The sequence below is a fragment of the Bradyrhizobium sp. BWA-3-5 genome (assembly GCF_032917985.1).
Taxonomy (GTDB): domain Bacteria; phylum Pseudomonadota; class Alphaproteobacteria; order Rhizobiales; family Xanthobacteraceae; genus Bradyrhizobium.
The window spans coordinates 7,185,907-7,241,551 of the sequence record NZ_CP136626.1 but is presented as its reverse complement, the minus strand read 5'-3'; the positions used below and the strand labels follow the sequence as shown (position 1 = coordinate 7,241,551).

Here is a 55,645-nt window from a genome sequence, read left to right as displayed (position 1 = left end):
CAGTTCATGGAAATAGCTGAAGCGGATCGAGCCCACCACGACGCCAAGGAAGCCGCCGTCGGAATCATTGATGCGCCGGCTGAACACAATCGAATAGGCACTGCGACGCAGCATCGGACGGCTCATGTAGAGCCCGACGTTGGAATTGGCGCGATGGATCTGGAAATATTCCTCGTCACTGCGATCCTCCGGAGCCGGGTCGAGGCTCGCCGCATCGATGCTCAGCTTGCCGTCGGCATCGAATACCTGGATCGCGCCGAAGTGCTTTGCGGTCGCGGCATGATCGAACAGGATCAGATGACGGATCTCCTTGCTGACCTTGTGGATCTCCGGAATGACCAGATTGCTGGCGACGTTGCGCAGCGACAGATCGTAGAGCTCGATGTTCCGGGCGATATCGGCATCGATGCCGGCAGCGAGATTTTCCAGCGTCTGGCGCGCGAGTTCTTCCTCGCCGCGACGCATGTCGAACATCACGCTGGTGCAGATCGCCGAGAAGCCGATGACGGTTGCGATCGACGAGGCGATCAGCAGCTTCACGGACAAGCGCCAGCGCCGGCGGCCGGAGGCTTTCCCGAACCAACCCCTTCCGATCGCGTCGCTTTGCCGTCCGAATAGCATCGTCTGTTCCTGGCCATCCGGTATGCGCTGGATTAATTGTTGCGGCCTTAAACGGCCGGCACGTTATGATAGAGAGTTAACGACCGGTTGCCGGCGCCGACGGTTTTCTGCAGATCACCACCGAGGACACGCGTGAACGTTTACGACCCGTTGCGGGACTATCTTAAGGCGCAGACGCGCGCGGAATTCGTGCTGAGCTTCGAGGAGATCGAGGAGATCATCGACGCCGCGTTGCCGCGGGCGGCACACCGCGCCTCCTGGTGGGACAGCCTGCGCAGCCCGCAGGAGAAGATGCCGCAGCGCGAGGCGTGCCTTGACGGAGGCTACATCGCCACCCGCCAGGCGGACGGGAAGAGCGTGAAGTTCAAGCGAATGCCGTCGAGGCGGTGAGTTACGCCAAGATCCCTCTCGCGCGGCTGTCATCATCCGCCAACGGGTCGCGCGAATGCGCGCCCGATGACAGGCTCAGGCGGATGATCCAGTATGCCAGAGGCATTGGTGACTGAATTAAAAGGCCGCGGCGTACTGGATACCCCGCCTTCGCGGGGTATGACGACGCGTGTGAACGCCGCGTGTCGCTGACGAAGAGATCAGCTCGCCGCTTCCAGCCGCTCTTCAGTCAGCAGCCGCATCGCGGCATCCGCATCCATCGGCTCGCCGAAGGCAAAGCCCTGCGCGTATTCGCAGCCGAGCTGATAGAGTTCGACCGCATCTGAATCCGTCTCCGCGCCTTCCGCCACCACGTCCATGCCGAGGTCGTGCGCCAGCGCGATGATCGATTTGAGGATCACCGGACGCGTGCCGCGGCTGGTGGTGCGCACGAAGGACTGGTCGATCTTGATGGTATCGAACGGGAAGCGCTGCAGATAGGCCAGCGAGGAATGGCCGGTGCCGAAATCGTCAAGCGACAGGCCGGTGCCGAGCTCGCGGATGCGCGTCAGCATCTGCGCGGCGTGCTCGGGATTCTCCATCACCAGCGATTCCGTCAATTCAAGTTTGAGCGTGCCGCGCGCCACCGACGAGCGCGACAGCACGGTGCGGATGTCGTGGATCAGGTCGTGCCGCAGCAATTGCCGCGAGGAGACGTTGACGGAAGCGAAGATCGGCTCGCGCGAACGCATCGCGCGCTGCCAGACCGAAAGCTGACGCGCCGTCTGGTCGAGCACGAACATGCCCAGATCGACAATCAGGCCTATCTCCTCGGCAATCGAGATGAATTCCGAAGGGGACATGCGGCCGAGTTTGGGGTGATCCCAGCGCGCCAACGCCTCGAAGCCGGCGATCGAGCGGTCTTCCAGCCGCACGATCGGCTGATACAGGATGGTGATTTCCTGCCGCTCGATGGCGCGGCGCAGCTCGCTTTCCAGCGTCAGGCGATCGGTTTTCCGCGCGCGCATGGCGGGCTTGTACACATCGATGCGGTCGCCGCCGATACGCTTGGAATGATACATCGCAAGCTCGGCGTCCTTGATGATCTCGTCGCTAAGCGGCGTCTGCGGATCGGAGAGTGCGAGGCCGATCGAGGCGGTCAGGAAGATTTCGCGGTCGTTGAACGCGATCGGGGCGCGGATCGTCTTGCGGATGGTCTCGGCGAAATTGGTGATCCGTGCCGGGTCCTGCTCCGACAACAGGATCAGGCCGAACTGGTCGCCGGCGAGCCGCGCCAGCGTGTCCTGCGGCTTGAGGATGCGGGTCAGCCGCCGAGCCAGCGTCAGCAGGATGGAGTCGCCGACCGCGATGCCGACGGAATCGTTGACCTGCTTGAAGCGGTCGAGGTCGATCACCATCAGCGTCGGCCGCAGGTTCGGCATCGCCTTTGTGAAATTGGCGACCGCGCCGAGGCGGTCCATGAACAATTTGCGGTTTGGCAGGCCGGTGAGGTTGTCGTGCACGGAGTCGTGCAGCATGCGCTCTTCGGCGTTCTTGAACTCGGTGACGTCGGTCAGGGTGCCGACGACGCGCGACACTTCGCCGTCGGAGCCGACCACCGGGCGCGCCTTCAGCGCGAACCACATGAAGTGGCCATCGGGCGTGCGCAGGCGGAAATCCTGCACGAGGCGGCCGCGGCGCTGGTCGAGCACGCTGTCGAGCGCGGCGCGGAAGCGGTCCTGGTCGAGCGGATGCAGCACCTCGAGCCATTTAGCGGCGGGACCTTCCAGCGTGCCGCGCTTCAGGCCCAAGAGGCTTTCGGTCTCCGGGCTGGTGAACACCTTGTCGGCGGAGACGTCCCAGTCCCAGATCAGGTCGCCGGAGCCGGTCAGCGCCAGCGCACGGCGCTCGACGTCGGAGACGATGCCGGTGGTCGCTCCGCCGCCGGCGAAAGCGTGCTGCATGACCGTAAATCCGATCAGCATCACGATCAGCACGAGGCCGCCGAGCAGGGCAGGGCCGACGATGTCGTTGGTAACGGAGCCCGCAACCGTCATGCCGGCCGCGATCACCCAGACCACCAGCAGGAACCAGGTCGGGATCAGCAGCACCGCGCGGTCGAAACCATGCGTCGAGAGATAGACGATCAGCGCAAAGCCCGCGAAGGCAATCAGGACCAGCGAGATGCGCGCAATGCCCGAGGCGACCGCAGGATCGAACAGCGCCAGCCCTACCAGCGAGCCGAGAAAGGCGAGCCAGCCGACAGTGATGTGGGAGTAGCGCACATGCCAGCGGCTGAGATTGAGATAGGCGAACAGGAACACCAGCAGCGTTGCCGCGAGGATCGCTTCGCCCGCCGCGCGCCAGACGCGCTCGGCGTTGTTCGACATGTCGAGCACCTTGCCCCAGAAGCCGAAATCGACGCCGATATAGACCAGCACCGCCCAGGCAAGCGCGGCGGCGGCCGGGAACATGATGCTGCCCTTCACCACGAACAAAATGGTCAGCACCAGCGCCAGGAGGCCGGAGATGCCGATCACGATGCCCTGGTAGAGCGTGAAGGAGTTGACCTTGTCCTTGTAGGCGTCGGGTTCCCAGAGATAGAGCTGCGGCAATTTGTCGGTGCGCAGTTCCGCCACGAAGGTGATGACCGCGCCGGGGTCGAGCGTGATGCGGAAGATGTCGGCGGTCGCGCTCTCCTGCCGCTCGGGCCGGTCACCGGTGGACGGCGTAATCGTTGCGATGCGTGACAGGCCGAGGTCGGGCCACAGCAGGCCGGACGACACGATGCGGTAATGCGGGGCGACGATCAGGCGGTCGAGCTGGTCGTCGGTGTTGTTGGCCAGCGCGAACACCACCCAGTTCTGCCCACCCTCGCGGGCGCGGACCTCGATGCGGCGGACGATGCCGTCGGTTCCCGGCGCGGTCGAAACCTGGATGCGATCGGTTTCGCTGCGCTGATGGTCGAGGACGGCGGTGAGATCGATCGCAGGCGCGTCGCTGCGGACGCTGACAGCGTCAATGGCGTGCGCCGAAGGGGCCGCCGCAACAATCATGAGGCCCAGCGCAAGCAGCGCCAGGCACCTGATTAGACGCAATGTCAGTACTCCGCGACCAACGATTCTCCCGGCCCAGCGAACGGGTCGGCGTAGCCGCGATAAATGACATGAAAGCAAATCGAATCAAAGGGTTTCCACCTTGACTCCGCGGGTGATCGGTCAAACCTCCAACACAATTTTGCCAATATGTGCTGACGTCTCCATCCGCCGGTGCGCATCGGCGGCTTTTTCGAGCGGGAATGAGCTGTCCATCAGCGGTTTTACGCGTCCTTCGCGCAATAGTGGCATCACCTTGGCCTCGATTGCGGCGACCATCGCGGCCTTATCCGCATTAGTACGGGGGCGCAAAGTGGAGCCGGTATGGGTCAGCCGCTTCACCATCACCTTGGCAATATTGACGCTGACCTTGGGCCCGTTGAGGGTTGCGATCTGCACGATGCGGCCATCGACGGCGGCGGCGTCATAATTGCGGTCGACATAGTCGCCGGCGACCATGTCGAGGATCAAGTTGGCGCCGACATTGTTGGTCTCCGCCTTGACCACGGCGACGAAATCCTCGGTTTTGTAGTTGATGGCGCGGTCGGCGCCGAGTTTGAGGCAGGCGTCGATCTTGTCCTGCGAGCCGACGGTCACGATCACCTTGGCGCCGAATGCCTTGGCAAGCTGGATTGCCATGGTGCCGATGCCGGACGATCCGCCATGGATCAACAGGGTTTCACCTGCCTTGAGGGCGCCGCGCTCGAACACATTGTGCCAGACCGTCATCAGCGTTTCCGGGATGGCGCCGGCTTCCTGGATCGAGAGCGCGGGGGGCACCGCCATCGCCTGCGCATCTTGCGCAATGCAATATTGGGCGTAGCCGCCGCCCGCGACCAGCGACATCACTTTGTCGCCGAGCTTGTGCTTGCTCGCGCCTTCGCCGAGCGCGACCACCTCGCCGGCGATCTCAAGGCCGGGCAGGTCGCTGGCGCCGGGCGGCGGCGGGTAGGCGCCGGAGCGCTGCGCGACATCAGGGCGGTTGACGCCGGCCGCCATCACCTTGACCAGGATTTCGCCCGGACCGGGCTTCGGCACGGCGCGGGTTTCCGGCAGCAACACCTCGGGACCGCCGGGCTTGCTGATGCCGATGACAGTCATTTGCGCGGGCAGCTTTTCCATGATTTGTCCTTGCGAAAGGCTGAGAATGAAAGCCGGCCCTTGATTAGCCAGCCCGGCTGCGGCTGGCAACCGCGTGAGGGGGTGGCCAGATCTGCAGGCAAGTGAACCTGCAGGCAAGTGAAGAAGGGAGGAAGCGCATGGCGATCGAGGACGACGACAAGCCACGGAAGAAAATCAGCCACGAGATCGGCCAGGACCTGTCGCTGCTGTCAGTCGAGGAATTGACCGAGCGCATTGCGCTGCTGAATGGCGAAATCACCCGGCTGCAGGAGGCGGCAACAAAGAAGCGTGCCTCCAAGGACGCCGCCAACGCAATCTTCAAGTCATAGCGGAAGTGTGCCGTTGTTGCCGTTTTCCGACCCGGATAGCGTCGCCCGCTATGCCGAAGGCCCCATACGTCAGGTTCCGGGATTTCTCGCCCTGCAACAGATGACGCGGCTGCTGCTCGCTGAGAGAGTCCAGGATGATGGCCATGTGCTCGTCCTCGGCGCCGGCGGCGGGCTGGAGCTGAAGGCTTTTGCAGAAGCACAGCGCGGATGGCGCTTTTGCGGCGTCGATCCGTCAGCGGAGATGCTTGGTCTGGCCGAGCGTACGCTTGGTCCGCTCGGCTCGCGCGTCGACTTGTGCCAAGGTTATATCGACAGCGCACCATCGGGACCGTTCGATGCCGCGACCTGCCTCCTGACCTTGCATTTCATTCCCGAGCAGGAGCGCCGGCGCACGTTGATCGAGTTGCATCGGCGGTTGAAGCCCGGCGCCCCGCTCGTCGTTGCGCATCACAGCTTTCCGCAGGACGACGGCGAGAAAGCAAAATGGCTCGCGCGCTATGCCGCCTTTGCGGCTGCGTCCGGCGTACCCGCGGCACACGCCGAGAGCGCCATCGCCGCCATGAGCGAACGCTTGCCGCTTTTGTCCCCGCAGCAAGACGAAGCGCTGTTGCGGCAGGCGGGATTTGCCGATGTGGCGCTGTTCTACGCAGCTTTCACGTTCAGAGGGTGGGTCGCGTACAAAGCGTAATTCCGTTGCGCTGGGCCGCTGCACGACTTGAGCCGGGTTAATTTCCAAAACTCGGCCAATGGCCGACATGGCAAACAAAGTCTAAAAAAAATCGCTCGTTTACGACCCGTTAAGCTTTCTCGATTATGACTGTCATTGTCCTCGTTTGGACACCGAGTGGCTCCTGTCCACTCTGTTTGACGCCTCCCTGTTATCAACTTCAAAAGCCGCCGGAAACGGCGGCTCTTTTTTGTGTGCGCCACGGCTATTTTGTGTCCCCACGGGCTGGAAACCATAAATTTGGTTGCCGCTGGACTCTCGATCTCCCCCGAGCAATGATTTGTTCATCATAAGCCGGTGAGTTCACAGCCGGCGGGGCAAATAGTGGCGTGAGGGCGTTAACCATGGCGGACCGTCTGCAAAGCGATTCCGCGCTCGTTCTGTTCAGCGAGCGGCTTACCAATTCAGCAGCATTCGGAACGCTTTTTCGGGAAGGCATGGATCTGGTTGAGGAAACCGCCGCCTATCTGGACGGCGAGGGCCGCACCGAGGCCAAGGCGCTTGAGCGTTCGGTCAGTCTCACTTACGCGACCGAAAGCATGCGCCTCACCACGCGCCTGATGCAGCTGGCGTCCTGGCTGCTGCTGCACCGCGCGGTCAAGGAAGGCGAGATGACGCTGACCCAAGCCAACCGGGAGAAGACCAAGGTCAAGCTCACGGCTGCCGATCCCGGTCCCCAGGACATGATCGAAAAGCTGCCGCAGCAATTGCAGGATTTGATCGCCCGCTCGATGAGCCTGCAGGCCAAGGTCCGCCGGCTCGACAGCTCGATCCACGCGCCGCCAGCCGAACGCGCGCCGATCGGCAACCCGCTGGTGCCGCAGCTAAATCGCCTCAAGGCGGCGTTCGAGCAGTAAGGGCAAGACTCTCTCCGCTGTCATTGCGAGGAGCGTTAGCGACGAAGCAATCCATTTCTCCGCTTGCCACGCGATGGATTGCTTCGCTGCGCTCGCAATGACGGGGATGGGCTACTGCCACAACAAAAAACGCCCCGGCTGACCGGGGCGTTTTGCATTCTGGGCAGGATCAGAGCGGGTCCGAGACCCTCAGTCCTTCTTGAGGAAGCCCGAAAACTTCTTCTGGAAGCGCGACACGCGGCCGCCGCGGTCGAGGATCTGCTGCGAGCCGCCGGTCCAGGCCGGGTGCGACTTGGGGTCGATATCGAGGTTCAGCTTGTCGCCTTCCTTGCCCCAGGTGGAGCGGGTCTGATACTCGGTCCCGTCGGTCATCACGACCGTAATCGTATGATAATTCGGATGAATTTCGGCTTTCATGGCATATCCTTCGGCGCGCCGGCGCCCATCTGAAATGTCGGGGTATACGGGATTTGGCGGCTCTATAACGTAAGCCGCCCGCCAAAACAAGCTACGTATATGCCCTGATTGGGAATCTCCCGGATTTGCCAGAGGGGGGCACGGAGGCCTATCTGAGGGCGGAAAAACCGGTCGGATTTCATGAGCGCAGTGGAACAGATTGAAGCCCCTCGCGGCACGCCGCCGCGCGACGCCCTGCTTGACGAAGAGGCGTTCATCGAGACCCAGCTGACGCAGTCGCCGGCCAAGACCCGGGCGAGGCTGCGGCCGCTATTGGCGCTCGCGCCCTATGTCGCGCGCTACCGCGGACGCGCGCTGCTTGCCTTCATCTCGCTGACGGTTGCGGCGATCACGACGCTGGTGGTGCCGATCGCGGTCCGCCGGATGATCGATTTCGGCTTCAGTCCCGAAGGCATCGCGTTGATCAACAGCTATTTCAGCGTCATGATCGCGGTCGTCGCCGTGCTCGCCGCGGCCAGCGCTTCGCGCTACTACCTCGTGATGACGATCGGCGAACGCATTGTCGCCGACCTCAGGCGCGACGTGTTCGCGCATCTGGTCTCGCTGTCGCCGGCCTTTTTCGATTCCGCGCGCTCGGGCGAATTGGTGTCGCGACTGACGGCGGATACCACCCAGATCAAGTCCGCCGTCGGCGCCTCGGTGTCGATCGCGCTGCGCAACATGATGCTGTTCATCGGCGCCACCGCCATGATGGTGATCACGAGCCCGAAACTGTCGGGTTTCGTGCTGCTGGCGATCCCCGTGATCGTGATCCCGCTGGTCGCGTTCGGGCGCTGGGTGCGGCGGCTGTCGCGCAACGCACAGGATACGCTGGCCGATGCCTCTGCCTACGCCTCCGAATTGGTCGGCGCCATCAGGACCGTGCAGGCCTATACCAGCGAGCGGCTGGCAGCCAGTCGCTTCGGCGGCGAGGTCGAGCAGGCCTACGAGGCGGCGCGCAGCTCGACGCGGGCGCGCGCGGTGCTGACGCTGATCATCATCTTCATCGTGTTCTCCAGCGTCGTCGCCATCCTCTGGGTCGGCTCGCATGATGTGCTGACCGGCCAGATCACGCCGGGCCGGCTCGGCCAGTTCGTGCTGTATGCGGCGTTTGCCGCCACCGGTCTCGGCCAGCTCAGCGAGGTCTGGGGCGAGGTCTCGGCGGCGTCGGGCGCGGCCGAGCGGCTGTTCGAAATTCTTCGGGTCAAATCGCAGATCACGGCGCCGCCGCAGCCGGTCGCGCTGCCGCAGCCGGCGCGCGGCGATGTCGGTTTTGAAAAAGTCAGCTTCGCCTATCCGGCACGGCCGGACGTGCTTGCGGTCGACAACGTCTCGCTGTCGGTCAAGGCCGGCGAAAAGGTCGCGATCGTCGGGCCCTCGGGCGCCGGCAAGAGCACGCTGTTTCATCTATTGCTGCGCTTCTACGATCCGGCGCGCGGCACCATCTCGCTCGATGGCGTGCCGATCAAATCGGCCGATCCGGTCGATGTGCGCTCGCGCATCGCGCTGGTGCCGCAGGATACCGTGGTGTTCGCCGCTACCGCGCGCGAAAACATCCGCTTCGGCCGGCCGGATGCCACAGATGCGGAAGTCGAGCGCGCTGCCGACCTGGCGCATGCATCCGAATTCCTGCGCCGGCTGCCCGGCGGCTTCGAGGCGCAGCTTGGCGAGCGCGGCGTGACGCTGTCGGGCGGCCAGCGCCAGCGGATCGCGATCGCCCGCGCCATCCTGCGCGATGCGCCGCTGTTGCTGCTGGACGAAGCCACCTCCGCGCTCGATGCCGAAAGCGAGACGCTGGTGCAGACCGCGCTGGAAGAGTTGATGCGCCACCGCACCACGCTGGTGATCGCCCATCGCCTTGCGACCGTCCTGTCCTGCGACCGCATCATGGTGATGGACCAGGGCCGTATCGTCGAGCAGGGCACGCATGCGGAGCTGGTTGCAGCGAACGGGCTCTACGCGCGATTGGCGCGGCTGCAATTTGAGGGCGTGTAGCCGGGAACCTAAAGCGCCACCTCGTTGTTGCCTGACCATGATTCTGAAAGGTCAGCTCAACAGGAGACGGTTATGCCCTTCCGCCGCGGTGGTTTTGCTCTGACGCCTCCCTCGGTCGCTATCTTCCTGGTTTCGTTCATCCTGGCAGTCTGCGCGCTGCTCGTTCGCTACGCGCATGTATCCATGCCGATCATCACGCCGGCGCATGTGTTCGACGTGCTGGCGATTGCCTATGTGGTGTTGACGGCAGGCGTTTTGATCCGCGGCGTATGACGGCTGCCGCATTGGGCACGACGTCGGGATCATCTCTCGCCGACTACCGTTCCGTCAGCTTCAATTCGATGCGGCGGTTGCGCTTGTAGGCGTCTTCGTTCGGCGCGTTGTCGAGCGGCTGGAATTCGGCAAAGCCGGCGGCGACCAGCCGCTGCGCGGGGACGCCGAGGAAGATCAGATACTGCACCACGGAGATGGCGCGCGACGACGACAATTCCCAGTTCGACTTGAACAGCGGCGAATTGATCGGCCGCATGTCGGTGTGGCCGTCGACCCGCAGCACCCAGGCGATCTCGGCCGGAATCTGCTTGTCGAGATCGATCAGCGCGGTGGCGAGCTTGTCGAGCTCGGCGCGGCCCTCAGGCAGCAGCAGCGCCTGGCCGCTATCGAAGAACACTTCCGACTGGAACACGAAGCGGTCGCCGACGATGCGGACATCCGGGCGGTTGCCGAGAATGGCGCGCAGCCGGCCGAAGAATTCCGAGCGGTAGCGCGACAATTCCTGCACGCGCTGCGCCAGCGCGACGTTGAGGCGCTGGCCGAGGTCGGCGATCTTGCCTTGCGATTCCTTGTCGCGCTTCTCGGAAGCTTCCAACGCTTCCTCAAGCGCCGCGAGCTGACGGCGCAGCGCGCTGATCTGCTGGTTCAGCACTTCGATCTGCGCCAGTGCCCGCGTGCTGACGCTCTTTTCGGATTCGAGCGCCTTGGTGAGCTCGTTGGCGCGGCCTTGCGCGTCGCCGCCGGCGCCGGACAGCCCCTCATAGAGCCCCTTGATGCGGTCGCGCTCGCCCTCCGCGGCGGCGAGGCCGGCGCGCAACTGCGTGATCTGGTCGTCGAGCGCCAGCTTGCCCAGCTTTTCCAGCGACAGGAGGTCGTTGAGTTGCGCGATCTTGGCGTTGAGCTGCTCCAGCGCCTTGTCCTTGCCGGTGACCTCCTGCGACAGGAAGAACTGCACCACCAGGAACACCGACAGCAGGAAGACGATCGACAGCACCAGCGTCGAGAGCGCGTCGACAAAGCCCGGCCAGTAGTTGAAGCCGGATTCACTGCGGCGGGCGCGGGCGAGGGCCATTTTGAAATCTCCGACAATCTCGTGTCCCGGACGCGGTGCAGCGTGAAACGCTGCTCCGCAGAGCCGGGATCTACTCGCGGTGGGTCCCGGCTCTGCGTCGCATCACTGGCGTGCTGCGCCGCGTCCGGGACATGAACATTTGCCCTTCAGCTCTTCTCGGGCTGCTTGGCGATCCGCTCCAAGAGCTTCTTGATCTCGCGGTTCTGCTCGCCCTGGCCATCGGCCCATTCGCGGATCATCTGCTGCTCGGTGCGCATATGCGCGACCAGGCCCTGGATGGCCTCGGCGAGATTGGCCATCGCCGCCGTGGTGCTGCGGCTGCCGCCGCCCTCCTCGACCACCGTGCGGATGCGCTCCATGGCATGCTGGATTTCACCTCCCATGCCGTCGCCATATTCGCGCACCGTGGAGGCAAGCCAGTCCTCGAGGTCGGTATAGAAGCGGTTCTGCGCCTGGCTCGACTGCAGGTCGAGGAAGCCCAGGATCAGCGAGCCGGCAAGGCCGAACAGCGAGGACGAGAATGAGATGCCCATGCCGCCGAGCGGCGCGGCCAGCCCCTCCTTGAGGGTATCGAATACGGACGCGGCGTCGCCGCCGACCTTCAGGCCGTCGATCACCTTGCCGACGGAACCGACGGTCTCGATCAGGCCCCAGAAGGTGCCGAGCAGGCCGAGAAAGACCAGCAGGCCGGTCATGTAGCGGGAAATGTCGCGGGCCTCGTCCAGCCGCGTCGCGATCGAATCAAGCAGGTGCCGCATAGTCTGCTGCGAGATCGTCATCCGCCCGGAGCGCTCGCCGCCGAGGATGGCCGCCATTGGCGCCAGCAGTTTTGGGCGCCGCTCCAGCGCCAGCCCGGGATCGGCAATCCGGAAATTGTTGACCCAGGACACTTCGGGATAGAGCCGGATCACCTGCCGGAACGACAGGATGATGCCGATCAACAGCACCCCGCCGATCAACGCATTGAGGCCGGGATTGGCAAAGAATGCCAAGATGATCTGCTTGTAGAGCACGACCATGACGAGTGCGCACAGCACCAGGAACACCAGCATCCGCACCAGGAAAATCCGGGGCGAGGACAGTTTGCTCAGTTCGATCTCCATATCGGAGCGGGAGGAGGGGCCTGAGGGCATTTGCGGGTGTCATCCGTTACGAAAGGCCGCACTGGCGGCCAATATGGCACAGCGGGCCGGATAGAAAAGCGGCAAGCCGTCATTTCGGGCAGGCAGTACGAACCCTCTTCCCGAAACCCGGCTTTGACGTCAGCGTATTTGGGAACTGCTCGATGTCCAACCGGGATTTTTCGTGACGCTTTCGCCACGCAGCCGGTTTGATCCCCGACCTCCAGAATTGGTTAACGCCGAGGTGGAACGGTTTTCGAGCACGGAGGAATGCCTCGATGACCCGCGGCGAGATCCGGCGATGCTCGCGGTCCAAGGCAACGACCAACGACAGCGTACCGATCGACGGGACGTAGCCCGGGTTGCTGCCCGTGCAGCAGCCGGTCATGTGTCAGAGCCGGGTGAACCCAACTCCAGGGCATTGGACGAATTGCGTAGGTTTTTCGCTTGCGATTCGCCTCATCCGCGCGTCGCGCTCAACCCATCCGGTTAGGTCGGAATTAACCGAATCATGGCGGAAGCCGCAGCAACACGCATCGACTGCAACCGCGTGCAGTCAAACGACGTGTTCTGAGCGGCTCACGTCTGGTTCCTACGCAAGCGTGGCGATGGAACCCGGCTCACAATCGAGTGAGTCCTCCGAAATCAGCGCAAATTCAGGGCGATAGCCTCATGTGACATTGGGCCGCCGCGCCGACTATTTGCATCGCAGCAGGCTACCCCTATCCTCTCTGCCATCAACCGTGAGTTCCAAGATTCTCTACCACAACGTCGCGAATGCTCAATTCGCGCTTCCAACCTGAACTGGGGCAATACCTTCAATGTCCGGACTACGAACGCGATCGGCCTGCATCGTTTTGATGTTGACTGCGATGGCGCCGCTTCTAACTGGCTGTAACGAACCGCACGCCGCGGCCGCCGCGGCCAAACCTGCCGAACCCGAGGTCGGCACCTTTACCGTCAGATCGCAGGCCCGTGCCCTGGTTCGTGAACTGCCGGGCCGGATTGCGCCCACGCGGGTTTCCGAGGTCCGCGCCCGCGTGTCGGGCATCATCGTCGAGCGCCTGTTCCAGCAGGGCACCGAGGTGAAGGCCGGCGATCCGCTCTACCGAATCGATCCGAAACCGTTCGAAGTGGAACTGCAGGCGAGCGAAGCCGCGCTCGACAAGGCGGTGGCGGCACTTGATCTGGCAACCCAGCATGCGAAGCGAATTGCGACGCTGACCAGCCAGCGCGCCGCGCCGGAGGTGGAGAACGAGAAGGCGATCGCGGCGCAGCGTCAGGCGGAGGCCGAAGTCGGCGCCCGCAAGGCCGAAGTCGCGCGCGCCAAGCTCAATCTCGATTATGCGACGATCCGCGCGCCGATCAGCGGCGTGGTCGGCGCCGCGCTGGTTAGCGAGGGCGCGCTGGTGGTGCAGAACGAGACCACCAGCCTCGCCACCATCCAGCAACTCGACCCGATCTATGCCGACTTCACCCAGTCGGTTTCCGAGATGCACAAGCTGCGCCGCGCCTTCGACAGCGGCGATCTTGACCGGATCGCGCCTGACACGGCCAAGGTCCGCCTCGTGCTCGACGACGGCACAGTCTACCCGATTTCCGGCAAGCTGCTGTTCTCGGAAGCCAAGGTCGACGCCTATACGGGGCAGGTCACGTTGCGCGGCCAGTTCCCGAATCCGAACCGCGAACTGCTGCCGGGCATGTATGTCCGCGTACTGATCGAGCAGGGCATCGATTCCGATGCCATTGCCGTGCCGCAGCAGGCGATCCAGCGCGACGCCGGCGGCGGCAGCGAGGTCTTTGTGGTCAAGGAAGACGGCCGGATCGCGACGCAGCCGGTCCGCACCGGCGCGGTGCAGGACGGCCTCTGGCTCGTCAGCGAAGGCCTGAAGGACGGCGACCGTATCGTGGTCGACGGGTTCCAGAAGTTCGTTCCCGGCGACAAGGTCAAGGCGAAGGCGTGGATCGACGCGGATGCCTCGGTTGGTTCGGTATCGAGTGCGCCGGCGACCCAGGCCGCACGCTGAGCTGATCGATGCCTAGCTTCTTCATCGACAGGCCGATCTTCGCCTGGGTGGTCGCGCTTTTCATCTGCCTGATCGGCGCAATCTCGATCCCGCTGCTCGCGGTCGCGCAATATCCGATCATCGCGCCGCCCTCGATCTCGATCTCGACGAGCTATCCCGGCGCGTCGCCGGAAAACCTCTACAACAGCGTCACGCGGCTGATCGAGGAGGAACTCAACGGCGCCAACGGCATCCTCAATTTCGAATCGACCTCCGACTCGCTGGGGCAGGTCGAGATCATCGCCAACTTCGTGCCGGGTACCGAGACCAGCGCGGCGTCGGTGGAGGTGCAGAACCGCATCAAGCGCGTCGAGGCGCGGCTGCCGCGCGCCGTGATCCAGCAGGGCATCCTGATCGAGGAAGCATCCAGCGCGGTGCTGCAGATCATCACGCTGAACTCGACCGACGGTTCGCTCGACGAAATCGGCCTCGGCGATTTCATGATCCGCAACGTGCTCGGCGAGATCAGGCGCATTCCCGGCGTCGGCCGCGCCACGCTCTATTCGACGGAACGCTCGCTGCGGATTTGGGTCGATCCGGCCAAGCTCGTCGGCTACGGCCTTACCGCCGACGACGTCAACAAGGCGATCACGGCGCAGAACGCGCAGGTCGCCTCGGGCAGCGTCGGCGCCGAGCCGAGCACGCCGGAGCAGAAGATTTCCGCGCTTGTGCTGGTCAAGGGCCAGCTTTCCTCGCCGGAGGAGTTTGGCGCGATCACGCTGCGTGCCAACGCAGATGGCTCTACGGTGCGGCTGCGCGACGTCGCGCGCATCGAGATCGGCGGCCTCAGCTACCAGTTCAACACGCGGCTGAACGGCAAGCCGACGGCGGGCCTCTCGGTGCTGCTGTCGCCGACCGGCAACGCGCTCGCGACCGCCAGCGCGGTCGAAGCCAAGATGAAGGAACTGTCGAAGTTCTTTCCGGCCAATATCTCCTATGACATCCCCTACAACATCACGCCGGTCGTCAAGGCCTCGATCAACAAGGTGCTGATGACGCTGGTGGAAGCGGTGGTGCTGGTCTTCATCGTGATGTTCCTGTTCCTGCAGAACATCCGCTACACCATCATCCCGACCATCGTAGTGCCGGTGGCGCTGCTCGGCACCTGCGCGACGCTGATGGCGGCCGGTTATTCCATCAACATGCTGACCATGTTCGGCATGGTGCTGGCGGTCGGCATCCTCGTCGACGACGCCATCGTCGTGGTCGAGAACGTCGAGCGCATCATGGCCGAAGAAGGCCTGCCGCCAAAGGAGGCGACGCGCAAGGCGATGTCGCAGATCACCAGCGCCATCATCGGCATCACGCTGGTCTTGATGGCGGTGTTCGTGCCGATGGCGTTCTTCCCGGGATCGGTCGGTATCATCTACCGCCAGTTCTCGGTCACCATGGTTTCCGCGATCGCATTCTCGGCGCTGATGGCGCTGTCGCTGACGCCGGCGCTGTGCGCGACGCTGCTCAAGCCGGTTCAGGCCGGTCACGGCCACGCCAGCAAGGGCGTGTTCGGCTGGTTCAACCGCGTGCTCGAGAGCGGCCGCGGCGGCTATACGCGTACCGTCAAGGGTTCGCTGAAGCGCACCGGGCGCTTGATGCTGATCTACGCCGTGCTGCTGATCGGGCTCGGCTGGGCGTTCGTCCGCCTGCCGGGCGGCTTCCTTCCCGTCGACGACCAGGGTTTCATCACCACCGACGTGCAGACGCCGTCCGACTCGTCCTATGCCCGCACCGAGGCTGCGGTCGAGCAGGTCGAGAAATATCTGCGCGAGCGCCAGGGTATCGAGGACGTCACGTTCCTGACCGGCTTCAGCTTCCTCGGCCAGGGCATGAACACCGCGCAGGCCTTCATCACGCTGAAGGACTGGAAGGAGCGCGGGCCGCAGGATTCCGCCGTGGCGATCGTTGCCGACATCAACCGCGATCTGTCGTCGATCCGCGACGCCAGGATTTCGGCGCTGCAGCCGCCGCCGATCGACAATCTCGGCAACTCATCCGGCTTTTCGTTCCGGCTGCAGGACCGCGGCCAGAAGGGCTATCCGGCGCTGGTCGCCGCCGCCGACCGGCTGATCGCCGAGGCCAATACCAGCCCGGTGCTGCAGAAGGTCTATGTCGAAGGCCTGCCGCCCGCGCCACAGGTCAATCTGTTGATCGACCGCGAGAAGGCCGGCGCCTTCGGCGTCACCTTTGAGGACATCAACCAGACGATTTCGACCAATCTCGGCTCGAACTACATCAACGACTTCCCGAACCGCGGGCGGATGCAGCGCGTCATCGTGCAGGCGGATCGCAGTAGCCGCATGAACGCGGACGACATCCTCAACTACAACGTCAAGAACAGCCGCGGCCAATTGGTGCCGTTCTCCGCCTTCGCCACCGTGCAGTGGCAGAAGGGCCCGACGCAGATCGCAGGCTTCAACTACTATCCCGCGGTGCGCATCTCGGGCGAAGCCAAACCCGGCTTCACCTCGGGCAACGCCATCGCGGAAATGGAGCGGCTGGCGAACAAGCTGCCGCGCGGCTTCGGCTATGAATGGACCGGGCAATCCTTGCAGGAAAAGCTGTCGGGCTCGCAGGCGCCGTTCCTGCTCGGCCTCTCGGTGCTTGTCGTGTTCCTGCTGCTCGCCGCGCTCTATGAAAGCTGGACCATTCCGCTCGCGGTGCTGCTGACGGTGCCGCTCGGTATCTGCGGCGCCGTGATCGCCGCGACCATGCGCGGCCTGCCGAACGACGTCTATTTCACCGTCGGCCTCATCACCATCATCGGCCTTGCCGCCAAGGACGCCATCCTCATCATCGAGTTCGCCAAGGATCTGCGCGCCCAGGGCAAGCCGCTGCTGGAAGCAACCATCGAGGCCTGCTCGTTGCGCTTCCGCCCGATCCTGATGACCGGCCTCGCCTTCGTCTGCGGCGTGCTGCCGATGGCGATCGCCACCGGCGCCGGCGGCGCCAGCCAGCAGGCGCTCGGCACCAGCGTGATGGGCGGTATGATCGCCGTGGTGATCCTGGCACTATTGATGGTGCCGGTGTTCTTCGTCAGCGTGCAGCGCGTGCTGGCGGGGGACCGGGAGAAGGCGGAGGAGCAGGCGGCGGCGCAAGAGCCGCATGGGCCGCCGGCGCCTGCCAAGTCCTGACTTGTCATGCCCCGCGAAGGCGGGGCACCCAGTACGCCGTGACAGTCGATTTCAGCAATATTGGCCGCGGCGTACTGGATCATCCGCCTTCGCGGATGATGACGGCGGAGCGGGTGGCGCGAGCTGCCCCGGCGGCTTCAATATCCGCACCAATTCCCCGTGCACAAACTCATTCCCGCACACCACGTGGCCGGTGGTCAGCGCATCGTCCTTGCCGCCGATATCCGAAATCGTGCCGCCGGCTAGCAGCGAAGCGACGCCATGTCACACGAGCGGAAGTCGTGTCGAACGACCAAGCAATGGCACCATTGATGATCGCCTCTGTAGCGTAGGGTATCTTCTCGCGAGCACGTCGCGCTCAAGGCTGATTACAGAAAAATTATCCCGCAGAGCTTCGTGCTCTGCGGGCCGCGCCGCCGAATCAGGCGGTAAAGCCTAGGATCCGCTTGTGCTCGAACCGGTGAATAGGACAGAGCAGCGGTGATGATTAACTACCAGGAGAGGCACGGCTCCGAACACAATCGGTCAGCCATATTGACGAATGCACTGAGCCCCGTGAATCGACAAAAACGAATCTAGGGTGTTCACTATGTGAAATGAGACCCAAGGAGGCCTCGTTCATAACAGCCAGATCCATTCATTGATATCGTTCGGGAGAAACGAATATGTCCTTCGTCGCACGACGATTGGCGGCGTTTTCTGCCGCCGTCATTATGTTCGCTGCCAGTGGAGGCAGTGCGCTGTCTCAGAAGAAATATGATGTCGGCGCAACCGACACCGAAATAAAGATCGGCAACATCATGCCGTACAGCGGACCCGCGTCGGCTTACGGGGTAATCGGCAGGACCGAGGCTGCCTACTTCCGCAAAATCAATGCCGAGGGCGGTATCAATGGGCGGAAGATCAACTTCATCTCCTATGACGACGCCTACAGCCCGCCGAAAACGGTTGAGCAGGCGCGCAAGCTGGTCGAGAGCGACGAGGTGCTTCTGGTCTTCGGCCCGCTCGGCACGCCGTCCAATACTGCCATTCAGAGGTACATGAACACCAAGAAGGTGCCGCAGCTGTTCGTCGCGACAGGTGCGACCAAATGGAACGATCCGAAAACCTATCCGTGGACCATGGGCTGGCAGCCCAACTATCAGAACGAGGCGCGGATCTACGCGAGGTACATCCTCAAGGAAAAACCGAACGCCAGAATCGGTGTTCTTTATCAGAACGATGATTACGGAAAGGACTACCTGAAGGGCCTGAAGGATGGGCTGGGCGACAAGGCGGCATCGATGATCGTAGCGGAGGATGCTTACGAGGTCGCCGAACCGACCATCGATACGCATGTCGTCAAGATGAAATCTATTAACGCCGACGTGTTCGTCAACATCACCACGCCGAAGTTCGCTGCGCAGGCCATCAAGAAGGCGGGCGAGATCGGCTGGAAGCCGATGCACTTTCTGAACATCGTTGCCACCTCGATCGGCGCAGTAATCAGGCCGGCCGGAGCCGAGAATGCGCAAGATATCATTTCGGTGGCTTACTTGATGGATCCGATGGATCCGCAATGGAGTGATCATCCGGGAATGAAGGCCTTCGACGAGTTTTTGGCCAAGTACTTCCCCGAAGCCAATCGGGCCGACAACTTCGTGGTCACGGGATATAATACTGCCCAGACTTTGGTTCAGGTATTGAAGCAGTGCGGCGACGAGCTCACCCGCGAGAACGTGATGAAGCAGGCCGCGAATCTAAAGAACTTCAGAACCGATAACCTGCTGCCGGGCATCACGATCAACACCAGTCCGACTGATTTCGCTGCGATCAAGCAAGTCCAGTTCAGACGGTTCAAGGGAGATAGGTGGGAGCTGTTTGGCCCCGTGCTCAGCGATGAAATCGGAGGCTAGGAAGTACCAAGTCGTAATCAGTCACTTGCGACTTCCGGCTCATTGGGAGCAACCGTAGACTTCCTCTACCAAACTCGGTTGGTGGCGGTGACGCGCCCGGGTGTGTGGGTCGGCGCGGTGCTGCATCCTGGCCATACTCGTAGCACTCGCGATGGAACCGGCCTCCTGTCGCACTGCGATGGCCGACCCGCGCAGCGTCCGGATCCTTCAAGCTCCGAAACCGGAGCCTCGAATCATGCGCTACGAATTCAGCGAGCATGGGTGGACCGCCACTAAGCCGATGTTGCCTAACAAGCCGCGGGCGCTCATCGGGCAGGTGGCCGCCGCGTGCTCGATGCCATCGTTTGGGTCCGGCGTTCGGGTGCGCCATGGCGCGATTTGCCGGCGACCTATGGTCTCCACACGACTTGTTACAATCGCTTCGTTCGGTGAATGATGGTCTTGTCTCACTGATTTGCCCGACGTGTCAAACGTCGACTTCGGCACACATGCGTGCCGGCTACTGTGCATGGGGTTGTTTTCAATATTTTGGTTGGGAACGAGGCGCATGGGTCCGACCGGAGCCGGCCAAGTCCTGACTTGTCATGCCCCGCGAAGGCGGGGCATCCAGTACGCCGTGACAGACGATTTCAGCAATGTTGGCCGCGGGGTACTGGATCATCCGCTTTTGCGGATGATGACAGCGACCGTTGTGGCGCTAGCTAGCCCAGCGGCTCCAGTATCTTCACCAGCTCCCCGTGCACGAACTCGTTGCCGCACACCACGTGTCCGGTGGACAGCGCATTGTCCTTGCCGCCGATATCCGAAATCGTGCCGCCGGCTTCGCGCACCATGATCTGCCCGGCGGCGATATCCCACGGGGAGAGGTTGCGTTCCCAGTAGCCGTCGATGCGGCCGGCGGCGACGAAGGCCAGGTCGAGCGAGGCGGCGCCGAAGCGGCGGAAGCCGGCGACCTTGTTCTGCAGGGCGGCCATTTCCTTCAGCGCTAATTGATGGTCGCCGCGGCCGATATGCGGCATGCCGCAGGCGACCACGCATTCATCGAGCCGGCGGCGGCCGGCGACGCGCAGGCGCTGGTCGTTGAGGAACGCGCCCTTGCCGCGCTCGGCGATATAGAGCTCGTCATTGGCGGGATTGTAGATCACGCCCGCGATGACGGTGTCTTCGCGCCGCAGGCCGATCGAAATCGCGAATTGCGGGATGCCGTGCAGGAAGTTAGTGGTGCCGTCCAAGGGATCGACGATCCAGGTGTGGGTCTTGTCGGCGCCCTCGCGCGTGCCGCCTTCCTCGCCGATGAAGCCATAGCCCGGCCGCGCCTTGGCGAGGTCTTCATAGAGCATCTCCTCGGCGCGCTTGTCGGCCTTGCTGACGAAGTTGGCCGGGCCCTTCAGCGAGACCTGCAGGTGCTCGATCTCGCCGAGGTCGCGCTTGAGGCTGCGGCCGGCGCGGCGCGCGGCCTTCACCATGACGTTGATAAGGGCGGAATGGAGCATGGGGGGAGCTTATGGCGTAAGAGGGAACGGCCCGAAGCCGTCAGGGTTTAGCGACTGGGTGCCCTGCTGACGTGCCGCCGTCAAGGCGTGATTTGCTGGTGGCGGCGCCGGTCCATCGCTCCGCCGCCTCCTGCGCCTTGGCGCGATCCGCGGCGGGCAGTTCCGCAAACATTTCGTCCAGTTTGGGGTCGCCCTTGCCGGCACTCTTGGCGACGAGATGCCATTTGAAGCCCTCGATCTTGTCCACCGGTGTGCCCACACCGTAGACCAATACCCAGGCCAGCCGATTTTGCGCGATCGCATTGTTTTGCCGGGCAGCTTTGCGCAACAGCGCGACCGCGGCCGGCTGGTTCTTCGGCGTACCGGTGCCGTTGAACAGCGCGATGGCATATTCGACCTCGGCATCGACATTGTCGGCCAGCGCCGCCGCCTGCAACAGCCGCACCGCCCGTTCGAGGTCCTTCGGCACGCCGGTGCCTTCCTTGTAGAAGGTTGCGAGCGCGTATTGTGCCTCCGCGTTACCGGCGTCCGCCGCGACGCGCAGCAGTTCGGCCGCACGCCCGAGATCCTGCGGCAGCGTGTTGCCGTCGAGATAGAGCAGCGCCAGATTGTAGGCCGCCTTCGGGTTGCCGAGCTTGGCTGAGGAAGCGAGCAGCTTGACGGCCTGCTCGCGATTGCTGTTTCCGCCGCGCCCCGACAGTCGCATCATGGCGAGCGCGAACATGCCCTCGCGGTCGCCGGCATCGGCGGCGCGCTGATACCACTCGGCGGCCTTCGGATAGTTGCGCTTGACGCCGAGCCCGTTGGCGTAGAGCTCGCCCAGCATCGTCATCGCCTTGGGGTCGCTATTGTACTGCGCGCGCGTGGTCGCGAGATCGAATGCCGTCTTGTACATGCCGCGCTGATAGGCGCCGTAGACGAGATCGACATTCGGATCCTCGAAGGTGGCCGAGGGCGAAGGGGAGGGCGTCGGCGTCGCCGCCGGTCGCGGCGTGGCGGCAGGCCTCGGCGTTGCGGCCGGCTGCTTCGCCGCGGGTGGCGCCTTCGGCTTCGGCGCTTCCTTTTTTGCCGCCGGTGGGGCGGGCGGCTGCGCGGCGGGCGGCGTCGGCGAAACCTGTGCGGAAGCGCCGGCCATCGTCATCAAGAGGGCCGCAAGCAGCGATGTGGGACGCAGCAGCTTCATCTCCGGCGTTATCCGTGTCCGGCCAAGTCTGCCAAGTCAGAGCTGTCTTCGGCCTTTTCGAACGCGCCTTCGCGCGCCTGCCGGATCGTCTCCCCGGCCTCGACCAGCGCCGCCTTTGCGCCGCGCGGATCGGCCCAGATGAAATCGCCGACCAGGACGAAATCGGCGCCGGCAGACGCGAATGCGGCAGCTTCCGCGCATGAGGCGGCAAAGCCGACGCAGGGCGGCTCGAACAGTTCATCCCACCATTGCAGGCGTTCGGCGATCGCCTCTACCGAGGGCCGCTGGCCGCGCGCATCCGGCTCGCCGAACAGCACGTAGTCGGCGCCGTCCTCGCCTGCAGTCATCGAATCATGCCGCGTGGCAAGGCCGCCGACGCCGGCAATGCGGTCCGGCTTGAGCGAGGGCCACGCCTCTTCCAGCGCGGTGAGGTTGTTCAGATGCGCGCCGTCGGCGCCGGCGCGCGCCACTAGCTCGGCATGGCCGTCGAGCAGCAGCGCCGCGCCGGCATTCTGGATCGCAGGCGCCAGCATTTTCGCGCGCGTGATCATCGTGCGCTGGTCGATTGGCTTGAGCCGCACCAGCACGGCCGCGACATCGGCCGCTGCGAGCAGCGCCGGAAGCTCGGCGACGAGCTGCGACGGATCGTCCACCTCCGGCGTCGCGAGATAGAGGCGCGGCGCCGGGCGTGACGGAGCGGTTTTATTGGACAAGTCTAGGCGACCTTCTTTTCCAGGCCGGTGTCCCACTCGCCCTTGCTTGCCAGCGCGTTCATCCTGGCGCGGTGCGTGAACGCGCGCTGGCCTGCGGCGACGTTCTCGGCCTTGCCGGACCACGCCTTCTGCGGCGCCGCCTGCAGCGCGCGGCCATAGGAGAAGGTGAGCCTCCAGGGCAGCCCGCCGATCTTGTTCATCGCATCCAGATGCGCGGTCGCTTCCTCGTCCGATTGTCCGCCGGAAAGGAAGGCGATGCCCGGCACAGCCGCGGGCACGCAGGCCTTCAGCATCCGCACGGTCTTTTCAGCGACTTCATTGGCGGACGCCTGCTTTGCGCACTTCTTGCCTGAGATGGCCATGTTGGGTTTCAGCACCATGCCTTCGAGCTCGACCCGCTGCACGCGGAGTTCCTGGAACGTCTTGTTCAGGACGCGCTGGGTCACGTCATAGCAGCGGTCGATGTCGTGATCGCCGTCCATCAACACTTCCGGCTCCACGATCGGCACGATCTGTGCCGCCTGGCACAGCGCCGCATAGCGCGCCAGCGCATGGGCGTTGACGCTGATCGCGGTCATGGTGGGAATGCCGCTGCCGATATCGATCACCGCGCGCCATTTGGCGAAGCGCGCGCCGCGCTCGTAATACTTCTTCAGGCGCTCGGCGAGCTTGTCGAGGCCGACGGTGACGAGTTCGCCCGGGCACTGCGGCAGCGCCTGGGTGCCCTCATCGACCTTGATGCCGGGGATCGCGCCGGCCTGCTCGATCAGCTTGACCAGCGGCGTGCCGTCCTTGGCATTCTGCCAGATCGTCTCGTCGTAAAGGATCACTCCCGAGACATACTTGCTCATCGCCTCGGTGGAGCGGAACAGCATCTCGCGATAGTCGCGGCGGTTCTCCTCGATGGATTCGACCTTGATGGCGTCGAAGCGCTTCTTGATCGTGCCCGAGGATTCGTCGGCGGCGAGAATGCCCTTGCCTGGGGTGACCATGGCGAGGGCAACCTTGTTGAGGTCAGCAAGATTCATGGGAACGTTCTCCGGAAACATCATGCCCTTGCGCACCAAAATAGGCGGTTCTCGGGCAAATGCCTAGAAAACGTTCGTCGCACCCTGGGTGTTTGCGCGGCGCCTGTTCGGCCAATCTTGTCAGGTAACCTTGTCAGGCGGTTTTGGGATCGAGCTCACCCTTGGCATACCGCTTGGCCATCTCGGCGGTGGTCAGCACCTTCTTGATCTTGGAGGCCTGGCCTGCGGTATTGAATTCCTGCAGCCGCTGCTTGCACAGTTTGGTCATGGCTTCCATCGCGGGCTTCAGGTATTTGCGCGGATCGAACTCTTCCGGATTGTCCTTCAGCACTTTGCGGATCTGCCCGGTCATCGCCATGCGGTTGTCGGTGTCGATGTTGATCTTGCGGACGCCGTTCTTGATGCCGCGCTGGATCTCCGCAACCGGCACGCCCCAGGTCGGCTTCATCTTGCCGCCATTGGCGTTGATGATCTCCTGCAGCTCCTGTGGCACCGAGGATGAGCCGTGCATCACCAGATGCGTGTTCGGCAGCTTGCGGTGGATTTCCTCGATCACCTTCATGGCGAGAATGTCGCCGTCCGGCTTGCGGGTGAACTTGTAGGCGCCGTGCGAGGTGCCCATCGCGATCGCCAGCGCGTCGACCTTCGTTTCTTTCACGAACTTCACGGCTTCGTCGGGATTGGTCAGCAGCTGGTCGTGTGACAGTTTTCCCTCGGCACCGTGGCCGTCTTCCTTGTCGCCCATGCCGGTCTCCAGCGACCCGAGCACGCCGAGCTCGCCTTCCACCGAGATGCCGCCGAGATGCGCCATGTCGGTCACGGTCCTGGTCACGCCGACATTGTAGTCCCAGTCGCCGGGGGTCTTGCCGTCGGCCTGCAGCGAGCCGTCCATCATCACGGATGTGAAGCCGGCCTGGATCGCGGTCATGCAGGTGGCGGGCTCGTTGCCGTGGTCGAGATGCACGCAGACCGGAATCTGCGGGTAGATCTCGGTGACGGCATCCATCATGTGCTTGAGCATCACGTCATTGGCGTAGGAGCGCGCGCCGCGCGAGGCCTGGATGATGACGGGCGCGTCGACCGCAGAGGCGGCCTCCATGATCGAGAGCGCCTGCTCCATGTTGTTGATGTTGAACGCCGGCACACCGTAATCGTGCTCTGCCGCATGATCGAGCAGTTGACGCAAGGTAATGCGAGCCATTCAAATTCTCCTGTATTTGCCGCGCTTTTGGCGCCCCATTAACTCGTGATCTAACGTGATTTGAGAACTTCCACACCGGGCAGCGGCTTGCCTTCCATCCATTCGAGGAAGGCCCCGCCGGCCGTCGAAACATATGAGAAATCGTCGGCGACGCCGGCCTGGTTCAGCGCCGCGACGGTGTCGCCGCCGCCGGCAACCGAGATCAGTTTCTTCGTCTTGGTCCGCTCCGCTGCGTGCTTGGCCGCCACCATCGTGCCGCGGTCGAACGGCGTCAGCTCGAATGCGCCGAGCGGGCCGTTCCAGACCAGCGTCTTGGCGTCATCGATCGCGGCGTGAATCCGCGCGGTCGATTGCGGACCGACGTCGAGGATCATGCCATCGGCCGGAATCGCATCGAGGCCATAGGCGTGCGACGGCGAATTGGCCGCGAAGTGATAGGCGACCACGGCATCGACCGGGAGGATGATGGCGCAGTTCGCCGCACTGGCTTTTTCCATGATGCGCAGCGCGGTCGCGGCGAGGTCCTTCTCGGCCAGCGACTTGCCGACGTTGACGCCCTGCGCATGCAGGAAGGTGTTGGCCATGCCGCCGCCGATCACCAGCGCGTCGACTTTCGTCACCAGGTTCTCGAGCAGATCGATCTTGGTGGAAACTTTTGCGCCGCCGATGATCGCGATGACCGGCTTGGCCGGCGCCTCCAGCGCCTTCTCCAGCGCATTGAGCTCGGCCTGCATGGTGCGTCCGGCATAGGCCGGCAGCTTGTGGCCAAGGCCTTCGGTCGAGGCATGCGCGCGGTGCGCGGCCGAGAACGCGTCGTTGACCCAGATGTCGCCGAGTTTTGCGAGCTCGGCAACGAACGCCGGATCGTTCTTCTCTTCCTCCTTGTGGAAGCGGGTGTTCTCCAGGCAGAGGATGTCGCCGTCCTTCATCGCGCCGACGGCCTTGGCCGCGGCCTCGCCGATGCAATCGTCGGCAAAAGCGACCGCCTTTTTGACGACCCTCGACAGGGCTTCCGCGACGGGCTTGAGCGAATCCTTGGCGTCGCGGCCCTTCGGCCGGCCGAAATGGGCGAGCAGGATGACCTTGCCGCCCTTGCCGGAAATTTCGCTGATGGTCGGCGCGACGCGCTCGAGCCGGGTCGCATCGGTGACGCGGCCGTTCTCCATAGGGACGTTGAGGTCGACGCGCAGCAGCACGCGCTTGCCCTTCACGTCAACGTCGTCGAGGGTGCGGAATGATTTTGTCATGGGCGGGTCTCTTGTCCCGGGCGCACTGCGGCGCAAAGCGCCGCTGTGCTGAACCGGGACCTACGTTGGAATGGGTCCCGGCTCTGCGTCGCGCCACACCGTGACGCGCCGCGTCCGGGACACGAGACTTACAGCAGCTTGCCCATCGCGACGGCGGTGTCGGCCATGCGGTTGGAGAAGCCCCACTCGTTGTCGTACCAGGACATCACGCGCACCAGCGTGCCGTTCTGCACCTTGGTCTGGTCCTCGTGGAACGTCGAGGAGTGCGGATCGTGGTTGAAGTCGATCGAGACGTTCGGCGCAGTGGTGTAGCCGAGGATGCCCTTGAGCTGCTGCTCGGAGGCGCGCTTCATCGCCGCGTTGATTTCCTTGGCGTCGGTTGAGCGCTTGGCGACGATTTTGAGGTCGACGACCGAAACATTCGGGGTCGGCACGCGGATCGCGACGCCGTCGAGCTTGCCCTTCAGCTCGGGCAGCACCAGCCCGATCGCCTTCGCTGCGCCGGTCGAGGTCGGTATCATCGACATCGCCGCCGCACGGCCGCGATAGAGATCCTTGTGCAGGGTATCGAGGGTCGGCTGGTCGCCGGTATAGGCGTGGATCGTGGTCATGAAGCCGGTCTCGATGCCGACCGTATCGTTCAGCACCTTGGCGACGGGCGCCAGGCAGTTGGTGGTGCAGCTTCCGTTGGAGACGACCAGATGATCCTTGGTCAGGGTGTCATGGTTGACGCCGTAGACGATGGTGGCGTCGGCATTGTCGGCGGGCGCCGAGACCAGCACGCGCTTGGCGCCGGCGGTCAGGTGCGCGGAGGCCTTGTCCTTGGCGGTGAAGATACCGGTGCATTCCAGCGCGATGTCGACGCCGAGAGCCTTCCACGGCAATTTGGAGGGATCACGCTCGGCGGAAACCTTGATCTTGCCGTTGCCGAGGCTGATCGAGTCGCCGTCGACGGTCACGGTGCCGGGGAAGCGGCCATGCACGGAATCGAAGCGCAGCAGGTGTGCGTTGGTTTCGACCGGTCCGAGATCGTTGATGCCGACCACCTCGATATCCTTGCGGCCGGACTCCGCGATGGCTCGCAAGATGTTGCGGCCGATGCGGCCAAATCCGTTAATCCCAACGCGGATTGCCATGCTGATCTCTCCTCTAATAGCCGATGCCGGCCCCGCGGAGCTGTTCCACGGAGGTGCTGACGGCGGAACGCCCGGTTCGGCCGGGCGGGAACGGTCAAGATGGAGGTCTTGGTAGTCCTTTTTCCCAGCAATCTCAACCGTCAGCCCAAGCGCTTCACGGCAGCGTTAACGGCGGCCTCGGCAGTAATTCCGAAGTGCTTGAAAAGGTCCTTGGCAGGCGCGCTGGCTCCGAAACCGTGCATGCCCACGAATTCACCATCCTGGCCGATCACGGCATCCCAGCCCCAGCGCACGCCGGCCTCGATGGCGACCTTGACCGGCGCATTGCCGATAATGGCTGTCTTTCGGTCCGCGGGCTGCGCCAGCAGCAGTTCGAGCGAGGGCACCGACACAACCCGTGCGGCGATGCCGCGCTCCGCGAGCTGCTTCTGGGCCGCCACGGCGACCTCGACCTCGGAGCCCGAGGCGAACAGCGACACCTTGGCCTCGCCCTGGGCTGCGACTAGTTCATAGGCGCCATGCGCGCAAGGGTTATCATTCGGCGCATTGGTGCGGAGCTGCGGCAGGTTCTGGCGGGTCAGCGCGAGCACGGTCGGACCATCGATACGGTTGAGTGCCAGTTCCCAGCATTCCGCCACCTCGACGGCGTCGCACGGCCGGAACACGCGCATGTTGGGAATGGCGCGGAGCGCGGCAAGATGCTCGACCGGCTGATGCGTCGGGCCGTCCTCGCCGAGCCCGATCGAGTCATGGGTCATCACATAGACGACGCCGTTGCCCATCAGCGCGGCGAGCCGCATCGCCGGGCGAGCATAGTCTGTGAACACCAGAAAGGTCGCGCCGTTCGGGGCGAAGCCGCCATGCAGGAAGATGCCGTTCAGCGCCGCGGCCATGCCGTGTTCGCGGATGCCGTAATGGATGAAGCGGCCCTTCGGCGTCTTGGCCGAGAACGCGACAGCCGACTTCGCCTTGTTGTTGTTGGAGCCGGTGAGGTCGGCGGAGCCGGCGAGGAATTCCATCGGCATCGCCGCGGCAATCGCCTCGATCGCGGACTCAGAGGATTTCCGCGTCGCGACATTCAGCGGTGATTCCAATAGCGCCTTCTTGTGCGCGCGCAGCGCCTTCGCCAGCGCGGCCGGACGCTCGTGCCGCATCCGCCGGTCGAACTCGGCGCGCTTGCGCGGGCCGAGCTCGCCGAACGCACTTTCCCATTCCTCGCGCGCGGCCGCGCCGCGGCTGCCGGCGGCGCGCCAGGCCTTCAGCACATCATCGGGCACCGAGAAGGCATCGAGCGAGATGCCGAGCTTTTCCTTGGCGCCCTTGAGCTCGTCCGCGCCGAGCGCCTCGCCGTGGGCCTTCGCCGTGCCGGCGCGCGTCGGCGCACCAAAGCCGATCGTGGTCTTGCAGGCGATCAGCGACGGCTTGTTGGACTTTTGTGCGCGGGTGATCGCCGCTGCGATCGCCTTCGGATCATGGCCGTCGATCAATTCCGCCGCCCAGCCGGCGGACTTGAAGCGCTTCACCTGGTCGACCGAGTCGGCGATCGAGGTCGGCCCGTCGATCGAGATGCCGTTGTCGTCATACAGCACGATCATCTTGCTGAGCTTCCAGTGCCCGGCCATTGCGATCGCTTCCTGCGACACGCCTTCCATCAGGTCGCCGTCAGAGGCCAGCACATAGGTGTGATGGCTGACCACCTTCTTGCCGAACTCCGCGGCGAGCATCTTCTCCGCCAGGGCCATGCCGACCGCGGTCGAGATACCCTGGCCGAGCGGGCCGGTGGTGGTCTCGACGCCGCTGGTCTCGAAGTTCTCCGGATGGCCCGGCGTCTTGGAGCCGAGCTGACGGAAGTTCCTGATCTGGTCGAGCGTCATCTCCTTGTTGCCGGTGAGGTAGAGCAACGCATAGAGCAGCATCGAGCCGTGGCCGGCCGACAGCACGAAGCGATCGCGGTCCGGCCAGTTCGGAGCGGCGGCATCGAATTTGAGGAACTGCGTGAACAGCACGGTCGCGATGTCCGCCGCGCCCATCGGCAGGCCGGGATGGCCGGATTTCGCCTTTTCGACGGCATCCATGGCAAGCCCGCGAATCGCATTGGCCATACGGGTATGATCGACCTGCGTCATGATGAAAATCCGCCTGAAATGAGGTGCTTGGTTGCGGGTAACGTACCGGGCGAAAGCCGCAATACGGGCGTGGATCGAGGGAAAGCCGGCGCTGGATAGCACCTCAATCCCGAGGAGTCCAAGCCGGGGAAACGCGCTTTTGGTGCCAAAAGTTGCTTAGCGGTGCATAGCTTCGCGCGGGCGTTGCGCTTGGCTCGCTTGCCACGTAAATTTCGCCCTCTAACCGCTTGCCGAACCGCGGATTTTGCTGCCGGGCGGCGGGCCTACCGCGAAGGTGCGCGCTGCCCCTCATGAGCGATCGTTACATCAACGGGACCGGCAACGCCGAGACGGTCCAGGTCGACATCGACGCCGCCACGCGGCGCCTGATGCTGGCACTCGATGCGCTCGAGGCGGCGGCCGAGCGAAGGCGCGACGCCGACCGCGATGAGAACGAATTGGCGAGCCGGATTCAGGCGCTTGGCGCCGATCGCTCGCGGCTGGCCGACGAACTCGACGGCTCGCTGGTGAAGACGCGACGGCTGGAGCGCGCCAACCGCGAGATCGCCGAACGGCTGGATATCGCGATCGGCACCATCCGTGCGGTGCTCGATGCCGGAGAGGACGAATGAGCCACATCAACGTCACCATCAATGGCCGGCAGTATCGCATGGCCTGCGAGGAAGGGCAGGAAGTGCGGCTCCTCAAGCTCGCCGAGAACCTGGAATCGCGGGTTGGGGAGCTGCGCGGCAAGTTCGGCGAGATCGGCGATGCGCGCCTCACCGTGATGGCCGCGCTCACCGTCTGCGACGAACTGGTCGACGCCAACGCTCGCATCCGCGCGCTGGAAGGCGAGCTCGAAACCCTGCGCAACGTCCGCGTCGCCGCCGCCGACCGCACCAAGGCCACCCAGATCGCCGTCGCCAACGCGCTCAACGCCGCCGCCGAGCGCATCGAGAAAACCACGCAGATGCTGAACCGCACCATCGGCACCGGCGTCGCGATCGGGTGAGGCGCCGGGTTTCTGTTTCACCCTCCTCTGGAGGGGGAGGGTCGCCGCGCAGCGGCGGGGCGGGGTGACAGACTATCGTCGTCGGAGGTGTTTCAGTGGCAGCGCTTCAGCGTCTAACGCACCATGCACCTCGACGTAGATTCGCTCTAGCGCCGCGCTGAGATCGGCCGCAACATCCGAATTCCAGAAGCGGATGACGCGATATCCTTCCTGTTCAAGCCAAGCTTGCCGCTCGCTATCGCGCTCGGCGATCGCATCGTCGTTATGATGACCGCCATCAAGTTCGATGATGAGACGCTTTGCGGGACAAAAGAAATCCACGACATAGGGCCCGATCTGTGCTTGACGCGGAAATGTGTGCCTTCGATCGGCAGTTCCTTGAGCGCACGCCGCAACGTGCGCTCATGCGGGGTGGTATTGGCGCGCAGCTTCTTCGCTGCCGCGCGGCGGATTGCCGTTGAAATCATAACTATCGCACTCGCGGAGAGATCACCCCACCCCGTTCGCATCGAACGACCCTCCCCCTCTAGGGGAGGGTGAAGTTGATCGCAATCTAAAGGCGAACGCAAGCAGTCTCGGCTGGCGGATTCGGTTCGTAACGCCTACATTCTCTTCGCGAGGCTGCGTCGTGCGTCAGGAGCCATATATCCCCGGGGCCTTATCGATCCTTTAGGGAACTGTCCCTGGCCGGGTCCGTGGATCCGGACATATGGTGCCCACCTACTTTCGTAGGGAACTCCGGGATCGAGTGCTTCAACGGCGTTCGCGGCCTCGCACTTTGGTTTGTTGCTCGCGTGCCCGCTTGTCATCCCGCGCACGTTCGTCATACCCGCGAAGGCGGGTATCCAGTACGCCGCGGCCCCGCAGTTGAGCGCTAGTGTCTCTGGAATACTGGATCATCCGCCTTCGCGGATGATGACGGACTGAGCTCCCGCATGACAATAATCCTGTCGAAAGCCGACCTCCGCGCCGCAGCGCTCGCCAAGCGCGATGCGCTCAGCGAGGAGCAGCGCGCTATAGCCGCAGAAGCGATGGCGAAACGGGGGCTGCCGTTCGCGATCGAACCGGGTTTCATCGTGTCGGGCTATTCGCCGATCCGCAGCGAGATCGACCCGGCGCCGCTGATGCGCAAGCTGGCCGGGCAGGGCGCAAGGCTCGCGCTTCCGGCGGTGCTTTCACGCGGCAAATCGCTCGCCTTTCGCGCATGGTCGCCCGACGATCGCCTGATGCTGGGGCCGCTCGGCATTCCCGAGCCGTCGCCGGCGGCGCAAGAGCTCATTCCCGACATCATGCTGGTGCCGCTGGCGGCATTCGACCGCGAGGGCCATCGCATCGGCTATGGCGCCGGCCATTACGATTTCACGCTCGCCCATCTGCGCAAGGCCAAGGCGATCACGGCCGTTGGCACCGCGTTTTCCGTGCAGGAAATAAAGGCCGTTCCAGCCCTGCCGCACGACGTGGCGCTGGATTATGTGCTAACGGAAAAGAAAGTGTTCGATTTCCGGAGCTGAACTTTGCGTATTCTCTTCGTCGGTGACGTGGTCGGCCGCGCAGGCCGCACCGCGATCTCAGAACATCTGCCTGGCATGATCAGGGACTGGCAACTCGATCTCGTCGTCGTCAATGGCGAGAATTCCGCCGGCGGTTTCGGCATTACCGAGACCATCTACCAGGAGCTGCTCGATGCCGGTGCCGATGCCATCACGCTCGGCAACCACGCCTGGGATCAGCGCGAGGCACTGGTGTTCATCGAGCGCGCGCCGAAATTGGTCCGGCCTGCGAACTTTCCAAAGGGCACGCCGGGGCGCGGCGCCGCGCTGGTCGACGCCAAGAACGGCAAGCGCGCGCTCGTCGTCAACGCCATCGGCCGCGTCTTCATGACGCCGTTCGATGATCCCTTCGCGGTGCTGAGCCGCGAGCTCGAGGCCTGCCCGCTCGGCGAGGCGGCGGATGCGATCGTGGTCGACTTCCACGGCGAGGCGACCAGCGAGAAGCAGGCGATCGGCTATTACTGCGACGGCCGCGCCAGCCTCGTCGTCGGCACCCACACCCATGTGCCGACCGCCGATCACCAGATTCTTTCCGGCGGCACCGCCTACATGACTGACGCCGGCATGACCGGCGATTATGATTCCGTGATCGGCATGCAGAAGGAAGAGCCGATGCGGCGCTTCACGACGGGCATTCCCTCGGCCCGTTTCGAACCGGCGGGCGGGATCGCGACACTCAGCGGTGTCGCCGTCGAGACCGATGATTCAACCGGCCTCGCGCTGCGCGTTGCGCCGGTGCGGGCCGGTGGCCGGCTCGAGCCGGTCGTCCCCGCGTTCTGGGCGTGAGAAGATCGTACGCCGGAGAGTGTCGACGCCGAGATTACCACTCTCCGTTCCCCGGACGCAGCGCAGCACGCAGTGATGCGCTGCTGAGCCGGGGTCCAGAGATGATATGCGGAAACATGGGCCCCGGCTCTGCGGAGCAGCGCCATAGCGCGTCGAAGACGCGCGTGAACGCGCTTACGGTGCTGCACCGCGTCCGGGACTCGGACCTAGCTTCAATTGAACTGAACCACCTTGTCGAGCGTGATCGGCAGATCGCGCACGCGCTTTCCCGTTGCATGATAGACCGCGTTGGCGATGGCCGCCGCGACGCCGACGATGCCGATCTCGCCGAGGCCCTTGATGCCGAGCGGATTGACGATCGCATCCGGCTCGTCGACGAAGATCACCTTGATGTCGTGGATGTCGGCATTAACGGGCACGTGATATTCGGCGATGTTGGCGTTCATCACGCGCCCGAAGCGGTGGTCGTAGAGCGTTTCCTCGTGCAGCGCCATGCCGATTCCCCAGACCACGCCGCCCATCACCTGGCTGTGCGCGGTCTTGAGGTTCAGGATACGGCCGGCGGCGACCGCGTTGACCACGCGGGTGACGCGGACCACGCCGAGCTCTTCGTCGACCTTGATCTCGGCGAAGATCGCCGAGTGCACATTGCGCGCGTGAGACTTATCCTCCTCGACCTCATTGGTTTCCTCGCATGAGAGGCGCTCGGTTTGGCCGGACTGCATCACACTCGCGACGGAGAGCGCGCGGGTCGCGTCGCGCTTGCTGACGATCCTGCCGTCGACCAGCGCCACGTCATCGACATCGACGTCCGCCAGTGGCGAATCCTGCAGTGCGTTGGCGAGCTTCAGCAGCTCGCCGCGAACCGCGCGAGCGGTATTGGCGATGGCGTTGCACACCGATGATGCAATCCATGAACCGCCTTCCACCGGGCATTGCGGCAGCGAGGAGTCGCCGAGCTTGACGCTGATATTGTCGATGGGCAGGCCGAGCAAGTCGGCCGCCACCTGCGCCATGATCGTGTAGGTGCCGGTGCCGATGTCGGAGGCGGCGGTCGCGACTTCCGCATGTCCATTGGCCGTCAGCACGATACGGACGGTCGCTGGCATCTGCAGCGCTTCCCACACGCCCGATGCCATGCCCCAGCCGACCAGCTCGTTGCCGTCGCGCATCGACCGCGGTTCCGGATTGCGCCTGTCCCAGCCGAATTCTGCGGCGCCTTGGCTATAGCATTCGCGGAGCTGCTTGCTGGTATAGGGAACGTCCTCGCCCTGGTGGCGGTCGGAATAGCATTGCAGGCGGAACTGAACTGGATCGGTCTTGAGCGCGATGGCGAGTTCGTCCATCGCGCACTCCAGCGCATAGACGCCGGTGGCGGCGCCTGGCGCCCGCATGTCGCAGGACGTCGGCAGGTCGAGCTTGACGAGCTTGTGCTCGAACTTCGCGTTGGAGGTCTTGTAGAGCAGGTTGCCCCAGCCGGTATCGTTGCGCGCGAATTCCTCGAATCTTGAGGTCACGGCGATAGCTTCATGGTGCATCGACTCCAGCGTGCCGGTGCTATTGGCGCCGAGCGCCAGCCGTTCGATGCTCGCCGGGCGGTAGCCGAGCGCGTACATCTGCGCGCGCGTTAGCACGACGCGGACCGGTCGCTTGAGCGCCTGCGCTCCGAGCACCGCCAGCACGACCTGATATTGCGGGCGCAGGCCGGCGCCGAAGCCGCCGCCCATATAGGGCGACATGACGCGCAGCTCGTCCGGCTTCAACTTGAACACACCGCAGAGATATTTCTGTACGTTTTGTACACCCTGCGTCTTGTCGTAGACGATGAGCCGGCCGCCTTCCCAGATCGCGGTCGAAGCAAACAGCTCCATCGGATTGTGGTGCTCGCTCGGAATGAAGTATTCGGCGGCGTGGTGCACGGCGGCGGAGGCAAAAGCCTTGTCGGCATCGCCACGCGATTTTTCCGGCGCGTCGACGGCAAAGGCGCGGGCGCGCTCGGCCTCCAGGTCGGTGACGTGCGGCTCCTGCTGGTATTTGATTTTCACCATCGCGGCGGCGATGCGCGCGGTTTCCCAATCTTCCGCCAGCACCAGCGCGACCGGCTGTCCGGTGAAAAGGATTTTGTCGTCGTAGAGCGGGCGGTAGGGCGAGCCTTTCTCCGGCGCGACCTCGTCCTTGTAGGAGTCGTCCTTGTCGGCCATCGGCGGCCGGTTGCGATGGGTGAGCACGTCGATCACGCCGGCGATATCAAGCGCGCCGCTGACGTCGATGCGCGCAATTCGCCCCTTCGGGATGGTCGATTCGACGACGTAGCCGTGGACGAGGCCGGCAACGTTGAATTCGCCGGCATATCTGGCTTCGCCGGTGACCTTGGCCCGGCCGTCGACGCGGGATGTCGCTGTTCCGATATAGCTTGCCATGGCGGTCACCGTATCCTCTTGTCGGAGATCGACTGCGGCGTGCCGCGCGCCGCCTGACCGAGCGTGCGTATGATGGCGCGCCGAGCCAGGCCGATCTTGAAATTGTTGTGTCCAAAACCCTTGGCGCCTCGCAGCAGGACATCCGCTGCCGATGAGAAAGCGCTTGCATCGGCGCGCTGGCCGCGCAGGACGATTTCAGCCGCCGGGCTGCGCCAAGGCTTATGCGCGACGCCGCCGAGCGCCAGGCGCGCGTCCTTGATGGTGTCGCCGTCGAGTTCGAGCGCGGCCGCCACCGATACCAGCGCGAACGCATAGGACAGGCGGTCTCGGATCTTGAGGTAGGAATAGTTCGCGCTGAAGCCCTTGGCGGGAAGCTCGATCGCCGTGATGATCTCGTCGGGCTCCAGATTGGTGTCGAGCTGCGGCGTGTTATTGGGCAGCCGATGGAAATCCGCAATCGCAATGCTGCGCGCGCCCGCAGGACCTTGGACATGCACGCTCGCTTCGAGCGCGGCGAGCGCGACGCACATGTCGGACGGATGGGTGGCGATGCAGGATTCGCTGGTGCCGAGGATCGCGTTGATGCGGTTGACACCATCGATCGCCGAGCAGCCGCTGCCCGGCTCGCGCTTGTTGCAGGGCGTCGTCGCGTCGTAGAAATAGAAGCAGCGCGTGCGCTGCACGAGGTTGCCGCCGGTCGAGGCCATGTTGCGGAGCTGTTGCGACGCGCCAGCGAGGATCGACCGTGACAGCAGCGGATAGCGCGCCTCGATCAGCGGATGGTAGGCGAGGTCGGTATTCGGCACCAGCGCGCCGATCAGCACGCCGCCGTCCGCGGTCTCCTCGACCTTCCTGAGCGGCAGGCGCGAGATGTCGATCAGCCGGGTCGGAGCCGCGACGTCGTATTTGATCAGGTCGAGCAGGTTGGTACCACCCGCGATGAATTTCGCGGAAGGATCGGTGGCGATCTGCTTGATGGCGTCGGCGACGTCGCTGGCGCGGCTGTATTGAAACGGGATCATGATCGCTCCATCGCCTGCTGAATCGCCGCTACGATGTTCGGATAGGCGCCGCAGCGGCAGATGTTGCCGCTCATCAGCTCGCGAATCTCGTCGGCGGTTTTTGCTCTGCCTTCCCTGATCAGCCCGGCGGCCGAGCAAATCTGCCCCGACGTGCAATAGCCGCACTGAAACGCGTCGTGATCGATGAAGGCCTGCTGCAGCGGATGCAGTTCTCCGTCTTGCGCAAGGCCCTCGATGGTGATGATGTCGGCTCCTTCCTGCATCACGGCGAGCGTCAGGCACGAATTGATTCGCCGTCCTCCGACGAGAACGGTGCATGCGCCGCACTGGCCGTGGTCGCAGCCTTTCTTGGTGCCGGTCAGATTGAGATGGTCGCGTAGCGCGTCCAACAGCGTCGTCCACGGCGCGAGGAGAAGCTTGACCTGCTTGCCATTGACGTCAAGGGTTACCGGAATTTTCTCGGGCACTGCGGCTACGCGCCCTGTGGGCGCGGCTGTCCCAGAATGCGTCATTCTTTTTCTCCGCCTGTTCCGGTGCTTGGGATGGTTAGCCCGCGCGCACCTAGAGGCCATTCACCGGGCCTTCTGTCCGCGCAAAAAAGCCTTGGGTTTCCGACCTGTCTACAACCAGCTCGATCGAAGAAGGTTCAAGGCGAGCCTGGGATGCTTGGCCAGCGAGGCGAAGCCCGTTTTTGCTGCGAGTGAATGACGCGCATGCGACAGTCGCAACGGCGCGTTTTCTGGGCGGACATCGGCGGGACCGCGAAGACGCGCTGCGATTGGTTATGGTCTGAGGGAAAGAACGGCTACAGCTTGTAAGCCGTGCGGAATCCACCCCAGTGGCGGCCTTTGACGCGGACCGGCACGTCGATCTCGCGCATCATCACCGTATTACCGTTGCCCATGTCGCGGGCGTAGGTCTGGATCAGATAGACGCGCTGGTTGCGCCCGGCGGCAAGCCCGGCCGGATCGTTGAAGATGCGGCGGTTGCGGCTGTTGGCGGTGTTCCAGGTGACGTCGCCCGGACGCTGCGGGTGCGAATAGATCTTGTTGTGCACCGGAAGGTAGCCGTTGGTGTCGATCACGGCGCAGAAAGCCATCCGCTGGTCCTTGGCGAGGAACGCTTCCTGGAACGGCGGCAAAGCCCGATCGGCCCAGTCGAGGATTTTGGTGCGGTATTGCACCGGATTGGTGCCTGGTATCTCGACATAGTTGGTGTCGAACATGTCCTCCATCGAGATCGCGCCGCTATCGATGCCGCTCTCGAAGATCTTCTTCAGCGCGGCACCGGCTTCGATCGCGCGGGTCACCGCTTCAGTGTTGTCGTCCTGGATCGACCAGATCTTGTCTTCGAGCTTCTCGATCAACGCCGTGGCAGGCCGTTCGAACTGCGCGTGCGCGCCGGCTTTCGTCCGCTGGACGATGCGAATTCGGCACGCACCGACATCTTGCAGCGTCGCGTCAAAACTCTGGCCCTGCGCCAACGCTTCCGCGTTTGCCCCGCTGACCAGAATGCCGCCCATCGAAATCTCATAGACCGGTGCCGATATCACTCCGCGCGAGGTCGTAATCTCGATCTTGAGGCTGCAAGGCAGCTTTTCGTCCTTGCCGCGCTCGGCACGCTCGCCTTCCTTTTCTCCCTGGCGCAACAGCACGGCGCAGCGCGCCTTGAGTTTGTGCGCGAACGCGGTCACGGCCCGTCCAGCCCTGGCGACGCTTTCGCCATGCGCCTCGGCTTCCTTGGTGGCGCTGTCGATCTCGCCGGCGCTGTCGCCGACCGAGACGATGAAGCTGGAAGCGGAGGCCGCGTTGTCGGCCATTTCGCCTGTCGTGGCGTTCTGTTCGGCGACCGCGCCATTGACGTGCTCGAATACCGGGCGGATCGCTTCGATCGATTGCGTGATGCGATGAACGGCGTCGACCGAGCCGGCGGCGTCGCGCTGCAACGCCTCGATCTTCTTGGTGATCTCCTCGGTGGCGTTCTGGGTCTGCACCGCGAGCGCCTTCACTTCGGTGGCGACGACGGCGAAGCCGCGTCCGGCCTCGCCGGCGCGCGCCGCCTCGATGGTGGAGTTGAGCGCCAGCAGCGTGGTCTGCCGCGCGATCTGTGCGATCAGGTTGACGACGTTGCCGATCGCCGCCGAGGACTCGCGCAGGCGGTCGACATTGGCGCCGGCCTCGCGGGCGGCCGCGCTGGCCTCGTCGGCGAGCTTGCCGGCGTCGCGCACCTGGGCGCCGATCCCCTGCGCCGACTGGGTGAACTTGTCGGCGGCCTGCGAAAATGTCGTCGCCGTACGCTGGGCGGCGCTCGAGCGGCTGGTCAGCGCATCGGTGCGCTGGCGGATGGTCGAGAGCGTCGCCGCCGTGGCCTCGGCGCCGCCGGCGACCGAATTGGCCGCGCGCTCGAGCTGGCGGATCATCGCGCCGAGTTCGAGTTCCAGGAGTTCGAGGATCGCCCTGGCCGAATCACTATCGCCGGGCGCGGCTTCCACGCTGGGGGCAGCCGCCTGAACCTCGGGCTCAGAGGCGGGCTGGGCCAGCTCCGGCACCCGCTTTTTGAACAAACCGAAGGCCATAACGTCTCTTGAAAGTTGAGGATCTCTGCGAAATCCTCTCATCCGAGCATGAAGTCGTGGTTAACAACTGCCTGATTTTCCGGCAGGCGGCAGTATTGCCATACCAAAACCGGCTGCAAATCTTTGATTTCGGCGGGTTGCCGGCCTATAAGGCCGCGCCCTATCCCTACATCCCCTGGACGAATCCAAGAGACTGCGCATGGCCGGCCATTCCCAATTCAAGAACATCATGCACCGCAAGGGCCGGCAGGATGCCCAGAAATCCAAGCTGTTCGGCAAGCTGGCCCGCGAAATCACCGTCGCCGCCAAGCTGGGCACCCCGGACCCCGCGATGAATCCGCGGCTGCGCGCGGCCGTCATCGCGGCGCGCCAGGAAAACATGCCGAAGGACAATATCGAGCGCGCCATCAAGAAGGCGACCGGCGGTGAAAGCGAGAACTACGACGAAATCCGCTACGAGGGCTACGGCCCCGGCGGCGTCGCCGTGATCGTCGAGGCGCTGACCGACAACCGCAACCGCGCCGCCTCCGACATCCGCTCCTACTTCACCAAGTCGGGCGGCAATCTCGGCGAAACCGGCTCGGTCGCCTTCATGTTCGACCGCACCGGCATTATCGAATATGACGCCAGCGTCGCCTCCGACGATGCGATGCTGGAAGCCGCCATCGAGGCCGGCGCCGACGACGTGGCATCAAGCGAAAGCGGCCATGAGATCTACGCCTCGCAGGAAACCTTTCGCGAGGTCGCCAAGGCGCTGGAAGCCAAGTTCGGCGAAGCCCGCAAGGCGGCGCTGACCTGGAAGCCGCAGAACACGGTCGCGGTCGACGACGAGACCGGCGAGAAGCTCTTGAAGCTGATGGACCTCCTCAACGAGCACGACGACGTCCAGAACGTCTACGCCAATTTCGAGATCTCGGACGCGCTGGTCGCCAAGATGGGCGGGTAGGCGATCTCGTGTCCCGGACGCGGTGCAGCGCGTGAGCGCTGCTCCGCAGAGCCGGGACCCATGTCACCAGATGCCGAGCCGGATAGATGGGTCCCGGCTCTGCGGCGCACCACTTCGCGGTGCGCCGCGTCCGGGGCACGAGCCAGCGCATCCATCGGGGATTTCCGTTCTCTTTATGTTTCGTTCACACGGCTCTGGCGTTATCACTACGCCATGACAGCCTCACCGATTCGCCAACCCGTCCGTATCATCGGCATCGATCCTGGCCTGCGCCGCACCGGCTGGGGCGTGATTGAGTCCGAGGGTAACCGGCTTGTCTTCATCGGCTGCGGCTCGGTCGAGCCGCCGGACGATCTGCCCCTGGCCAGCCGCCTCCTGGCGATCCATGAGGGGCTCGCGGCCGTGCTCGGCGATTTCCGCCCGGCGGAGGCCGCCGTGGAACAGACCTTTGTGAACAAGGACGGCGTCGCGACGCTGAAGCTCGGCCAGGCCCGCGGCGTCGCCATGCTGTCGCCGGCGATGTTCGGTATTGCGGTTGCGGAATATGCGCCCAATCAGGTCAAGAAGACCGTGGTCGGGGCCGGACATGCCGACAAGAACCAGATCGCGGTGATGCTGAAAATATTGCTGCCGAAAGCCGAACCGAAATCCGCTGACGCGGCGGACGCGCTCGCCATCGCCGTCACCCACGCCCATCACCGCCAGGGTGCGCTGCTGCGGATCAAGGTGGCGAGCCTATGATCGGCAAGCTCAAAGGCCTGATCGATTCGTACGGCGAGGATTATGTCATCCTCGATGTCGGCGGCGTCGGCTATCAGGTGCATTGCTCCTCGCGTACGCTGCAGGCGCTGCCGTCGCCCGGCGAGGCGGCGGTGCTGTCGATCGAAACTTATGTGCGTGAAGATCAAATAAAGCTGTTCGGCTTCCGCACCGACGCCGAGCGCGAATGGTTTCGCTTGCTGCAGACCGTGCAGGGCGTCGGCGCCAAAGTCGCGCTCGCGGTGCTCGGCACCTTGCCGCCGGCCGAGCTCGCCAACGCGATTGCGCTGCGCGACAAGGCCGCGGTGTCGCGCACGCCCGGCGTCGGCCCGAAAGTCGCCGAGCGCATCGTCTCTGAGCTCAAGGACAAGGCGCCTGCCTTTGCCAATGTCGATCCTGCTGTCGTGCATCTCGCCGGCGCCGTCGACGATCAGCGCGCGCCGCGCCCGGTCACCGACGCGATTTCGGCGCTGGTCAATCTCGGCTATGGCCAGCCGCAGGCGGCGGCCGCGATTGCCGCGGCGTCACGCAGCGCTGGTGAAAAAGCCGAGACCGCGCAGCTGATCCGGCTGGGCCTGAAGGAGCTGGCGAAGTAGACTACGTTTGCCCTTCCCTGACGAAGGAACGCGTTTCCGTCATGTTGAGTGAAAAAGACCAGGAACTAATTGCCGCCGCGATTGACGCGATCAGGCCGCGGTATCGGAACCGTTGGCAAGAGGTCGGCGCAGCCATGCGCACCCGCGACGGCCGCATCGTCACCGGTGTGAACATCGACGCCTATATCGGCCGGATCGCCGTCTGTGCGGAGGCGATCGCCATTGGGCGCGCGATTACCGAAACCGGCGATCGCGGTATCGAGACCATCGTCGCCGTCCGTCATCCCAAACCGGACGAGCCCGGCGATATTGCCGTCGTCTCGCCCTGCGGCATCTGTCGCGAACTGATCCATGATTACGATGCGAACGCGCGGGTCATCGTTCCCGACAATGGCCGCGAGCCGAAGGTTGCGACCATCGGCGAGCTTTTGCCCAACAAGTACCGGAGGGGCAACGGGTGAACACCCCCTCCCGTATCGTCACCCCCGAGCGGCGTTCCGACGATGTCGGCGACACCGCGCTGCGTCCGCAACTGCTGTCGGAGTTTGTCGGCCAGGCGCAGGCGCGCAAGAATCTGTCGATCTTCATCGAGGCGGCGCGCAAGCGCGGCGAGGCGCTGGATCATGTGCTGTTCGTCGGCCCACCCGGCCTCGGCAAGACCACGCTGGCACAGATCGTTGCGCGCGAGCTCGGCGTCGGCTTTCGCGCCACCTCAGGCCCGGTGATCGCGAAGGCCGGCGATCTTGCGGCGCTGCTCACCAATCTGGAAGAGCGCGACGTGCTCTTCATCGATGAGATCCATCGCCTCAGCCCGGCGGTCGAAGAAGTACTCTATCCCGCGATGGAGGATTTTCAGCTCGACCTCATCATCGGCGAGGGACCCGCGGCGCGCTCGGTCAAGATCGAGCTGGCAAAATTCACCCTGGTCGGTGCGACGACGCGCGCAGGGCTGTTGACCAATCCACTGCGCGACCGCTTCGGCATTCCGGTCCGCCTGAATTTCTACACCGAGGACGAGCTGGAGAAGATCGTCTCGCGCGGCGCCCGCGTGCTCAACATCGGCATGACGGCTGATGGCGCCAACGAGATCGCGCGCCGCGCCCGCGGCACGCCGCGCATCGCCGGGCGCCTCTTGCGCCGCGTGCGCGATTTTGCTTCCGCGGCCGATGCCAGCTCCGTCGACCGCGCCATTGCCGACCACGCGCTGAGCGCGCTGGAAGTCGATGCCGCCGGTCTCGACGCCATGGACCGCCGCTACCTGACCACGATTGCGCTCAACTATGGCGGCGGGCCGGTCGGGGTGGAAACCATGGCGGCGGCGCTGTCGGAGCCGCGCGACGCCATCGAGGACATCATCGAGCCGTACCTGATCCAGTGCGGCTATCTGCAGCGCACCCCGCGCGGCCGGCTTTTGACCTCGCACGCCTTCCGCCATCTCGGCCTCGCCGAGCCGACGCGCGATCCCGCGCAATTCGGCCTGTTCGGCAACGGCGACAGCGACGACGGACCGCTTCGAACCCGATGATTCCTGTGGAACACTAAAGGCAAACAGCGGGTTCATGCGCGCACTGCCATGGTGAAAAGCTGCGTGAGCTCTGCTGACGATCTGCACAAACCTACCGCATTTCGGGCCCAATCCGTCCCCATGTTAGCGCTGCATCACGACTGAGTTCCCATGTTAACACGCCGTCATTTTCTGAAATCCGTGGCTGGTCTCGGCGCGTTCGGCGTCTCCACCACTGCCTACGGATTCAGCGCGCCGATCGTCCGGCTGCGCGTCACGAGGTACAACATCACGCCGCCGCGATGGCCTGATGGCCTCAAGCTTCGGATCGCCGCCATCGCCGATTTGCATGCCTGCGATCCCTGGATGTCGCTCGATCACATCCAGGAGATCGTCGAACGCACCAATGCGCTGAAGCCTGACATCGTCGTCATGCTCGGTGACTACGTCACCGGCCATCGCAAAGTAACGCGCATCATTCCTGATGCCGAATGGGCCGGCGTGCTGGCCGGCCTGAAAGCGCCGCTCGGCGTGCATGCGGTGCTCGGCAATCACGATTGGTGGGAAGACAAGACCGTCCAGCGGGACGGGCAGGGACTGCCGTCCGCCGGCCGCGCGCTGGAGAAGGTCGGCATTCCCGTCTACGAGAACGACGCGCGGAAGCTTTATAAGAACGGCCATTCGTTCTGGATTGCGGGTCTTGGCGATCAGCTCGCCTACATGCCGGCGCGCCGCTTCCGCCCGCTCAAGCGGATCGGCGTCGATGATCTCGGCGCGACGCTTTCGAAGGTCACCGACGATGCGCCCGTCGTCCTTATGGCGCATGAGCCCGATATCGCCAAACGCGTGCCCTCGCGCGTCGCGCTGCAGCTCTCCGGCCATACCCATGGCGGTCAGGTGCGGATGCTCGGCTGGTCGCCGATCTCGCCGTCCGGCCAGCAGCTCGCCTATGGCCACATCAAGATGAATTGCGACGTCGTTGTCTCCGGCGGCCTCGGCTGCAGCATCGTGCCGTTCCGCCTCGGTGTGCCCCCGGAAATCGTGCTGGTGACACTCGGCGCGCCGCGGCCGGCAGTGGCTTAGCCCGCCGGCGCTTGCGCACCCGCTGGTTTTGCGCAAAACCAGTGGCTTCCAGCGCGAGCAAGGACGGCACGTGACATCACCCATTCTCGACGGCGAGATCCGCGACGGCCGGCATCACATGCAGGTCCGTGTCTACTACGAAGATACTGATTTTTCGGGGATCGTCTATCACGCCAATTATCTGCGCTTCATGGAGCGCGGGCGCACCAATCATCTGCGGCTGATGGGCGCTTCGCAGCACGCGCTGTTCGAGCAGGCACAAGAAGAGACGCCGGGTTTTGCCTTCGTGGTGCGCTCGATGCAGCTCGACTTCCTGCGGCCGGCGCGGATGGACGATGTGCTTGATGTCGTGACATGGCCGATCGTGGTGAAGGGCGCCTCAATCACGCTGGCGCAGGAGGTGCGGCGCGGCGAGGAGGTGCTGGTCAAGGCCGCGGTGCGCGTCGCTTTCATCTGCGGCGGCAGGGCGCAGCCGATCCCGAAATCGCTGCGGTTGTTGATGAAGGCCGAGCTGGCGCCAGACTAAATAGCGCATTGACTCTCTGTACCGATCGGTACAATCTCCCGGGCGTCATCCACCCGGAGAAATGCCATGTCGCGTCCGCCGCTGCCGCCCTTCACCCGTGAAACCGCCGCACAGAAGGCGCGCATGGCCGAAGACGCCTGGAATTCGCGCGATCCGGTAAAAGTGTCGCTGGCCTATACCGAGGACAGCCGCTGGCGTAACCGCTCCGAGTTCTTTGAAGGACGCGCGGCGATCGTCGAATTCCTCACCCGCAAATGGGCCAAGGAGCACGACTACCGCCTGATCAAGGATCTCTGGGCGTTTGATCAGAACCGCATCGCCGTGCGCTTCCAGTATGAATGGCACGACGATGCCGGACAGTGGCACCGTTCCTACGGCAACGAGCAGTGGGAGTTCGACGAGCACGGCCTGATGCGCCGGCGCGAGGCCAGCATTAACGACATCGCGATCGAGGAGAGCGAGCGCCGTTTCCGCTGGGCGGCGCCCGGACCGCGCCCGGCCGACGTTCCCGGCCTCGGCGAGAATCCAAAGTGATGCGATGCTGAAGAGGGGCGGCGAGCGCAAGGAGGTGCTGCGCGCGCTCAGCGAGGTGTTTCGCGCGCATGGCTATGAGGGCGCTTCGCTGACGCTGATCACGGAGGCGACCGGGCTCGGCAAGGGCAGCCTCTATCACCTGTTTCCCGGCGGCAAGGAGCAGATGGCCACCGAAGTGCTGGTCGAGATCGATACCTGGTTCGAACTGAACATCTATGCGCCCTTGCGCGACGCCGACGATCCCGCGCGCGCGATCGCGGCGATGATCGCCGGCGTCGAACAGTATTTTCATTCCGGCAACCGCATCTGCCTGGTCGGCTTGGTCGCACTCGGCGCGGCGCGCGATACGTTTTCGGACGCCGTCGACAGCTATTTTGCGCGCTGGCAAGAGGCGTTGGCGCGGCTTTTGCGGCGGTCCGGACTGAGCAAGGGCCAGGCACAGCGCCGCGCCGAGGATGCGCTGCTCACCATCCAGGGTGCGCTGGTGCTGGCGCGGGCGCGCAGCGATGCCGGGATATTTCGCCGGGCGTTGGGTGATTTGACGAAGCGGCTGATGGCGCCGCCGGAGTGATAGTTGCTTGCCATTCCCGGATGCGGTGCAGCGCGCAGCGGTGCACTGCTTTGCCGGGGTCCATGTATGCCGCGAAACTGGGTCCCGGCTCGGCGGTGCATCACCAAGAGGTGCTGCACCGCGTCCGGGACACGAGACCTACGCCGCCGCCTTGTGCCGCGCCTGCTCGGCCTTGTAGAGCTCGAACTCTTCCGCGACCGCCTTTGCGATGCTCGGGCGGGCGCGCAGCCGCTCGTAATACGCCTTCACAACAGGCCATTTCGCCAGCTCGATGGGGGGCGTCGCCATCGTCCAGTTGATGATGGTGACGAGATAGGCGTCGGCGACGCTGAAATGGTCGAGCAGGAACTCGCGGCCCTTCAAATAGTTCTCGAGATAGTCGAGCCGCGAGATGTTCTTGGTCAATGCATAGGTTTTCGCATCCTGCGGCGCGGTCTTGTCGAGCAGCGGCACGAACAGCGCCTTGTGCAGCTCGGTGCCGATGAAGCACAGCCATTGATGCAGGCGGCTGCGCTCCTCAGGAGAATTGGCCGTCATGCCGGCCTTCGGAAAACGGTCCGCGACATATTGCAGGATCGCCGCGTTCTCCGTCAGGACCGTGCCGTCGTCGGTACGGAGCGTCGGTACCAGCCCGAGCGGGTTGATGGTGCGGAAATCCGAGCCGTCCTTCTGCACGACCTTGGTCTTGGGATCGACCTCGAGATAATTGGCCTCGGCGCCGGCTTCGTACAGCGCGATCCGGGTCGCGAGCGAGCAGGCGAGCGGCGAGAAATACAGATCCATGGTTTGCCTCCTTGGCGGTTGATCGACCGGGCACCCAGGGGCGGCGCGGTTGATTTTTATACCGTCTCGCATAATATACATCAGGTCAAGGAATTTTTGCGAAATGGTACAAAAAAGTAAGAAGCCGCCCGTCCCACGGATCCCCGTTCCGCGGATCGACGACCCCGCGCCGCCCAAGCGCCGCGGCCGGCCACGCGCCTATGAGCCGGATGTCGCGCTCGGCAAGGCGCTCGACCTGTTCCGGCGTGACGGGTTTGCTGCGACCTCGCTCGACGATCTCTCGGCGGCGACCGGCATGAACCGGCCGAGCCTCTATGGTGCGTTCGGCGACAAGCGCGAGCTGTTCATCAAGAGCTACCGCCGCTACCGCGAGGACGCGCGCACTGCGATGGGCGACATCTTTGGGAAAGAGCTGCCGATCCGAGAGCGGCTGAGGCGCATCTATGCCGTGGCGCTCGACATCTATCTATCCGGCGAATCCGGCCCGCGCGGCTGCTTCACGGTGATGACCGCCGCCTCCGAGGCGGTGCACGATCCTGACATCCGCGCCATGGTGATGGACGGTTTCACCGAGCTCGACAAGGCCTTCGCCGCCTGTTTCCGCCGCGCGAAGGAGAAGGGGGAGCTGCCTGCGAGCGCAAATCCGACCGTGCTGGCGCAGCTCGCCTCCGCCACCATTCACACCATTGCAATCCGCGCCCGCGCCCAAACGCCGCGCAAGGAGCTGGAGGCGATCGTCAACGGTGCGCTCGATGTGATGCTGGGGGCCTAGCTCTGACGTCGTCCCGGCCTTCGCATGGCCTTCGCAGGGACGACGATGGGCCATCGTATCCGCCGGCGTACCGCTCACGCCGCCCGGATATGGGCGAGGAAGCGGTCGACCTCGCTGCGCAGCGTGCGCGACTGCTCGGCGAGTTCGGCGGCCGATGACAGCACTTCCTTGGCGGCGTCGCCGGTGGAGCCGATGCCGGTCGTTACGCCGGAAATGTTGCGCGAGACCTCGCCGGTCCGCGCCGCGGCCTGCTGCACGTTGCGGGCGATCTCCTCCGTCGCCGAGCCCTGCTGGCCGATGGCCGCGGCAATCGCCGCGGAAATCTCGTCGACTTCCCGGATCGTGGTGCAGATCGATTGGATGCCCTCGACGGCCGCGGAGGTCTCGCTCTGCACCGCCGTGATCTGCGCGCGAATTTCCTCGGTCGCTTTCGCCGTCTGCGTCGCCAGCGTCTTCACCTCGCTGGCAACGACCGCAAAGCCGCGGCCGGATTCGCCGGCGCGCGCCGCCTCGATGGTGGCGTTGAGCGCGAGCAGATTGGTCTGGCTGGCGATCTGGTTGATCAGCGACACCACCTCGCCGATCTTCGCCGCGGCGGCGGCAAGGCTCTGCACGCGGTCGTTCGACTGCTGGCCGTCGCTGGCCGCCTTGCCGACGACGGTCGAGGCGTGCGTCAGCCGCCGGCCGATCTCGCCCATCGAGGACGACAGCTCCTCGGCGGCCGTGGCGACGGTCTGGACGTTGTCGGAGGCCTGCGCAGAGGCGGTCGAAACCGTCAGCGTCTGCTGCCGCGATTGCTCGACGGTCGCGGACATCGACTGCGCGGTCGCCTGCATTTCGGTGGCCGCCGCCGAGACGCGCTCGACCACGCCGCGCACGCTTGCCTCAAAACTGTCGGCCAGCGCCGCGAAGGTACGCCGCTTCTCCTGCTCGGACCGCGCCTTGGCTTCCGCCTGCTCCGACAGCATCCGTTGCATGCTGATCGCATTGTCCTTGAACACGGCAACCGCCCGCGCCATCTCGCCGACCTCGTCCTCGCGCTGATGGGCCGGCAGCTCGATTTCCAGCTTGCCATGCGCGAGATCGCGCATCGCCGCCGTGATCGAAAGGATCGGGCGCGAAATGCCGCGGGCGATCAACAGGCCCGCGGCCGCAGCCATCGCGATGCCGAACAGCGCCATGCTGATGGCGAGCTGGCGGGCGCGGTCGAGGGCGGCGACGGAGTCGCTGTTATCCATCACGATTTCGACAGCACCGATGGCGTTGCCGGAAAAATCCTTGATCGGGCCGAGCAGCGCGGCAACCGGCGTGCTGCCGAGCTTGCCGCGGCGGGCGATGAAGCCGCCGTCGCGCGCGCCGCGATAGTCGGCCGCATCGAAAAAGCTCTGGCCGCCCAGCGTGCCGCCGAACAGCTTGAAGTCGCTGTTCGCCGAAAGATGGAATGCAACATCGACGCCGCGCGTGCGCTTGAATTCGTCGAAGAACGGCTGGCTGAAGGTCAGGCCGAACTCCACCGAGCCGAGATGTTTGCCGGCCTGCGCGACCGGAACGACGCCGCGGATGCCGAGCCCGGCAACGCCGCCTTCGAGGCCTAGGATCGGCTTGCGCTGCTGATTGGCCGCGACCACGGTCTTGCGGAAGCCTGAGAGGTCGTCGCCGAATTTTGGCGGCTGGTGGACGCGCAGATAGGAGATCGCCGGCGGCGTGTGAAACTGGAACTGGTCGACGCCGTAGTCGGCTCTCAGCGCGGCAAATCCGGGGCCGAACAGGCCGATTAGCGCATCGCGGTCGCCACGCGTCATCGCTTCCTGAACCGCAGGGATGGTGGCGACGACGGCGCTCATCGCGGCGGCGCGGCGCGATTCCTGGCCGAGCCGCGACTGCAGCGCATCATAGTGGCTGCGCAATTCGCGCTCATCGGAGCGATCGACAATGCCGGAGATGATCCACATCGCCCCGACCAGCACGAAAACGGCCGTGCCTGCTGAGGCGAGGGCGAGGGCGGCGGTGATCCGCGTCCTCAGTCCCAGATGGAAGCGTTGGGAGAAAGCGTTTCGGGTGCTGGCCATTCCGTGGAAATAGCGGAACGTTACTAATTTTGGATGAATGGAACCGGCGCTGCAACCTGACCGGGCCGATTGGCGGCAGGGGCGCTCTGCAGCCTTATTTGCGAGGAGCGTAGCGATGAAGCAATCCATCTATCCCAAGCGGAGAGGTGGATTGCTTCGCAGCGATCGCAATGACGATGGTGGGACTAATACCCCCGGTTGCGGTCCACGAGATTCTCCAGCGCGCCGCCGGCCTCAAAGCGCTTGATCTGCTCGGCGACGTATTTCGATATCTCGTCCGGATCGGTGTCGGCCGCATTGTGCGGGGTCAGCACCACCTTCGGGTGGGTCCAGAACCGGCTGTCCTCGGGCAGCGGCTCGGTGGCGTAGACATCGAGCGAGGCGCCGCCGAGCGTGCCGTCGTCGAGACATTGCAGAATGTCGGCCTCGTTCTGCAGGCCGCCGCGCCCGGCATTGATCAGGACCGGCGCGCCGAGTGGGCTGGTGCGGTTCAGCTTCTCGAACAGCGGCCTGTTCAACACGTGCCGGGTCTCTGGTGTCAGCGGCAGCAGGCAGACTAGGATGTCGGTCCGCCGCAGGAATGCATCGATCCCGACCTCGCCGTGAAAGCATTCGACGCCCGGAATCGCCTTCGCGCTTCGGCTCCAGCCGGCGACGCGAAAGCCGAGGCGCCCCAGCGCATCGGCGGCGTCGGCCCCGAGCGTGCCGAGGCCCATGATGCCGACGCTGATCGCGTTCGCTGCCCATTGCGACTTCGGCGCCCAACGCTTTTCGCGCTGCGACTGCCGCAAATAAGGCTCCTGCCGGTGGTGCATCAAGACATGCAGCACGACATATTCGGTCATGCGCGCGGTGAGATCACCGACCGCGACGCGTACCAGCGGTACGTCGGGCAGAGTACGGTCCGCCATCAGCGCATCGACGCCGGCGCCAAGGTTGAAGATCACACGCAAGTTCGGGAAACCGGCCAGCTCGCCAGACTGCGGCTTCCACACCGCCGCGTAATGCACGGCCGCGGGATCGGATTTGGCCTCGGCGAGCGGCAGCACGGGCCGGCCCTCGCAGACCTCGTCGAACCGGTCCTTCCAGCGCGGCGGCGACCAATTGTCAGTTCCGCCATGCACCAGCAGCGCGAGCGCACCTTTCGTCATTGCCATTCCCTATTCATAGCTTCAAAGATTCTGGGCGCCAAAGACGGCGTGACCCGCCTCACATCGTGGATTGAGCCGTTTCTCTAGCCTCCTTTTGCCGAAGAAGGGAGGCTTGCCATGCGCAAATGTAAGGCTGAGTGGCCGAAGACGCGCCGGCTCGCCATCAAGTGTGGTGTCCATCCGTGATACAGGCGGTGATCGTCGCGGTGGCTGCGGTCTCGCTGGTGTTTTTCCGGCGGAAGTATCGCCGCGGCGGCACCATCACAGTGATTGAGGCCTTCAGGGCAAGGATGAAGATCGTCTTCCTGGCACTCGCGGTGTGCAGCCTTTGTTCCAAGGTGGTCGTCCACACCTACAGGCATTTCAATCCGCCGCCACCTCCCATTATCGGTCCCTGAACCGGCGACGGAACAATCCATAATTTCTTCGACGCCCCTGTCGGCAGCAGGCATAATCGTTCGTCATCATGATGAACGGAGATGCCGAGCCGCCATGCTTTACGCCATTCTTTGCTATCACGACGAGGACTTCGTCGGCTCCTGGACCAAGGAACAGGACGCCGCGGTCATGAAGAAGCTTGCCGTCGTGCAGGACAAGCTCACCCAGCAAGGCCGGCTCGGTCCGGTTGCCCGGCTGTTGCCGACGACGGCGGCGACCACGCTGCGCAAGGAAAACCCGCCGCTGGTGCTGGACGGGCCCTATGCCGAAACCAAGGAGCAGCTGCTCGGCTTCTACCTCGTCGACTGCAAGGATCTCGACGAGGCGCTCGACGTCGCCCGCGATCTCGGCGCAGCCAATCCCGGCGGCGCCTATGAGATCCGCCCCGTCGGCCAGTTCATGCCCGGGAGCGCGAAGCCATGACCGATACCGCCTGGATCGATGCCGCGCTGACCTCGGCTCGCCCCCAGGCGGTCGGCGCCCTGCTGCGTTACTTCCGCGATCTCGATACCGCGGAGGAAGCCTTTCAGAACGCGTGCTTGCGCGCGCTGAAGAGCTGGCCGCAGAACGGCCCGCCGCGCGATCCCGCGGCGTGGCTGATCATGGTCGGGCGCAATGTCGCGATCGACGACATCAGGCGGACGAGGAAGCAGGAGGCGCTGCCCGACGACGAGGCGATCTCCGATCTCGAGGACGCCGAAGAGCAGCTTGCCGAGCGGCTCGACGGCTCGCACTACCGCGACGATATCCTCCGGCTTCTCTTCATCTGCTGCCATCCCGACTTGCCGGCGACCCAGCAGATCGCGCTCGCGCTCCGCATCGTCTCCGGGCTGACGGTGAAGCAGATCGCGCGCGCCTTTCTGGTCTCGGAGGCTGCGATGGAGCAGCGCATCACGCGGGCAAAGGCGCGCGTTGCCGATGCCGACGTGCCGTTCGAGGCGCCGGGCGCGGTGGAGCGTTCCGAACGCCTCGCTTCCGTCGCCGCCATGATCTACCTGATCTTCAACGAAGGCTATTCGGCGAGCGGCGATACCGCAGCGATCCGCAGCACGCTGTGCGAGGAGGCCATTCGCCTGGCGCGGCTGTTGCTGCGCCTGTTCCAGGGCGAGCCCGAGATCATGGGGCTGACCGCGCTGCTGCTGTTGCAGCATGCGCGGGCCGATGCGCGGTTCGGCGCCGACGGCGCGGTGATCCTGCTCGACGACCAGGACCGTTCGAAGTGGAACAAGGCGCTGATCGCCGAGGGCCTCGCGTTGATCGACAAGGCGATGCGCCATCGCCGCAGCGGGCCCTACCAGGTGCAGGCCGCGATATCGGCGCTGCATGCCCGCGCCGAAAAGCCCGAGGATACCGACTGGACCCAGATCGATCTGCTCTACGGCGCGCTGGAAATCATGCAGCCGTCACCCGTAGTGACGCTGAACCGCGCGGTCGCGGTGTCCAAGGTGAGGGGGCCGCAGGCCGCGCTCGACATGATCGAGCCGCTCGCGGCGCGGTTGTCGAACTATTTTCATTTCTTCGGCGTGCGCGGCGCTTTCCTGATGCAGCTCGGCCGCAACGAGGAAGCCCGCACCGCCTTCGACCGCGCCATCGCGCTCGCCAACACCTCGGCCGAAGCCGCCCATATCCGCATGCACCTCGACCGCCTGCAGCGCGACAGCCAGCCCCGCGGCAAGAAGGCGGGGAAGTAGTCGGTCTCGTGTCCCGGACGCGGTGCAGCGCTACTTCAGCGGTGCACCGCAGAGCCGGGAACCATCTGTCTCCGTATGGGCCCCGGCCTAGCAGCGCATCACGCCGCAAGCCATAGCGCGTCGAAGGCGCGCGTGAACGCGCTGTTGGCGCTGCGCAGCATCCGGGGCACGCCAGGCGCGAATTTTGGGGGCGAAAAAATTTCTCACCCCCTGTCGGTTTCCGATTCCCCCGTTCGTCTTGAATACGAACAGCCATTCAAGCCAAGGGGACCCATCATGACCGTCATCGCCGAGAACTATCCGGCTTCCAGTCCCGCGCGTTGGATCGGCCGCATCCTCTCCGGCCTCGTCATCGTCTTTCTGTTATTCGACGGCGCCATCAAGCTGGTGCCGTGGCCGATCGTCACCGAAACCATGGAGCGGATGGGCTATGGCTCAAGCGATGCGCTGATGCGCGGCCTTGGCGCCATCACCATCGTCTGCACCGTGCTCTATGCGATCCCGCCGACCTCGATCCTCGGCGCCATCCTGCTCACCGGCTATCTTGGCGGCGCGATCGCTTCGCACGTCCGGATCGAGAGCCCCCTGTTCACGCACACCCTGTTCGGGCTTTACCTCGGCCTCATGGTGTGGGGCGGACTGTGGCTGCGCGACGCGAACTTGCGTAGCCTGATGCCGTTTCGCCGCACCCTGCTTCAACAACGATCGCAATAGGAAACCGACATGTTCGACATCGTCGTCGTCGCCATCATCCTGGCGATTGCCATCGTTGCCATTCTCATTCGCGCCGCCACCAGGCCGAAGACGCTACGCGTAGCGCGCGCGATCGACATCAAGGCGCCGGCCGAGAAAATCTTTCCGCTGATCTCCGATTTTCACCAGTGGTTGAAATGGTCGCCCTATGAAGAGAAGGACCCGGCGATGAAGCGCACTTATGGCGGCGCTGACAGCGACAGGGGTGCGACCTACGCCTGGGACGGCGACAAGAATGTCGGCTCCGGCCGCATGGAAATCCTCGAGGCGGCCGCGCCGTCGAAGATCGTCATCAAGCTCGATTTCTTCAAGCCGTTCGAAGGCCACAACACCGCCGAGTTCACAATGCTGCCGCAGGGCGATGGCACCCATGTCACATGGGTAATGCATGGTCCGGCGAACTTCATGTCCAGGCTGATCCAGATGTTCATCAATCTGGACGAGATGATAGGCAGGGATTTCGAAGCGGGTCTCGCCAGGCTGAAGACGATCACCGAGAAATGAGAGCCACGCTATCTTGTCCCGGACGCGGCGCAGCACGTAAGTGATGCGACGCAGAGCCGGGACCCAGATGGACCCCGGAATAGCAGCGCACCGCTGACGCGCTGCGCCGTATCCGGGGAACGCAAAAGACACCACACAACAACCAAGGAGCCAGCCATGCAGGTCAATCCCTATCTGTTCTTCAACGGCAATTGCGAGGAAGCGCTGAACTATTACCAGAAGGCGCTCGGCGCGCGGATCGAGGCCAAGATGCCCTATGGCGACGGGCCCGCGGAAATGCCTATCCCGGCAGACTGGAAGACCAAGATCATGCACGCCCGCATCACCATCGACGGCGAGGTGCTGATGGCATCCGACGCCACGCCGGGCGACTACAAGGCGCCGCAGGGCATTTCAGTGGCGCTCGCGGTCGAAGATCCGGCGGATGCCGAACGCCGCTTCAAGGCGCTTGCCGAGGGCGGCACGGTGCGGATGCCGTTCGGCCCGACCTTCTTCTCCAACGGCTTTGGCATGTGCGTCGACAAGTTCGGCATTCCCTGGATGGTGAACTCGCCGAAGGAAGGGATGTAGCGCCCTACGATCACCTGCACCTCGGATAGATCGCCGCGAGCTCGCGGCCGCGCAGCAAGAGCAGCCGCGAGGTCAATCCGCCCCGGCGCATGATCCATTCGCGCACCGGCGGCGGATAGGCCGCTTCGACCGCGCGCGAGGCTTCCGGCTCGGCATAGATCCGGCCGCGGCGGTCGATCGAGCGCGCGGCGTGAAATCCGAGCACCGCGCGGCGTGTCACACAAATCCGCTCCTCCGGGATCGTCATCAGCACCAGCGTGCAGGCCGACAAGCAAGGCCCGTCGATCACCACCCGCTCGCCGGATTGGCGCACGCGATCGAACAGTTCGAGAAACGGTCCGACCTGTCCGCCCGGACTTGCCAGGATACGGATTTCCGCCCGCGCGGGGAGGATCGCCGCAAACAGCGCGGCGGCGACAACGACACTCCTGATGCCCGCCATTCGCATGCGCGGCTCCCTCGCCAGCTCTGCCCATTGGGCAGTTACGCTGAAACATGTGGCAAGGTTTCGTCAAGCGCCGTGTGGCGCGGCGGGAGAATGGCGCGGGACCGTTCAAAGTCCCGCAGACCCGCCGTGGGAAAGCTTTGAGCAGGCCCGGAACGAAGGGTATGGCAATTCGTTGAGCCGGATGGATCAGCTATTTCTCAGTACCATCTGTGCAGGCGTTTTGCTGCTTGTGACCGCGTTTGCCCTGGCAACGCCGAGCATGAAACCGGACGTTCCGCCGGAGAAGACAGTGTTGCTCAGTATTGCGTCGCGATAGCCGCGGCCAGCCGCGCTGATCCGCATGCTACGCAGCATAGCGAGCTCCAATCACCCGTTCCGTCGCTGGCCGCGCAGCGTCGGCAGGCCGATACCGGCGGCATCGAAACCGCCATCGACGGCCAGGATTTGCCCGGTGATGTAGCTCGACCGCTCGCTGCACAGGAAGAAGATCGCCTCCGCCAGTTCCTCCTCGAGGCCGTAGCGGTTGAGCGGGATGGCGTCGTGATAATCGGCGCGGATTTCCGGCGTATGCACCTGCTTGGCCATCGCGGTCTCGACCGGGCCCGGCGCCACGGCATTGACGCGGATGCCGAGCGAAGCGAGTTCGACCGCGAGCTGCTTGGTAAGATGCGCCAGCCCCGCCTTGCTGGTGCCGTAGGCCGAGCGCAGCGTCGAGGCGCGCACCGCCGAGATCGAGGTGATGTTGACGATCGCGCCGCCCTGTTCGCGCAATAGCGGCGCCGCGGCCTTCGTGCAGATGAAGGGCCCTGTGAGATTGACCGCCAATATGCGGCTCCAATCCTGATCGGACGTATTGAGCAGCGGCGCGAACACCGCGATGCCAGCATTGTTGACCAGCGCGTCGAGCCGGCCGAACCGTTCGTTCAGCGCACCCATCGCGGTTGCCACCGCGGCCGCGTCGGAGACGTCGCAATTTAGCGCCAGCGTGTTGTCTGGATCGGCAAGGCCGGTGACGGCGCCGTGCAGCGATTCGCCCTCGATGTCGAGCAGCGCCACCTTCCAGCTCTCGGCGAGAAAGCGTTTGGCCGTCGCAAGCCCGATGCCGCGCGCGGCGCCGGTGACGAGGGCGACTTTCTGAGAGGAGTGAGGCATGGGCAGATCCGTTGGAGAGAGACAATTTCCCGCCTCTAATAGCCCAAGCCTTGAAGCATGTCGCGGCGGCAGCGATGCAGAATTCGGCCCTGCTAGCCCCCCGATATGCAAAATCCGATACGGGCGCTTTAACCCGTATCGGATCGGTCGGTTGGTGCGGCCGTATCGCTAGCGCTGCGCGATGGCTTTCGCTTCGAC

The 55,645-nt window shown here is 64.3% G+C and carries 54 protein-coding genes, 1 other RNA gene and 2 pseudogenes (2 of these 57 running past the window's edge); 31 read left to right on the top strand and 26 right to left on the bottom strand.

Annotated features, from left to right (window positions below; translation table 11 throughout):
• On the bottom strand, positions 1–621 hold the start of the coding sequence (locus RX331_RS34825; protein ID WP_317254088.1) for a diguanylate cyclase. It extends 906 nt beyond the left edge of the window; only the first 621 of its 1,527 coding nucleotides appear in the window; the start codon lies at positions 619–621; the stop codon falls past the left edge of the window.
• Positions 622–753: 132 nt separating this feature from the next.
• Here RX331_RS34825 and RX331_RS34820 point away from each other — a divergent pair, with 132 nt between their 5' ends.
• Positions 754–1,011 carry a hypothetical protein gene (locus tag RX331_RS34820; protein ID WP_317254087.1) on the top strand — a complete coding sequence of 86 codons (258 nt, stop codon included), beginning with the start codon at positions 754–756 and terminating at the stop codon, positions 1,009–1,011.
• A gap of 200 nt (positions 1,012–1,211) precedes the next feature.
• Here the strand turns inward: RX331_RS34820 and RX331_RS34815 are convergent, their stop codons facing one another.
• A complete protein-coding gene (locus tag RX331_RS34815; RefSeq protein WP_317254086.1) occupies positions 1,212–4,088 on the bottom strand; it encodes an EAL domain-containing protein in 2,877 nt (958 codons plus the stop codon).
• A 120-nt stretch (positions 4,089–4,208) separates the two neighbouring features.
• Entirely contained in the window at positions 4,209–5,207 is a 999-nt protein-coding gene (locus RX331_RS34810; protein WP_317254085.1) for an NAD(P)H-quinone oxidoreductase, read from the bottom strand.
• Positions 5,208–5,344: 137 nt separating this feature from the next.
• Between RX331_RS34810 and RX331_RS34805 the strand changes: the two genes are divergently transcribed.
• From RX331_RS34805 to RX331_RS34795, 3 genes are all read left to right on the top strand, one after another.
• The gene (locus RX331_RS34805; protein ID WP_317254084.1) at positions 5,345–5,536 is read left to right on the top strand and encodes a DUF1192 domain-containing protein; all 192 of its coding nucleotides are present in this window, start codon (positions 5,345–5,347) and stop codon (positions 5,534–5,536) included.
• A 13-nt stretch (positions 5,537–5,549) separates the two neighbouring features.
• A complete protein-coding gene (locus tag RX331_RS34800) occupies positions 5,550–6,224 on the top strand; it encodes a class I SAM-dependent methyltransferase (RefSeq protein ID WP_317254083.1) in 675 nt (224 codons plus the stop codon).
• 383 nt (positions 6,225–6,607) lie between these two features.
• Positions 6,608–7,120, top strand: a complete 513-nt coding sequence (locus RX331_RS34795) for a DUF1465 family protein (protein WP_317254082.1) — start codon at positions 6,608–6,610, stop codon at positions 7,118–7,120.
• Between the two features lie 189 nt (positions 7,121–7,309).
• Here RX331_RS34795 and rpmE read toward each other — a convergent pair whose 3' ends face one another.
• On the bottom strand, positions 7,310–7,537 hold the full coding sequence (gene rpmE / locus RX331_RS34790) for a 50S ribosomal protein L31 (protein WP_057833964.1): 228 nt from the start codon (positions 7,535–7,537) through the stop codon (positions 7,310–7,312).
• A 180-nt stretch (positions 7,538–7,717) separates the two neighbouring features.
• Here rpmE and RX331_RS34785 point away from each other — a divergent pair, with 180 nt between their 5' ends.
• Positions 7,718–9,571, top strand: coding sequence for an ABC transporter ATP-binding protein/permease (locus RX331_RS34785; protein ID WP_317254080.1), 1,854 nt, complete (start codon positions 7,718–7,720; stop codon positions 9,569–9,571).
• Positions 9,572–9,643: 72 nt separating this feature from the next.
• Positions 9,644–9,844, top strand: coding sequence for a hypothetical protein (locus RX331_RS34780; RefSeq protein WP_317254079.1), 201 nt, complete (start codon positions 9,644–9,646; stop codon positions 9,842–9,844).
• Positions 9,845–9,887: 43 nt separating this feature from the next.
• Here RX331_RS34780 and RX331_RS34775 read toward each other — a convergent pair whose 3' ends face one another.
• A complete protein-coding gene (locus tag RX331_RS34775; protein WP_317254078.1) occupies positions 9,888–10,916 on the bottom strand; it encodes a peptidoglycan -binding protein in 1,029 nt (342 codons plus the stop codon).
• 146 nt (positions 10,917–11,062) lie between these two features.
• The gene (locus RX331_RS34770; protein ID WP_317254077.1) at positions 11,063–12,049 is read right to left on the bottom strand and encodes a flagellar motor protein MotA; all 987 of its coding nucleotides are present in this window, start codon (positions 12,047–12,049) and stop codon (positions 11,063–11,065) included.
• 809 nt (positions 12,050–12,858) lie between these two features.
• On the opposite strand from RX331_RS34770, the gene RX331_RS34765 reads away from it, so the two are divergent.
• On the top strand, positions 12,859–14,064 hold the full coding sequence (locus RX331_RS34765; protein WP_317254076.1) for an efflux RND transporter periplasmic adaptor subunit: 1,206 nt from the start codon (positions 12,859–12,861) through the stop codon (positions 14,062–14,064).
• Between the two features lie 8 nt (positions 14,065–14,072).
• Positions 14,073–17,231 (top strand): multidrug efflux RND transporter permease subunit, encoded by a 3,159-nt coding sequence (locus tag RX331_RS34760; protein ID WP_317254075.1) that lies wholly within the window; start codon positions 14,073–14,075, stop codon positions 17,229–17,231.
• A gap of 135 nt (positions 17,232–17,366) precedes the next feature.
• On the opposite strand, the pseudogene RX331_RS34755 reads toward RX331_RS34760, so the two are convergent.
• A pseudogene (locus tag RX331_RS34755) lies at positions 17,367–17,474 on the bottom strand (inositol monophosphatase); the annotation flags it as partial.
• 422 nt (positions 17,475–17,896) lie between these two features.
• Here RX331_RS34755 and RX331_RS34750 point away from each other — a divergent pair.
• Together RX331_RS34750 and RX331_RS34745 are read left to right on the top strand one after the other, a co-directional pair.
• Positions 17,897–19,126 (top strand): ABC transporter substrate-binding protein, encoded by a 1,230-nt coding sequence (locus tag RX331_RS34750; RefSeq protein ID WP_317254074.1) that lies wholly within the window; start codon positions 17,897–17,899, stop codon positions 19,124–19,126.
• 280 nt (positions 19,127–19,406) lie between these two features.
• Positions 19,407–19,555: pseudogene (locus tag RX331_RS34745) on the top strand (transposase); the annotation flags it as partial.
• A 272-nt stretch (positions 19,556–19,827) separates the two neighbouring features.
• Here RX331_RS34745 and RX331_RS34740 read toward each other — a convergent pair.
• From RX331_RS34740 to tkt, 8 genes are all read right to left on the bottom strand, one after another.
• Positions 19,828–20,619 (bottom strand): inositol monophosphatase family protein, encoded by a 792-nt coding sequence (locus RX331_RS34740; protein ID WP_317254073.1) that lies wholly within the window; start codon positions 20,617–20,619, stop codon positions 19,828–19,830.
• Positions 20,620–20,659: 40 nt separating this feature from the next.
• A complete protein-coding gene (locus RX331_RS34735) occupies positions 20,660–21,802 on the bottom strand; it encodes a tetratricopeptide repeat protein (RefSeq protein WP_317254072.1) in 1,143 nt (380 codons plus the stop codon).
• An 8-nt stretch (positions 21,803–21,810) separates the two neighbouring features.
• The gene (locus RX331_RS34730) at positions 21,811–22,515 is read right to left on the bottom strand and encodes a thiamine phosphate synthase (RefSeq protein WP_317254071.1); all 705 of its coding nucleotides are present in this window, start codon (positions 22,513–22,515) and stop codon (positions 21,811–21,813) included.
• A gap of 2 nt (positions 22,516–22,517) precedes the next feature.
• The gene (locus RX331_RS34725) at positions 22,518–23,543 is read right to left on the bottom strand and encodes a class I fructose-bisphosphate aldolase (RefSeq protein ID WP_317254070.1); all 1,026 of its coding nucleotides are present in this window, start codon (positions 23,541–23,543) and stop codon (positions 22,518–22,520) included.
• Positions 23,544–23,676: 133 nt separating this feature from the next.
• Positions 23,677–24,744, bottom strand: a complete 1,068-nt coding sequence (gene fba, locus RX331_RS34720) for a class II fructose-bisphosphate aldolase (RefSeq protein WP_317254069.1) — start codon at positions 24,742–24,744, stop codon at positions 23,677–23,679.
• Positions 24,745–24,794: 50 nt separating this feature from the next.
• Positions 24,795–25,991 (bottom strand): phosphoglycerate kinase, encoded by a 1,197-nt coding sequence (locus RX331_RS34715; protein WP_317254068.1) that lies wholly within the window; start codon positions 25,989–25,991, stop codon positions 24,795–24,797.
• Positions 25,992–26,119: 128 nt separating this feature from the next.
• Complete coding sequence (gene gap, locus RX331_RS34710; protein WP_317254067.1) at positions 26,120–27,127, bottom strand: type I glyceraldehyde-3-phosphate dehydrogenase; 1,008 nt, start codon at positions 27,125–27,127, stop codon at positions 26,120–26,122.
• Positions 27,128–27,267: 140 nt separating this feature from the next.
• Complete coding sequence (gene tkt / locus RX331_RS34705) at positions 27,268–29,253, bottom strand: transketolase (protein WP_317254066.1); 1,986 nt, start codon at positions 29,251–29,253, stop codon at positions 27,268–27,270.
• A 290-nt stretch (positions 29,254–29,543) separates the two neighbouring features.
• On the opposite strand from tkt, the gene RX331_RS34700 reads away from it, so the two are divergent.
• Together RX331_RS34700 and RX331_RS34695 are read left to right on the top strand one after the other, a co-directional pair.
• Positions 29,544–29,864, top strand: a complete 321-nt coding sequence (locus RX331_RS34700) for a DUF4164 domain-containing protein (protein ID WP_317254065.1) — start codon at positions 29,544–29,546, stop codon at positions 29,862–29,864.
• Positions 29,861–30,244, top strand: coding sequence for a cell division protein ZapA (locus RX331_RS34695; RefSeq protein ID WP_317254064.1), 384 nt, complete (start codon positions 29,861–29,863; stop codon positions 30,242–30,244). The genes RX331_RS34700 and RX331_RS34695 overlap by 4 nt, the downstream gene beginning before the upstream one ends.
• 72 nt (positions 30,245–30,316) lie before the next feature.
• Here the strand turns inward: RX331_RS34695 and RX331_RS34690 are convergent, their stop codons facing one another.
• A complete protein-coding gene (locus RX331_RS34690; protein ID WP_317254062.1) occupies positions 30,317–30,565 on the bottom strand; it encodes an endonuclease domain-containing protein in 249 nt (82 codons plus the stop codon).
• Positions 30,566–30,859: 294 nt separating this feature from the next.
• Here RX331_RS34690 and ssrS point away from each other — a divergent pair.
• The 3 genes from ssrS (at position 30,860) to RX331_RS34675 (ending at position 32,580) form a co-directional block, all read left to right on the top strand.
• Positions 30,860–31,020, top strand: a non-coding RNA gene (gene ssrS, locus RX331_RS34685) — 6S RNA.
• A 159-nt stretch (positions 31,021–31,179) separates the two neighbouring features.
• Positions 31,180–31,755: a 5-formyltetrahydrofolate cyclo-ligase gene (locus RX331_RS34680; RefSeq protein ID WP_410708039.1), complete on the top strand. Its 576-nt coding sequence runs from the start codon at positions 31,180–31,182 to the stop codon at positions 31,753–31,755.
• Positions 31,756–31,758: 3 nt separating this feature from the next.
• Complete coding sequence (locus RX331_RS34675; protein WP_317254061.1) at positions 31,759–32,580, top strand: TIGR00282 family metallophosphoesterase; 822 nt, start codon at positions 31,759–31,761, stop codon at positions 32,578–32,580.
• A 212-nt stretch (positions 32,581–32,792) separates the two neighbouring features.
• On the opposite strand, the gene RX331_RS34670 is transcribed toward RX331_RS34675, so the two are convergent.
• From RX331_RS34670 to RX331_RS34655, 4 genes are all read right to left on the bottom strand, one after another.
• Positions 32,793–35,000: a xanthine dehydrogenase family protein molybdopterin-binding subunit gene (locus tag RX331_RS34670; protein WP_317254060.1), complete on the bottom strand. Its 2,208-nt coding sequence runs from the start codon at positions 34,998–35,000 to the stop codon at positions 32,793–32,795.
• A 5-nt stretch (positions 35,001–35,005) separates the two neighbouring features.
• Positions 35,006–36,022: a xanthine dehydrogenase family protein subunit M gene (locus RX331_RS34665; RefSeq protein ID WP_317254058.1), complete on the bottom strand. Its 1,017-nt coding sequence runs from the start codon at positions 36,020–36,022 to the stop codon at positions 35,006–35,008.
• Positions 36,019–36,534, bottom strand: coding sequence for a (2Fe-2S)-binding protein (locus tag RX331_RS34660; protein ID WP_317254057.1), 516 nt, complete (start codon positions 36,532–36,534; stop codon positions 36,019–36,021). Before RX331_RS34660 ends, RX331_RS34665 begins: the two co-directional genes overlap by 4 nt.
• A 293-nt stretch (positions 36,535–36,827) precedes the next feature.
• Positions 36,828–38,597, bottom strand: a complete 1,770-nt coding sequence (locus RX331_RS34655; RefSeq protein WP_317254056.1) for a methyl-accepting chemotaxis protein — start codon at positions 38,595–38,597, stop codon at positions 36,828–36,830.
• A gap of 199 nt (positions 38,598–38,796) precedes the next feature.
• Between RX331_RS34655 and RX331_RS34650 the strand changes: the two genes are divergently transcribed.
• The 9 genes from RX331_RS34650 (at position 38,797) to RX331_RS34610 (ending at position 45,116) form a co-directional block, all read left to right on the top strand.
• Positions 38,797–39,543, top strand: a complete 747-nt coding sequence (locus tag RX331_RS34650; protein ID WP_317254055.1) for a YebC/PmpR family DNA-binding transcriptional regulator — start codon at positions 38,797–38,799, stop codon at positions 39,541–39,543.
• 213 nt (positions 39,544–39,756) lie between these two features.
• A complete protein-coding gene (ruvC, locus tag RX331_RS34645) occupies positions 39,757–40,284 on the top strand; it encodes a crossover junction endodeoxyribonuclease RuvC (RefSeq protein ID WP_317254054.1) in 528 nt (175 codons plus the stop codon).
• Positions 40,281–40,898, top strand: a complete 618-nt coding sequence (ruvA, locus tag RX331_RS34640) for a Holliday junction branch migration protein RuvA (protein ID WP_317254053.1) — start codon at positions 40,281–40,283, stop codon at positions 40,896–40,898. The genes ruvC and ruvA overlap by 4 nt, the downstream gene beginning before the upstream one ends.
• Before the next feature lie 41 nt (positions 40,899–40,939).
• Complete coding sequence (locus RX331_RS34635; protein ID WP_283030257.1) at positions 40,940–41,359, top strand: cytidine deaminase; 420 nt, start codon at positions 40,940–40,942, stop codon at positions 41,357–41,359.
• Complete coding sequence (ruvB, locus tag RX331_RS34630; RefSeq protein ID WP_317254052.1) at positions 41,356–42,423, top strand: Holliday junction branch migration DNA helicase RuvB; 1,068 nt, start codon at positions 41,356–41,358, stop codon at positions 42,421–42,423. The genes RX331_RS34635 and ruvB overlap by 4 nt, the downstream gene beginning before the upstream one ends.
• Before the next feature lie 150 nt (positions 42,424–42,573).
• Positions 42,574–43,485 (top strand): metallophosphoesterase, encoded by a 912-nt coding sequence (locus RX331_RS34625; RefSeq protein WP_317254051.1) that lies wholly within the window; start codon positions 42,574–42,576, stop codon positions 43,483–43,485.
• 70 nt (positions 43,486–43,555) lie between these two features.
• Entirely contained in the window at positions 43,556–44,011 is a 456-nt protein-coding gene (gene ybgC, locus RX331_RS34620) for a tol-pal system-associated acyl-CoA thioesterase (RefSeq protein ID WP_317254050.1), read from the top strand.
• 66 nt (positions 44,012–44,077) lie between these two features.
• Positions 44,078–44,545: a nuclear transport factor 2 family protein gene (locus tag RX331_RS34615; protein WP_317254049.1), complete on the top strand. Its 468-nt coding sequence runs from the start codon at positions 44,078–44,080 to the stop codon at positions 44,543–44,545.
• Positions 44,546–44,549: 4 nt separating this feature from the next.
• Entirely contained in the window at positions 44,550–45,116 is a 567-nt protein-coding gene (locus RX331_RS34610) for a TetR/AcrR family transcriptional regulator (RefSeq protein ID WP_317254048.1), read from the top strand.
• Positions 45,117–45,254: 138 nt separating this feature from the next.
• Here the strand turns inward: RX331_RS34610 and RX331_RS34605 are convergent, their stop codons facing one another.
• Positions 45,255–45,899, bottom strand: a complete 645-nt coding sequence (locus RX331_RS34605; RefSeq protein WP_317254047.1) for a glutathione binding-like protein — start codon at positions 45,897–45,899, stop codon at positions 45,255–45,257.
• A gap of 103 nt (positions 45,900–46,002) precedes the next feature.
• Between RX331_RS34605 and RX331_RS34600 the strand changes: the two genes are divergently transcribed.
• Complete coding sequence (locus tag RX331_RS34600) at positions 46,003–46,671, top strand: TetR/AcrR family transcriptional regulator (protein WP_317254046.1); 669 nt, start codon at positions 46,003–46,005, stop codon at positions 46,669–46,671.
• A gap of 74 nt (positions 46,672–46,745) precedes the next feature.
• Here RX331_RS34600 and RX331_RS34595 read toward each other — a convergent pair whose 3' ends face one another.
• Both RX331_RS34595 and RX331_RS34590 read right to left on the bottom strand, forming a co-directional pair.
• A complete protein-coding gene (locus RX331_RS34595) occupies positions 46,746–48,740 on the bottom strand; it encodes a methyl-accepting chemotaxis protein (RefSeq protein ID WP_317254045.1) in 1,995 nt (664 codons plus the stop codon).
• A 185-nt stretch (positions 48,741–48,925) separates the two neighbouring features.
• The gene (locus tag RX331_RS34590) at positions 48,926–49,891 is read right to left on the bottom strand and encodes a glyoxylate/hydroxypyruvate reductase A (RefSeq protein WP_317258309.1); all 966 of its coding nucleotides are present in this window, start codon (positions 49,889–49,891) and stop codon (positions 48,926–48,928) included.
• Between the two features lie 182 nt (positions 49,892–50,073).
• Here RX331_RS34590 and RX331_RS34585 point away from each other — a divergent pair, with 182 nt between their 5' ends.
• The 6 genes from RX331_RS34585 to RX331_RS34560 all read left to right on the top strand — a co-directional run bounded on the left by RX331_RS34585 (position 50,074) and on the right by RX331_RS34560 (position 53,847).
• Entirely contained in the window at positions 50,074–50,289 is a 216-nt protein-coding gene (locus RX331_RS34585) for a hypothetical protein (protein WP_317254044.1), read from the top strand.
• Positions 50,290–50,383: 94 nt separating this feature from the next.
• Positions 50,384–50,752: a YciI family protein gene (locus tag RX331_RS34580; RefSeq protein WP_317254043.1), complete on the top strand. Its 369-nt coding sequence runs from the start codon at positions 50,384–50,386 to the stop codon at positions 50,750–50,752.
• Positions 50,749–52,020, top strand: coding sequence for an RNA polymerase sigma factor (locus RX331_RS34575; protein ID WP_317254042.1), 1,272 nt, complete (start codon positions 50,749–50,751; stop codon positions 52,018–52,020). Before RX331_RS34580 ends, RX331_RS34575 begins: the two co-directional genes overlap by 4 nt.
• Before the next feature lie 276 nt (positions 52,021–52,296).
• A complete protein-coding gene (locus RX331_RS34570; protein WP_317254041.1) occupies positions 52,297–52,734 on the top strand; it encodes a DoxX family protein in 438 nt (145 codons plus the stop codon).
• 9 nt (positions 52,735–52,743) lie between these two features.
• Entirely contained in the window at positions 52,744–53,277 is a 534-nt protein-coding gene (locus RX331_RS34565) for an SRPBCC family protein (RefSeq protein ID WP_317254040.1), read from the top strand.
• Between the two features lie 156 nt (positions 53,278–53,433).
• Positions 53,434–53,847 (top strand): VOC family protein, encoded by a 414-nt coding sequence (locus RX331_RS34560; RefSeq protein WP_057863121.1) that lies wholly within the window; start codon positions 53,434–53,436, stop codon positions 53,845–53,847.
• Positions 53,848–53,857: 10 nt separating this feature from the next.
• On the opposite strand, the gene RX331_RS34555 is transcribed toward RX331_RS34560, so the two are convergent.
• From RX331_RS34555 to RX331_RS34545, 3 genes are all read right to left on the bottom strand, one after another.
• Positions 53,858–54,295: a hypothetical protein gene (locus RX331_RS34555; protein ID WP_317254039.1), complete on the bottom strand. Its 438-nt coding sequence runs from the start codon at positions 54,293–54,295 to the stop codon at positions 53,858–53,860.
• Between the two features lie 366 nt (positions 54,296–54,661).
• Positions 54,662–55,447 carry an SDR family oxidoreductase gene (locus tag RX331_RS34550; protein WP_317254038.1) on the bottom strand — a complete coding sequence of 262 codons (786 nt, stop codon included), beginning with the start codon at positions 55,445–55,447 and terminating at the stop codon, positions 54,662–54,664.
• 168 nt (positions 55,448–55,615) lie between these two features.
• Positions 55,616–55,645 carry the 3' end of a PAS domain-containing methyl-accepting chemotaxis protein gene (locus RX331_RS34545; RefSeq protein ID WP_317254037.1) on the bottom strand. The gene runs 1,647 nt beyond the window's last position, so 30 of the gene's 1,677 nt are visible here — the last part of the coding sequence; its start codon lies beyond the right edge, outside the window — the gene reads right to left on this strand; it ends in the stop codon at positions 55,616–55,618.

What these genes read in the sequence shown, in the direction of transcription:
- RX331_RS34655 (WP_317254056.1), bottom strand. Translation starts at nt 38,597, where the DNA reads ATGGCCTTCGGTTTGTTCAAAAAGCGGGTGCCGGAGCTGGCCCAGCCC.
- gap (WP_317254067.1), bottom strand. Translation starts at nt 27,127, where the DNA reads ATGGCAATCCGCGTTGGGATTAACGGATTTGGCCGCATCGGCCGCAAC.
- RX331_RS34795 (WP_317254082.1), top strand. Translation starts at nt 6,608, where the DNA reads ATGGCGGACCGTCTGCAAAGCGATTCCGCGCTCGTTCTGTTCAGCGAG.
- RX331_RS34770 (WP_317254077.1), bottom strand. Translation starts at nt 12,049, where the DNA reads ATGCCCTCAGGCCCCTCCTCCCGCTCCGATATGGAGATCGAACTGAGC.
- tkt (WP_317254066.1), bottom strand. Translation starts at nt 29,253, where the DNA reads ATGACGCAGGTCGATCATACCCGTATGGCCAATGCGATTCGCGGGCTT.
- RX331_RS34550 (WP_317254038.1), bottom strand. Translation starts at nt 55,447, where the DNA reads ATGCCTCACTCCTCTCAGAAAGTCGCCCTCGTCACCGGCGCCGCGCGC.
- RX331_RS34735 (WP_317254072.1), bottom strand. Translation starts at nt 21,802, where the DNA reads ATGAAGCTGCTGCGTCCCACATCGCTGCTTGCGGCCCTCTTGATGACG.
- RX331_RS34725 (WP_317254070.1), bottom strand. Translation starts at nt 23,543, where the DNA reads ATGAATCTTGCTGACCTCAACAAGGTTGCCCTCGCCATGGTCACCCCA.
- RX331_RS34575 (WP_317254042.1), top strand. Translation starts at nt 50,749, where the DNA reads ATGACCGATACCGCCTGGATCGATGCCGCGCTGACCTCGGCTCGCCCC.
- fba (WP_317254069.1), bottom strand. Translation starts at nt 24,744, where the DNA reads ATGGCTCGCATTACCTTGCGTCAACTGCTCGATCATGCGGCAGAGCAC.
- RX331_RS34580 (WP_317254043.1), top strand. Translation starts at nt 50,384, where the DNA reads ATGCTTTACGCCATTCTTTGCTATCACGACGAGGACTTCGTCGGCTCC.
- RX331_RS34740 (WP_317254073.1), bottom strand. Translation starts at nt 20,619, where the DNA reads ATGCTCCATTCCGCCCTTATCAACGTCATGGTGAAGGCCGCGCGCCGC.
- RX331_RS34810 (WP_317254085.1), bottom strand. Translation starts at nt 5,207, where the DNA reads ATGGAAAAGCTGCCCGCGCAAATGACTGTCATCGGCATCAGCAAGCCC.
- RX331_RS34660 (WP_317254057.1), bottom strand. Translation starts at nt 36,534, where the DNA reads ATGACGCATTCTGGGACAGCCGCGCCCACAGGGCGCGTAGCCGCAGTG.
- RX331_RS34600 (WP_317254046.1), top strand. Translation starts at nt 46,003, where the DNA reads ATGGTACAAAAAAGTAAGAAGCCGCCCGTCCCACGGATCCCCGTTCCG.
- RX331_RS34680 (WP_410708039.1), top strand. Translation starts at nt 31,180, where the DNA reads ATGACAATAATCCTGTCGAAAGCCGACCTCCGCGCCGCAGCGCTCGCC.
- RX331_RS34650 (WP_317254055.1), top strand. Translation starts at nt 38,797, where the DNA reads ATGGCCGGCCATTCCCAATTCAAGAACATCATGCACCGCAAGGGCCGG.
- RX331_RS34615 (WP_317254049.1), top strand. Translation starts at nt 44,078, where the DNA reads ATGTCGCGTCCGCCGCTGCCGCCCTTCACCCGTGAAACCGCCGCACAG.
- RX331_RS34565 (WP_317254040.1), top strand. Translation starts at nt 52,744, where the DNA reads ATGTTCGACATCGTCGTCGTCGCCATCATCCTGGCGATTGCCATCGTT.
- RX331_RS34670 (WP_317254060.1), bottom strand. Translation starts at nt 35,000, where the DNA reads ATGGCAAGCTATATCGGAACAGCGACATCCCGCGTCGACGGCCGGGCC.
- RX331_RS34695 (WP_317254064.1), top strand. Translation starts at nt 29,861, where the DNA reads ATGAGCCACATCAACGTCACCATCAATGGCCGGCAGTATCGCATGGCC.
- RX331_RS34560 (WP_057863121.1), top strand. Translation starts at nt 53,434, where the DNA reads ATGCAGGTCAATCCCTATCTGTTCTTCAACGGCAATTGCGAGGAAGCG.
- RX331_RS34715 (WP_317254068.1), bottom strand. Translation starts at nt 25,991, where the DNA reads ATGACAAAATCATTCCGCACCCTCGACGACGTTGACGTGAAGGGCAAG.
- RX331_RS34765 (WP_317254076.1), top strand. Translation starts at nt 12,859, where the DNA reads ATGTCCGGACTACGAACGCGATCGGCCTGCATCGTTTTGATGTTGACT.
- RX331_RS34700 (WP_317254065.1), top strand. Translation starts at nt 29,544, where the DNA reads ATGAGCGATCGTTACATCAACGGGACCGGCAACGCCGAGACGGTCCAG.
- RX331_RS34595 (WP_317254045.1), bottom strand. Translation starts at nt 48,740, where the DNA reads ATGGCCAGCACCCGAAACGCTTTCTCCCAACGCTTCCATCTGGGACTG.
- ruvC (WP_317254054.1), top strand. Translation starts at nt 39,757, where the DNA reads ATGACAGCCTCACCGATTCGCCAACCCGTCCGTATCATCGGCATCGAT.
- RX331_RS34780 (WP_317254079.1), top strand. Translation starts at nt 9,644, where the DNA reads ATGCCCTTCCGCCGCGGTGGTTTTGCTCTGACGCCTCCCTCGGTCGCT.
- rpmE (WP_057833964.1), bottom strand. Translation starts at nt 7,537, where the DNA reads ATGAAAGCCGAAATTCATCCGAATTATCATACGATTACGGTCGTGATG.
- RX331_RS34775 (WP_317254078.1), bottom strand. Translation starts at nt 10,916, where the DNA reads ATGGCCCTCGCCCGCGCCCGCCGCAGTGAATCCGGCTTCAACTACTGG.
- RX331_RS34570 (WP_317254041.1), top strand. Translation starts at nt 52,297, where the DNA reads ATGACCGTCATCGCCGAGAACTATCCGGCTTCCAGTCCCGCGCGTTGG.
- RX331_RS34760 (WP_317254075.1), top strand. Translation starts at nt 14,073, where the DNA reads ATGCCTAGCTTCTTCATCGACAGGCCGATCTTCGCCTGGGTGGTCGCG.
- RX331_RS34625 (WP_317254051.1), top strand. Translation starts at nt 42,574, where the DNA reads ATGTTAACACGCCGTCATTTTCTGAAATCCGTGGCTGGTCTCGGCGCG.
- RX331_RS34635 (WP_283030257.1), top strand. Translation starts at nt 40,940, where the DNA reads ATGTTGAGTGAAAAAGACCAGGAACTAATTGCCGCCGCGATTGACGCG.
- RX331_RS34605 (WP_317254047.1), bottom strand. Translation starts at nt 45,899, where the DNA reads ATGGATCTGTATTTCTCGCCGCTCGCCTGCTCGCTCGCGACCCGGATC.
- RX331_RS34805 (WP_317254084.1), top strand. Translation starts at nt 5,345, where the DNA reads ATGGCGATCGAGGACGACGACAAGCCACGGAAGAAAATCAGCCACGAG.
- ruvA (WP_317254053.1), top strand. Translation starts at nt 40,281, where the DNA reads ATGATCGGCAAGCTCAAAGGCCTGATCGATTCGTACGGCGAGGATTAT.
- RX331_RS34785 (WP_317254080.1), top strand. Translation starts at nt 7,718, where the DNA reads ATGAGCGCAGTGGAACAGATTGAAGCCCCTCGCGGCACGCCGCCGCGC.
- RX331_RS34555 (WP_317254039.1), bottom strand. Translation starts at nt 54,295, where the DNA reads ATGCGAATGGCGGGCATCAGGAGTGTCGTTGTCGCCGCCGCGCTGTTT.
- RX331_RS34750 (WP_317254074.1), top strand. Translation starts at nt 17,897, where the DNA reads ATGTCCTTCGTCGCACGACGATTGGCGGCGTTTTCTGCCGCCGTCATT.
- RX331_RS34665 (WP_317254058.1), bottom strand. Translation starts at nt 36,022, where the DNA reads ATGATCCCGTTTCAATACAGCCGCGCCAGCGACGTCGCCGACGCCATC.
- RX331_RS34610 (WP_317254048.1), top strand. Translation starts at nt 44,550, where the DNA reads ATGCTGAAGAGGGGCGGCGAGCGCAAGGAGGTGCTGCGCGCGCTCAGC.
- RX331_RS34590 (WP_317258309.1), bottom strand. Translation starts at nt 49,891, where the DNA reads ATGACGAAAGGTGCGCTCGCGCTGCTGGTGCATGGCGGAACTGACAAT.